Raw genomic sequence first — 56,700 nt, 5'->3', positions numbered from 1 at the left:
CAGGAAAAAAGTGGGCGCTCTTACAAGACTAGACGTATGAGCCACCCAAATCATGAAGGCTCAAATGTAGAAATTTTGTCGCCGTCGTGTGATCAACCTGTCAGTTCGCACGCCAACGTGCGCTAACCGCTAAATTTTGGTTCTTCACGCAATCCCCGGGAAACTGTAGGAGCCAGCTTGCTGGCGATGGCCTCAAATACGCCGCGTTTACCCGGTTCACGCGCGTTATCGTTAACGACCATCGCTGGCAAGCCAGCTCCTACAGGAGACCGCGTACTTCCCGGGTAGTTGTAGGAGCCGGCTTGCTGGCGATGGCCTCAAATACGCCGCGTTTATCCGGTTCACGCGCGTTATCGTTCACGACCATCGCTGGCGTCCGGGTGGAAATGATGTGAACGCCAAACTGTAGGAGCCGGCTTGCTGGCGATGGACTCAGGTGCGCCGCGTTTACCCGGTTCACACGCGTTATCGTTAACGACCATCGCTGGCGTCCGGGTGGAAATGATGTGAACACCAAACTGTAGGAGCCGGCTTGCTGGCGATGGACTCAGGTGCGCCGCGTTTACCCGGTTCACACGCGTTATCGTTCACGACCATCGCCGGCAAGCCAGCTCCTGCAAGGGCCATGTCCACGCTGAAAGTAAAGCCGCTAAATTTTTGCCGTGAGCTTCGTCCCTAAAGGGAGGCACCGCGCGCGTGGGTACGCGCAATGGTGGCCATGATTTTTTCGATCAGGAGCGAGCGTGATTATTTCCAGCCAGTTAACCAGGTTGAGCCTGGCGGGTTTGACTCTGGGGTTGAGCCTTGCGGCGAGCGCAAGCACTGCGCCTGCGCAGACATCCGCCGACATCCGCCGAACCAGTTTTGGCGTGCCGCACATCCGCGCCGCCGACGAGCGCGGGCTCGGCTACGGCATCGGCTATGCCTACGCCCAGGACAACCTGTGCCTGCTGGCCAACGAGATCACCACGGTGAACGGCGAACGTTCGCGCTATTTCGGACCGGATCAGTTCACCGTTGAAGAGCGTGAGAATCTGGTCAGCGATGTGTTTTTCACCTGGCTGAACACCCCGCAGGCCGTCGCCGGTTTCTGGCAGGCCCAGACCCCGGAGGTGCGTGAACTGGTTGAAGGCTATGTGGCGGGGTACAACCGCTCCTTGAGCGAACGTCGCACCCAGGGTTTGCCGCCACAGTGTCAGGGCGATTGGGTCCGGGACATCACGGCGATGGACCTGGTCAAGTTGACCCGGCGCCTGTTGGTCGAAGGCGGTGTCGGCCAGTTCGCCGAAGCTCTGGCCGGTGCCACGCCGCCCAAGGCCCAGGCGTCGAACGCCCCGGCAGCGTTCCAGGTGGCCGCCAAGCGCATGCAGCGCTTTGCCCTGGACCGCGGCAGTAACGCGGTGGCAATCGGCAGCGAGCGTTCTTTCAACGGACGCGGCATGTTGCTGGCCAATCCGCACTTCCCTTGGGTGGGCGGCATGCGTTTTTATCAGATGCACCTGACCATTCCCGGCAAACTCGACGTGATGGGCGCGGCGTTGCCCGGCCTGCCGCTGATCAACATCGGTTTCAATCAACACCTGGCCTGGACCCACACCGTGGATTCCTCCAGGCATTTCACCCTGTATCGCCTGCAACTCGATCCCAAGGATTCGACCCGTTACCTGCTCGACGGCCAGTCCTTGCCAATGGACAAGCAGACCGTGACCGTTAACATCCGGCAGGCGGACGGGCAGGTCCAGGCGATTCCCCACGTGGTCTACAGCTCGAAGTTCGGTCCGGTGGTGCAATGGCCAGGCAAACTGGATTGGGATCATCAGTACGCCTTCAGCCTGCGCGACGCCAACCTGGATAACGACCGCGTCCTGCAGCAGTGGTACGCGATGAACCGCGCCGAAAACCTCGAGGATTTCCAGGCCTCGGTCCACAAGATCCAGGGCATACCGTGGGTCAACACCCTGGCGGCGGACGATCAGGGGCAGACGCTGTACATGAACCTCTCGGTGGTGCCCAACGTCAGCGTCGACAAGCTGGCGCAATGCAGCGATCCGCGGATCGGCCTGCAGATGATCATTCTCGACGGTTCCAACAGCGCCTGCGCCTGGGACATCGATCCGCAGGCGCCACAGCAGGGCATTTATGCCGCGGACAAGTTGCCGCAATTGCTGCGCAAGGATTTCGTCCAGCACTCCAACGATTCGGCGTGGATGGCCAACCCGGCGCAACCGCTGACTGGCTATTCCCCGCTGATCAGCCAGGACAGCCAGCCATTGGGCCTGCGTTCACGTTTTGCCCTGGACCGTTTGAGTACGCTGGGCCAGGCGGGAAAGATCGCGGCGGCGGACTTGCAGCACATGGTCATGGACGATCAGGTGTATCAGGCGGCGCAAGTGATGCCGGACCTGCTGCAATTCTGCGCGGCGGATCTCGGTGCCGAGGCCAAAGCGCTCACACCGCTGTGTGCCAGCTTCAAGGCGTGGGACCGCAAGGCCAACCTGAACAGCGGCCTGGGCTTTGTGCACTTCCAGAATGTCATGGAGGCACTGGAGCAAGCACCGGACATCTGGCGTGTCGCCTTTGATCCGCTGGACCCGCAACATACCCCGCGCGGCCTGGCGGTTGATCGCCTGGAAGTGGCGAAGGCACTACGGGCCGCGATGCTGGCTTCGGCGGAACAGGTCAAGGCGTCAGGCCTCAAGCCGAACAGTCGCTGGGGCGATATCCAGGTGGTCAGCAGCGGAGGCCAACAGACGCCGATCCATGGCGGGCCGGGTACGCTGGGGGTCTACAACGCCATCCAGAGCGTGCCGCGCAGCGATGGCAAGCGTGAAGTGGTCAGTGGCACGAGTTACCTGCAAGTGGTGACTTTTGACGAAAACGGACCGCAGGCCAAAGGGCTGCTGGCGTTCTCATTGTCCAGTGACCCGGCGTCGAAGTTCTCGCGGGATCAGACCCAGGCCTTTTCGAAGAAGCAATGGAGCGTGTTGCCCTTTACCGAGCAACAGATCCTGTCCGATCCGAACTATCAGGTACAGACGATCAATCAGCAGGACGCAAAGGCTGCCAAGGTCGCCGCACAGTAAAGAAATGGAGCGTTGAATGGATACTGAAGGCCGCACCCCGCAAGGGTGGCGGCCTTTTCAGCTTTTCGGGTTCTTTTGCGGAATCGCGTTAACCACCAGGTTGCCGTCCTGGTTACGGGTCAGGTAGACCGGCAGGACCCGCGGCAAGGACTTCACCAGGCCGTTAATCTCCTTGATGTTGTAGATGCCGCCGATGTGGATCGAACCGGTGCTGTTGTCCGCGACCATCAGTGGTTTGTCCAGGTAACGATTGATCAGCGGCAGCGCATCGTTCAGGGCCAGGTCGTCGAGCACCAGTTTGCCCTGGCGCCAGGCCAGCGAACTGTCATTGTCATAAGTCTGGCTGATGCGCGGGCTGAAGTCACCGTGGCGATAACTGGCCTGCATCGCGGGGCCCAGGCGCAAACCGTCGCCGGGCATGTCGTCGTTGCTGCTGACCAGTACCGAACCCTCGATCAGATTGACCTTGACCTGATCTTCATACATCCACACGTTGAATTGGGTGCCTGTCACGCGAATGCTGCCTTCGGCGGCCTTGACCACAAAAGGGTGACGGGTGTCATGGCTGACACTGAAGAAGGCTTCGCCTTTCTTCAGCGTGACTTGCCGCTGATCCTTGTAGTTGCTGTACGTCAGCTCACTGCCCAGGTTCAGCTCCACCTGGCTGCCATCTTTCAAGGTGACCGTGCGAACATTGTCGGTCGCTTCGAAGTGCTGGTACGCGTTCGGTACCCAGCCCAGGTGCCAGCCGCCATAACCCGCCAGCGGCAGCGCCAGGGCGCAGACCGCCGCGGCGATCGCCAGGCGGCGCCACGGATGTTCGGGTTGGGGGCGAACCAGCGGCACGACGGGCTCGGGAGGGGGCAAGTCGCCAGCAACCTCCCAGATCTCCAGCATCGCTTCGTACTCGAAGGCGTGGAGCGGGTGCGCGTCACGCCATTGCTCGAACGCCTGGCGCTCTTGCCCGGTGCAATCATTGGCGTGCAGACGCATGCACCAATGCGCGGCGGCATCGGTGATGGCATCGTATTCGGCTTCCGAGAGCGTGTGTTCGGTCATTGGCTCATCCTGATTTCGTGCATTCTAACCTTTGGGGCAAGCCTGCGAGAACATCAGTCATGGCATTTAACCATCAATGTGTAGTTTTTTTTCAACGCATCGCCTGGGGATAGCCTGTCGTCGACTGGCAGTATCCATAGGGAGGCGTGAAAAAAGATCAAAATAATCATCACAGTGCCATCGCGAGCGATATGCCGCGCAGGTCCGGGGACCTGCGCGTTGTGATGTCAGGATCCGGTTGCGGAGGCCGTTGCGGGCGGCACCGGGTCCAGTTGTCGGCCCATTTCGCAGATCAGGAACGCGAGGGAATCGGCGTTGTGCAAAATGACATCGGTCCTGAAGGTCGCATTTTCCACGTCCAGGAACGCTTCCCGTGCCTGCTCCATGGTATCGCTGCCCGTCAGCTTCAAAACGGCCTTGCCGACGTGATAGGCATCCGGAATCGAGTCCAGGCTGATCCACGTTTGCAGCCCACGGTTCCAGCGTGCAAACAGTTCCTCCTTTGGCGTCTCCATCGACAAGGCCACACGCTGGAAGTCCAGTTGAGACTGTTTCATGGCGATGCCAAAGGCGCTGTTCGGCGCCACCAGATCGCTGAACGGCCGCCTGGCCTCAAGGGACGCAATGTCCAGGGCCTTGGAAAACAAATGGGCGAATTCGTGGATCAGCGTGGCGGCCTGGCTGTGGCCGTCGACGTTGAAAGGTTCAGTCAGGCAGGATTTGTACCAGTCGAGCTGCTGATCGAAAAACCGTTCGGTGAAATGCACGTTGCGCTGTAGATCCTTTTCCAGGACAAACGCGATGAGGTTTTCCTGCGGGTCCCGGTTTGAACCCACGATAAAGCGATGGGAGTTCATCCAGTCTTCATCGGGGTCGACCAGCGCATTGCAGATGGGAAGAATGGCGCTCTTGATTTTGTCGATCAGCGCTGTGTTCACCTGGCTTACACCAAAGAAACGTTTGAGGAAGGTGTCCAGCCGGGTCCCGGGGACTAACTTCCGCAGCAGCGCCATGTTGTGCAAGCTGTTGAACGCGTAGTAACGGGCCATGTCGATGGCCTGCACGATCATTCGGGCTTTTTCGGGATGCCTGGCGCGAATGTCTTCCATGCCCCGGGCTTCGATGTTCAGCACCTCCCTGGCGATATGGGCATGGGCAAGCCGGTTTTGCATGGTCGACATGGCCTTGCCGAAGTGGACCGTATGGATGTCCGGGTCGATCACCAATTGCTTGTCTGGCGCAGTCAGCAATACCGGGCCTGCTTCCTTGCCTTTGATCATTCGCCAGGCTGCCCCGGTTTTTTCCACGGCGTACACCTTGCCGGCGATGGGGGCGTAGGTTTTTTTGCTCGCCGCATCGAGGTAGGTACCGTCAGCGCTGTTTTTCGTCAGGTTCTTGAGTTCGACCGTGGTTTCGAACGGTTGCAGCCGCGTGCGCAGCGGCGCCGTCGAGTCGACCTCGGACCACTTTGGCGCGACGATCGGGGTGGCAACCGGCGGGGCAAGGGTTTCGTGGCTGACCTGGGCTGTTTCAGTCCACCCCTCCAGCGACAACTTGCCCAGCGTGATGAGTTGCACCGCACCGGCAATAAAGTCCTCCAGCGCGGCTTTCCAGTGATGGTCCTGCAGCGCTTCAGCCGAGTTGAGCGCGTCCCGGTAAGCGTTCCAGAGAAATTGCAGATAAGCGAGCTTGCCGGGCAACAGACCCAGGACGCGCTGGATACCGGCGCTGAACAGATGTTTGACCGCCTCCCAGTCTGCCTGCCCGACTGCCTGCAACTGGCTGCCGAGCATGTGCGACAGCAGTTTTGTGTTGTCGTGGAACAGGTGGGTGAGCAAGTTGCCGCCAATGGGGTTGGACGCCAGGGTGATCTCGCTCAATTGCCCAGCGGTCGATTTGAACAGGTTGCGAAAGACGGACTGCTCGCTGTCCGGCAGGCGTCGGATCAACATTTCCTGCAAGGGCCCCGGCGTGTTCAGCGCCGAGACAACGCTGGCCTCGGTGTCGAACTCGATGAAAGGAGAACCGCCAGGGAGGTAAGGGGCATAGAGGATGTGCGGCCCGGTCTTTGCGATGCCGGGGCTCACCAGGTACAGGCCCAGCGCTTTGACGGCGGCGCCGCCGGTGGTCTTGATCAGCTCCAGTGGCCGGGCAATCGCGTGTGCTCCTTGCACGGCCGCGCGGGCAGTGGCGTCCGGCATGTCCAGCACCTGTCGAAGCAAGTCGAACGCGCTATGGGATAGCCTTTGCAACAGCTTCAGTTCGTGGGCGTGTTGCAGCAGCTGCCAGGGCAGTTGTTTGACGAAGCGCAGTATCCGGCTTTCGGCGTCGGCTGTTGCACCGGACAATTTCTGCTCTACCTGTGTCGCGTAGCTTTGCACGATGTTCAATGACTGCAACAGTTGGCGGACCGCAGCCTGGTCCAGCCCCTTGGGCAGCGTCTGAGTGGCTGTCGAGGCGACCTGGAATCCGGAACCTTGCGCGACGCTGACATGGTTCAGGGCAAACTCGGTCAGGTTTCGGGCGGGGCCGATCAGGTTGAGGTCGGGGATGATGTCAATATCGTCGGGGTTCAGCTTGCTGTCAGGGAAACGGTTGGCGAGCAGCGTCGTCAACCGTTCATGCACATACGACCTGAGGGGAGTGATCCCGTGCAAGTAGTCTTTGTCCTCCTCGACGCTGTTGCGGTATTGCTCCAGCAGTTCAACGTGCAGCCGCTGATCCTCGAGCGCAGCCATTCCAAGCCAGGTGGGCAGTGACTGCTGCAGGGACATCGCCCGGGCAATCGAGATGGCTCTTCGCAGGTTAGTGTTGATCCCGTTTGCGGTCAGCGCGCTCAGCGCCTTTTTCTGCTTCGTGTCGTCCAGTTTGAAGCTGCGCACCTGTTCGCAACGAGCCAGAAAATGATCGAAGGACGAGCGTGCGACCAGCTCCAGTACAGGCCCTTCGATCAGTCGCAGCGCACCCAGTGAGTAGCTTTGGTGGAAGAGGTGTTGGCTCGGCGTGAGGTTTTCCAGGAGCGCCAGGCGTTGTTGCGGGTCGAGCAAGCGCCGGTTCAGCTCCTGCCTGGCACGACTCAAGTTGTCAAAGGCCTCCACCCCGTTGGCGGGCGTCCACAGGATCGTCCGGCCGGAGTGGGAGGGGTCGAGTCCGCCACGCTCGGTCAAGAGCAGGCAATGGGCTAGCGGCAGGACATTTCGCAGACCGGAGCACTCAAGGGTCAGTGAGTAGGCATCGGGCCGGAACCCCTTCAGGGAAAGACGGTTACGCCGTTCGCCATGATCCGGGTTGAACACCGTTTCGACAATGCTCCGGTCCGCCTCCCGCAGTGTCGCGCCAAGCCGGCGCAGACTGGCTTCGCCGCGGATGCCGACGGAAAGCGTGTGGGCCAGGCGAGGCAGCAGGTTTATCAGGCTGACCCGCTGCAACGCCAGGGAAGCGAGCGGTTGTGCGGTAAAGTCCGTGTTGATCAACGTTTCGATGTCGCTGAAGCTCTTGACGAACGTTGCCGCCGTGTCGGCCCGTACCATGGCTGGATGCTGGTCGCCGGACAACACCGGTCTGGTGCTCCAGCGTCCGTCGGTTTCCAGCGCCAGCAGGCGCTCGCTGATCATCGAACGGATATCCAGCGCCTTGTCGAACAGCGCATGGATGTCCACGGCACCGTCACTGTGACGAAACACCTGCAGGGTGTAATCCATGTTCTGCAGTTGCTTGGTGACGATGGCGTCGAGGAGCTTGCTGAAGATTGCGCCGGAGATGACTTCTCCAGTCACTTTCGGCCGATCAAAACCAATGAATCGCTGGCGTTCGTCCAGGCTCAGCAGGCCATAGAGCTCATCTTCGTGACCGGCCGCGCTGAACTTGGCGAGCAAGGTATCGCGCAAGTCCTGATAGTTGCTGAGCACCTGCAAACCTTCGGTGGGCGTGTAGAGATACGCATGGCTGGCGCTGATCATCAGTGAACCGGCCAGCTCCACGTTATTGGCCGGGTACTCCCACAGGCGCGGGGTTTCGATCGTCATTGATGCGTTTGCCCGGCTCGCCGTCGAGATCAACGCGTGCAAGTCCCGGCTTTGCTCCGGGGTGATGATTGCGGCTTCGCGCTTGAGCAGCAGTTGCACTCGCCACTGATCGGCGATGGCCCGGCCGAAGAACTCGCGGCGCGATACGCCATCGGCGCTCGCCGCGTTCCAGTACTGTTCGAGCTGCCCGACCAGCAAGTGGACCAGCTTGCGCGAGACTGTCGTAACCGCAGTTTCCCAGTGGCTCTGGTCAGCTTTTGCCGGGGACTGTTTCGAATGGGAAAATTCATGGGTCTGCCCGGATGGCCAACGCTGATGGCGATAGTGCAGGAGCACGGCGTCACTCAGCGACAGGCAATTGATCCAGCGTCGCATCGGCCGGCTTGCATCATCGTTGCCTTCAGTCGCAGCCAGGTGGAAATTCACCTGGGTCTGACGCTGATCCACGCCGGGAAACGCCCCTGCCAGTTGTTCGGCCAGCAATGCATCGAGCAGCGACGTCAGGGACGGTAGCGTTTTCAGTTCATCGAGCAAGGCTTGGTCGTTGAGCTGCTGATTGTGGGAGAGGGTGTTGCGCTGGTCTTCGAACACGTCACCTTCGATGGATTGAAAGTCCAGTTCGATTGTGCTGGCATCCGCCACGGCCTTGCGTTGTGACAACGCCATGAAGGCCAGCAGATTGTCGTCTTCGTCGGCCGCTTTGAGTTGCTTCACCAGCTGTTCGGTCATGGCCGATCGGTCAGTGAACTTCTGTATCCCGGCGTACGGAGTGTAGAGAATCACGCCGTTGTCATCCGGCGTCGCAGTCAGCAAAAAGCTGCCGGCCAGTGGCAAAGGTTCCAGGCCCGGAATTTTCAGCACGATGGTTTTCGCCAACATGGGCGGTGTCTGCTTATCGCGCAGTGCCTGGCTGGCCAATTCGATATGGCTGAACCATTGGAAATCCTTTTGCGTCAGCCCGTGGGTTTTGCCAAGTTCACCCCAGAGGCCGGGTAACGTCAGTGCCTCGGGGAAAAACAGCGGAATTACTGGAGTAGACATCGTCGAGTCTCGTTCAAGGTGCCATTCAAATGCGCCTGTGGATTGAGCTTCGAGCCTAAAAGCCGGTGGGTTGACGCAGGTGGTAAATAGTTAACACACGGGGCGGGGGCATTCGTGGCACGGAAAAACGCGATCGACCCTGAGCGAAAGGTTGACAGGTCGCTCGCCGCGCGTTGTTAATCGGCGGGTCTTTGTACGCTGTTGTTCCCTCCAATAATTAGTCTGGAGCTTCAGATGTCTGCGCCAAGCGATCACGCGTCTACTGCGGTCTCGTCACACCTGTCACTCCAAGCGCTGAGCGCTTTGCTGGAGAAGATTTTTCTGCGTCACGGCACGTCGGGCGACGTTGCCAGGGTGCTGGCTCAAAACTGCGCCGGTGCCGAGCGCGATGGCGCCCACAGTCACGGGGTATTCCGGATTCCTGGTTATGTTTCGACGCTGCAAAGCGGCTGGGTCAATGGCCAGGCCGTTCCGGTGGTTGAAGATGTGGCTTCAGGGTTTGTGCGGGTCGATGCCAATAACGGTTTTGCGCAACCGGCCCTGGCGGCGGCGCGCGAGCTGCTGGTGCAGAAGGCCCGTAGTGCCGGCATTGCGGTGCTGGCGATCCGTAACTCGCACCACTTCGCGGCCTTGTGGCCGGATGTCGAACCCTTCGCTGATGAAGGCCTTGTCGCATTGAGTGTGGTCAACAGCATGACCTGCGTGGTGCCCCATGGCGCCGACCGGCCGCTGTTCGGCACCAACCCGATTGCCTTCGCTGCGCCGCGGGCCGATGGCGGACCGATTGTCTTCGACCTGGCCACCAGTGCCATTGCCCATGGCGATGTGCAAATTGCTGCACGCGAGGGCGAGCGTTTGCCTGCAGGGATGGGCGTGGACAGTCTTGGCCAGCCGACCACCGACCCGAAAGCGATTCTTGAAGGCGGCGCGTTGCTGCCTTTTGGCGGGCACAAGGGTTCGGCGTTGTCGATGATGGTCGAGTTGCTCGCGGCGGCACTGACCGGCGGCAATTTTTCCTTCGAATTCGACTGGAAGAACCACCCTGGTGCCAAGACACCCTGGACGGGTCAATTGATTATCGTGATCGACCCGAGCAAAGCGGCTGGGCAAAGTTTTGCCGAACGCAGCCAGGAATTGGTGCGGCAAATGCACGGTGTCGGCCTGAAGCGTTTGCCGGGTGACCGGCGTCATCATCAGCGCGCCAAGTCGCAGGTCAATGGCATTGAACTGGATGCCCGGACGCTGGCGAACCTGCGGGAGCTGGCGGGGGAGTGAATGCCTGATTAACGCACCCTCTGTGGGAGCGGGCTTGCTCGCGAATGCGGTGTGTCAACAAAGCTGATGCCGACTGACACGACGCTTTCGCGAGCAAGCCCGCTCCCACAGGGGTTCTGTGTTTGCCAGTACTTAGCGCCGGCCCAGCAACAACCCCACCACCAGGCCAAACCCGGCGGAAATCGCCACGGTTTGCCATGGATGCCCGCCGATATAGGTTTCAGTGGCCTCGACCGCGGGCAAGGTGCGGTCGCGCACGCTGGTCACCGAATCCCTGGCCTGCTGGAGTTTCAGGGCGATTTGCCCGCGAAGGGTCTCCGCTTCCTCCCCGACCAGTGAAGCGCTGCTTTTCAGCAGTTTTTCCGACTCTTCGATCAGCGTTTGAAGTTCGCTGAAGGCTTGATCCTTGATTTGATCTTCGGCGGCTTGCGCGGCGGTTTTGCGGGCCATTGAGGTACTCCTTGCAGGTAAGTGGACAGTGAACAATGGAGTCTGCCGTCGTCGGAAAAGTTGCAGCTATTTTGCCCGGGGAGGCCATCTTGCTGAAAAACCGGCGCAGGAAATTTCGTCCTACAGTGTAAGATGTCGCCTATTTTACGCAGCAGGAACTTCCCATGAGCTTCAATCTGGCCGACAAACCCCTCGCCGAGCGCGCTGCGCTGGAAGACGAGAAATCCCGTCTGTTCGAACTCTGGCAAAACAACCTGGGCAAAGCCAAGGGTGAGGCCGCGCGGTTGTTCGGCGAACGGGCCAAGCGCAAAGGCAAGTGGGCGGAATGGGTTCGCGCCGAACTGGACGGCATGTCGCCGCCGGAATTCGCCAACATGGTGCGCAGTGAAGTCAATCGCCTGATGGCGGCCAACAAGTAACCCCGGTGGTCACGGGAAACTCGCGACAATCGCTTCACGCACTTTCAACACTACCGGATCGAGCTGGTTACTGGTGCGCCAGCCCAGCTCGATCGGGTAACGCGGCAACGCCAGGGGGCAGGGCAGCAACGCCAGTCCGCTGAGCGTTGCGATGCTTTGCGCCGCATGGGCCGGAATGGTCGCCACGGCCTGGCTGCCCTTGAGCAGGTGCGGCAACGCGGCAAAGTGCGTGGTCGAGGCGCATACCCGCCGACTCAACCCCAGCGCCGCCAATCCCTCATCGGTAATGCCGATAAAACCGCCGGACGACACCAGAATGTGTTCGCGGGCCACAAACTCCTCAAGACTGATGCTCTGCTGGCCCTCGACCAGGCTCGCCGGGTCCACCAGACACAGGTATCCGCCTTCCCCCAGCACCTGGCGGCTGAGCAGCCGCTCGGCGAATCCGCCCGCGGCAATCGCCAGGTCGATGCTGCGTTCCGTCAATGCCTGGGCGACGATCTGGCTGTGGGTCTGGCGGAAAATCAGGCGCAATTTCGGCGCGCTGCGGGCGATTTCTTCGATCAGCCGCCGGCCGTAGGCAATTTCGAAATCATCCGACATTCCCACGGTGACCGAGCGACCTTCGTACTGCTGCGCAGCCGGATCGACCATCGCCAGGCTCTGCCGGCATTTGTTCAGGGCATCGCTGACCACCGGCTTGAGCTGGTTGGCCTTGAGCGAGGGCGCCAGGCCACGCCCGGTGCGCACGAACAACTGATCGCCATACACCTGGCGCAGTCGACGCAAGGCCGCGCTGACGGCCGATTGTGTCACGCCAAGGCGCAAGGCGGCGCGGCTGGCGCTGGACTCTTCGTGCAGGGCCTCGAAGACTTTGAGCAGATTGAGGTCGACGTCGGTGATATTCATATGGCTCATATCATTCAGCAGTGAATGGGGCTTTGTTGATGATCACGTGGCGCTAGAGAATGAGCAACACCTGATGCGAACGGAGTTTTCGAGATGCCCAAGTCAATCGTTGCCGCCCTGCAGATCGGCGCCTTGCCTGGTGGCAAGGCCGACACCCTGGAACAGATCCTGTCCTATGAACACGCGATCATCGAATCCGGCGCCGCGCTGGTGGTGATGCCCGAAGCGCTGCTCGGCGGGTATCCAAAAGGCGAGGGCTTTGGCACGCAGTTGGGCTATCGTCTGCCGGAAGGACGCGAAGCCTTTGCCCGCTATTTTGCCAATGCCATTGACGTGCCCGGCGCGGAAACCGACGCGCTGGCGGCGCTGTCCGCACGCACCGGTGCCAATCTGGTGATCGGCGTGATCGAGCGCGCCGGCAGCACCTTGTACTGCACCGCGCTGTACTTCGATCCCCAGGCCGGGCTGCTGGCCAAACACCGCAAGCTGATGCCTACGGGCACCGAACGGCTGATCTGGGGCAAGGGCGATGGCTCGACCTTGCCGGTGATCGACAGCCAGGTCGGACGCATTGGTGCGGTGGTGTGCTGGGAAAACATGATGCCGTTGCTGCGCACGGCGATGTACGCCAAAGGCGTGGAGGTGTGGTGCGCGCCGACCGTGGATGAAAGGGAGATGTGGCAGGTCAGCATGCGCCATATCGCCCATGAGGGGCGCTGTTTCGTGGTCAGCGCCTGTCAGGTCCAGGCATCGCCCCAGGCCCTGGGCCTGGACATCGCCAACTGGCCGGCGGATCGGCCGCTGATCGCCGGCGGCAGCGTGATTGTCGGCCCCATGGGCGACATTCTCGCCGGACCGTTGCGCGACAGCGCCGGCCTGCTCACCGCGCAAATCGACACTGACGACCTGGTACGCGCCCGCTACGACTTTGACGTGGTCGGTCACTACGCTCGCCCGGACGTGTTCGAGCTGACCGTGGACGAGCGCGCTAGACCGGGGGTGCGCTTCACTTCCTGATGCCTGGGGGCTTTGGCCAAACCAGTCAGGCAACTTGATAACTTTGACCATTGCCCGGTACCCCGCGCAGAGCGAGTATTTCCCTGTTGATTACGGTTCCCCCAACCTAATAAGAAACACAGAGGGATTCTGGCAATGCGCGATTACTTGTCTGCTACTTCTCAGTTCAATTACCAGCAAACCGTCGATGCCGCACTGGCAGGTGACCTGACGGCCCTCAACGCCTGTGTCGAATGCTGCGACCGGCATGCCTTGCCGGGCCGCATCGCGCTGTTCTGGGAAGGGCGTGACGGCAGCAGTGCGGCCTACACCTTCACCGAATTGCAGGACAAGGCCGCGCGCTTTGCCAACTTCCTGCTGGCCCAGGGCGTGAAGAAAGGCGACAAGGTCGCCGGCCTGTTGCCACGCAATATCGAATTGCTGATCACTGTGTTCGCCACCTGGCGCATTGGCGCGGTGTATCAACCGCTGTTCACCGCGTTCGGTCCCAAGGCCATCGAGCACCGTCTGAGTTGCTCTGGCGCGAAAGTGGTGGTGACCGATGCGGTGAACCGGCCGAAACTTGCCGAAGTCGCCGATTGCCCGACCACGGTGACCGTCACCGGTCCCAAGGGGCAGGGCCTGGTTCGTGGCGATTTCAGTTTCTGGGCCGAGTTGGCCAATTTTCCCGCCGACTGCGAACCGGTGCTGCTGAGCGGGGAAGATCCGTTCCTGCTGATGTTCACCTCGGGCACCACTGGCCCGTCGAAAGCACTGTCGGTGCCGCTCAAGGCCATCGTTGCGTTCCAGAGCTACACCCGCGACGCGGTGGATCTGCGCCCGGAAGACGCGTTCTGGAACGTCGCCGATCCGGGTTGGGCCTACGGCATTTACTTCGGTGTCACCGGGCCGATGGCCATGGGGCATCCGATCACCTTCTACGATGGCCCGTTTACCCTCGAAAGCACCTGCCGGGTGATCAACAAGTACGGGATTACCAACCTCACCGGTTCGCCGACGGCCTACCGTTTGCTGATTGCCGGCGGCGACGAGTTCGCCAGGTCGATCAAGGGCAAGTTGCGTATCGTCAGCAGCGCCGGCGAGCCGCTGAACCCGGAAGTGATCCGCTGGTTCGCCGATAACCTCGACGTGGTCATCCACGACCACTACGGCCAGACCGAACTGGGCATGGTGCTGTGCAACCATCACGGCCTTGAGCACCCGATCCACATGGGCGCCGCCGGCTTTGCCTCGCCGGGCCACCGTATCGTGGTACTGGACGACGAATACAAGGAGCTGGGTGTCGGCCAGCCGGGCATTCTGGCCATCGACCGCAGCCAATCGCCGATGTGCTGGTTCGCCGGCTACGAAGGCGGGCCGACCAAGGCCTTTGTCGGCAACTACTACCTGAGTGGCGACACCGTCGAGTGGAACCCGGACGGCAGCATCAGCTTCGTCGGGCGCAGCGACGACGTGATCACTACCTCCGGCTACCGGGTCGGTCCGTTCGACGTGGAAAGTGCACTGATCGAGCACCCGGCGGTGGTCGAGGCCGCCGTGGTTGGCAAGCCTGATCCGGAGCGCACCGAACTGGTCAAGGCCTTCGTCGTGCTCAGCCCGCAGTACCGCGCCGCCCCCGAGTTGGCCGAAGAACTGCGCCAGCACGTGCGCAAGCGTCTGGCGGCGCACTCGTACCCCCGCGAAATCGAATTTGTCAGCGAGTTGCCGAAAACCCCAAGCGGCAAATTGCAGCGCTTTATCTTGCGCAACCAGGAAATCGCCAAGGCTCAAGAGGCCGCGGCGAAGAACGTTCCAGCTTGAATCCAGGGAAACAATGATGCAGATCGAGAACAAGATTTTTATCGTCACCGGCGGCGCTTCAGGCCTCGGTGCAGCTACCGCCGAGGTGCTGGTTGCCGCTGGCGCGAAAGTGATGCTGGTGGACATGAACGCCGAAGCCGTTGCAGCCCAGGCCGAGCGCCTGGGCGCGCACAGCGTGGTGGCGGACATCAGCAACGAAGCGGCGGCCGAAGCCGCCGTGCAGGCGACGGTCAAGGCCTTTGGCGGCCTCAATGGCCTGGTCAACTGCGCCGGCATCGTGCGTGGCGAGAAGATTATCGGCAAGAACGGTCCGCACGCGCTGACCAGTTTCAGCCAGGTGATCAACGTCAACCTGATTGGCAGCTTCAACATGCTGCGCCTTGCGGCAGCGGCGATTGCCGAGACCGAAGCGGATGCCGATGGCGAGCGCGGGGTGATCATCAACACCGCGTCAGCTGCGGCATACGACGGTCAGATCGGTCAGGCGGCCTACTCGGCGTCCAAAGGCGCCATCGTCAGCCTGACGTTGCCGGCGGCTCGCGAACTGGCGCGCTTCGGCATCCGCGTGATGACCATCGCCCCGGGCATTTTCGAAACACCGATGATGGCCGGCATGACCCAGGAAGTCCGCGATTCCCTGGCCGCTGGCGTGCCATTTCCGCCGCGCCTTGGCAAACCCGCCGAGTACGCCGGGCTGGTCAGGCATATCATTGAAAACAGCATGCTCAATGGCGAGGTGATCCGTCTCGACGGTGCCTTGCGCATGGCCGCCAAATAAGGAGGATTTGTCATGACAATGTCCAACGATCCGATTGTTATCGTCAGTGCCGTCCGTACCCCGATGGGTGGTTTCCAGGGCGATCTGAAAAGCCTGACCGCGCCGCAACTCGGCGCTGCTGCGATCAAGGCCGCGGTTGAACGCGCCGGGGTCGCCAGTGACTCCGTCGACGAAGTGCTGTTCGGCTGTGTACTGCCGGCGGGCCTGGGCCAGGCGCCTGCACGCCAGGCGGCGCTGGGTGCCGGGCTGGATAAATCGACTCGCTGCACCACCCTGAACAAGATGTGCGGTTCGGGCATGGAAGCGACGATCCTGGCCCACGACATGCTGCTCGCTGGCAGCGCCGATGTGGTCATCGCCGGTGGCATGGAAAGCATGACCAACGCGCCTTACCTGCTGGATCGCGCTCGTAGCGGCTATCGCATGGGCCATGGCCGGGTGCAGGACTCGATGTTCCTGGACGGCCTCGAAGACGCCTACGACAAGGGGCGCTTGATGGGCACCTTTGCCGAGGACTGCGCCGAAACCCATGGTTTCAGTCGCGAAGCCCAGGATGCCTTTGCCATCGCCTCGACCACCCGCGCGCAACAGGCGATCAAGGACGGCAGTTTCAAGGCAGAAATCGTTCCGCTGACCGTGACGGTGGGCAAAGAACAGGTCGTGATCAGCAATGACGAACAGCCGCCAAAAGCCAAGCTGGACAAGATCGCTTCGTTGAAGCCGGCGTTCCGCGACGGCGGTACGGTGACGGCGGCCAACTCCAGTTCGATCTCAGACGGTGCCGCCGCGCTGGTGCTGATGCGCCAGTCGCAGGCACAGAAACAAGGCTTGAAGCCGTTGGCGGTGATTCATGGCCACGCCGCGTTCGCCGACACCCCGGGCCTGTTCCCGGTGGCGCCGATCGGCGCGATCAAGAAACTGGTGAAGAAGACCGGTTGGTCGCTGGACCAGGTCGACCTGTTTGAAATCAATGAAGCGTTTGCGGTAGTCAGCCTGGTGGCGATGACGCAGCTGGAAATTCCTCACGAAAAACTCAACGTGCACGGCGGCGCTTGCGCCCTCGGTCACCCGATCGGGGCGTCCGGTGCGCGGATTCTCGTGACGCTGCTCTCGGCCCTGCGCCAGAAAGGCCTGAAACGCGGCGTTGCGGCGATTTGTATCGGCGGCGGTGAAGCGACGGCCATGGCCGTGGAATGTCTCTACTGACTACGCAATCCCTTGTAGGAGCGAGCCTGCTCGCGAAAAACCCGAGAACCCCGCGGGGTGTCAGGTTGCCAGCGTTATCGTTGACGACCATCGCGAGCAGGCTCGCTCCTACAAGGGGCAAATCAACTTCAAGGATTCACCATGATCCCCAATGACGACCAACAACAGATCCGCGACATGGCCCGGGACTTTGCCCAGGAACGGCTGAAGCCGTTTGCCGCCGAATGGGATCGCGAGCACCGTTTTCCCAAGGAAGCCATCGGCGAGATGGCCGGGCTGGGCTTCTTCGGCATGCTGGTGCCGGAGCAGTGGGGCGGATGCGACACCGGTTACCTGGCCTATGCCATGGCCCTGGAAGAAATCGCCGCTGGCGATGGCGCCTGCTCGACCATCATGAGCGTGCATAACTCCGTGGGCTGTGTGCCGATCCTCAACTACGGCAATGACGACCAGAAAGAGCGCTTCCTCAAGCCTTTGGCCAGCGGTGCGATGCTCGGCGCCTTTGCGCTGACCGAGCCCCAGGCCGGTTCCGACGCCAGCGGCCTGAAAACCCGTGCGCGCCTGGAAGGTGATCACTACGTACTCAATGGCTGCAAGCAATTCATCACTTCCGGGCAGAACGCCGGGGTGGTGATCGTGTTTGCGGTGACCGATCCGAACGCCGGCAAGCGTGGCATCAGCGCGTTCATCGTGCCCACCGACTCGCCGGGCTACAAAGTCGCCCGGGTCGAAGACAAGCTCGGTCAGCATGCATCCGACACCTGCCAGATCCTTTTCGAAGACGTAAAAGTTCCGGTGGCGAACCGCCTGGGTGAAGAGGGCGAAGGCTACAAAATTGCCCTGGCCAACCTTGAAGGCGGCCGCGTCGGCATCGCTTCGCAATCGGTGGGCATGGCCCGCGCCGCGTTCGAAGCGGCTCGCGACTATGCGCGGGAACGCGAAAGCTTCGGCAAACCTATCATCGAACATCAGGCCGTAGCCTTCCGCCTGGCGGACATGGCGACCCAGATCGCCGTGGCGCGGCAAATGGTGCACTACGCTGCCGCCCTGCGTGACAGTGGCCAGCCGGCCCTGGTCGAGGCCTCGATGGCCAAACTGTTCGCCTCGGAAATGGCCGAGAAGGTATGCTCCTCGGCGCTGCAAACCCTCGGTGGCTACGGTTATCTCAACGACTTCCCGCTGGAGCGCATCTACCGCGACGTGCGCGTCTGCCAGATCTACGAAGGCACCAGCGATATTCAGCGCATGGTCATTTCGCGCAATCTTTGAAAGAAGGAATCATTACGTGAGCTACGAAACGATTTTGCTGGAAACCCACGGCCGCGTTGGCCTGATCACCCTCAACCGTCCGCAGGCGCTGAACGCGTTGAACGCGCAGATCGTCAGCGAACTGAACCAGGCCCTTGATGGTTTCGAGGCAGACTCCAACATTGGTTGCATCGTCCTGACCGGTTCGAAAAAAGCCTTCGCCGCCGGTGCCGACATCAAGGAAATGGCCGAGCTGACCTATCCGCAGATCTACATCGACGATCTGTTCAGCGACAGCGATCGCGTGGCCAACCGCCGCAAGCCGATCATCGCGGCGGTCAACGGTTTCGCCCTGGGTGGCGGCTGTGAGCTGGCGCTGATGTGCGACTTCATCCTGGCTGGCGACAATGCGAAGTTCGGCCAGCCGGAAATCAACCTCGGCGTGTTGCCGGGCATGGGCGGTACCCAGCGCCTGACCCGTGCCGTGGGCAAGGCCAAGGCCATGGAAATGTGCCTGAGCGGGCGTTTGATCGATGCCGTGGAAGCGGAGCGTTGCGGCATCGTGGCGCGTATCGTGCCGAGCGATGAACTGCTGGATGAAGCGCTGAAAGTCGCGGCGCTGATCGCCAAGAAGTCGCTGCCGATCGCGATGATGGTCAAGGAAAGCGTCAACCGTGCCTTTGAAGTGAGCCTGGCTGAAGGCGTGCGCTTTGAGCGCCGGGTGTTCCATGCGGCGTTTGCGACGCAGGATCAAAAGGAAGGGATGGCGGCGTTCATTGCCAAGCGGGAAGCCGAGTTCCAAGGTAAGTAAAATGGCGGTCTGACTGACGCCTTCGCGAGCAAGCCCGCTCCCACAAGGGACCTCATAGACGCTGAGATCCAATGTGGGAGCGGGCTTGCTCGCGAAGCTTTTGAGCTTTTAAACCAGATAGTTCTTCAGTTCGCGGGCAATCACCATCCGTTGAATCTCGCTCGACCCTTCGTAGATCTGCGTGATCCGCGCATCCCGGTAGTACTTCTCCACCGGATAGTCTTCCAGGTAGCCGTAGCCGCCATGAATCTGAATGGCCGACGAGCAGACCTTTTCCGCCATTTCCGATGCAAACAGCTTGGCTTGTGAGGCCTCCGACAGGCAGGGTTTGCCCGCCGTGCGCAGGCGCGCGGCGTGCAGGATCAGCAACCGTGCGGCGTTCAACTGCATGTGCATGTCGGCCAGCAGGTTGGCGATGCTCTGGTGTTCATTGATCGTCTTGCCAAATTGCACCCGATCACGGGAGTAGGCCAACGCCGCTTCGAACGCCGCGCGGGCGATGCCCAGCGCCTGGGCGGCGATGCCGATGCGACCGCCTTCGAGGTTGGACAGGGCGATGGCCAGGCCCTTGCCGCGCTCACCCAGCAGGTTGGCTTCGGGGATGGTGCAGTTGTTCAGGGTGACGGCGCAGGTATCGGAAGCGCGGATGCCCATCTTGTGTTCGGTGCGATCGACGATAAAACCAGCGGTGTCGGTCGGTACCAGGAACGCTGAGATGCCACGCTTGCCCAGGTCCGGATCGGTCACGGCAAACACGATCGCCAGCTTGGCCCGCTTGCCGTTGCTGACGAATTGCTTGGCGCCGTTGATCACCCATTGGCCGTCGCGCAGTTCGGCGCGCGTGCGCAGGTTGTGCGCCTCGGAACCGGCCTGGGGTTCGGTCAGGCAGAAGCAGCCGATGGCCTGGCCGCTGGCCAGGTCCGCCAGCCAGGTCTGTTTCTGTTCTTCGCTGCCGTAGTTGAGCACCGGCCCGCAACCCACTGAGTTGTGGATGCTCATGAAGGCGCCGGTAGCGCCGTCGCCGGCGGAGATTTCTTCCACGGCCAGGGCGTAGGCCACGTAGTCGACATAGGTGCCGCCCCATTCTTCGGGGACCACCATGCCGAGCAGGCCCAGCTCACCCATCTTCGCCACCAGGCCGTCGTCGATCCAGCCGGCCTTTTCCCAGGCCTGGGCATGGGGCGCGATTTCGCCACGGGCAAAATCCCGGGCCATGTCGCGGATCATGACTTGCTCTTCGCTCAATTCGATATCGTGCATGGCTCAGCTCTCGCTCCGGTCAAACCCGCTGAAGAAGCTCGCCACGTGTTCGGCGTCCAGCGCCTCGAGGGTGGGCGGGTTCCAGCGTGGTGTTTTGTCTTTGTCGATCAGCAAGGCGCGCACGCCTTCGATCAGGTCGCCGCGTTCGAACCACTGGCGGTCCAGATGCAGCTCCAGGGCGAAGCATTGCTCAAGCGGCAGTTCGCGTCCGCGACGGAGCATTTCCAGGGTCACGGCCATGGCCAGCGGCGAACGGGTTTCCAGCAGGTCGGCGGTGCTGACGGCCCACGCATGGCTGTCGGCGACCGTAACCTGACGCAGTTGCTCCACAATACTCGGCACATCGGGTTGGGCGAAGAAGTGGTCGATAGCCGGGCGCAAAGTCGCCAGTGGCGCGTCGGGCAGTTGCTGCACGGCGAATTTCGCCAGCAGGCCTTGCAGGTCCTTGAGCGGCGTGTCGTGCCATTCGAGCTGGTCGAGATGTTCGTCCAGCGTCCCCAGTTTGTCGCTTTCCAGGTACCAGTCGGCCAGGCCGCAATACAGAGCATCGGCGGCGCGAATCTGTACGCCGCTGACGCCGAGGTAAATCCCCAGTTCACCGGGGATGCGCGGCAGGAAGTAACTGCCGCCGACGTCCGGGAAGTAGCCGATGCCGACTTCCGGCATGGCCAGGCGGCTTTTCTCGGTAACCACGCGCAGGTCCGCGCCCTGAACCAGGCCCATGCCGCCGCCGAGGACAAAACCGTCCATCAGGGCCAGCACCGGTTTGCGGTAATGGTGGATCGCGAGATCGAGGGCGTATTCCTCGACGAAGAAATCTTCGTGCAAGGTGTCGCCGCTTTTGAAGCTGTCATGCAGCGAGCGAATGTCGCCGCCGGCGCAGAAGGCTTTTTCCCCGGCGCCACGCAGGACTACGGCATGCACTTGCGAATCCTGAGCCCAGGCATCGAGCTGGCGGTGCAGGTTGCGCACCATGTCGAGGGTGAGGGCATTGAGACCGGCGGGGCGGTTGAGGGTCAGATGACCAATGTGGTTGCGCACTTCGGCCAGCACTTCGTTTTGCATGGCATCCATGGACTGAGTCCCCGGAGAAAACACCTGAGCAGTCATCACTAACTCCCTGCTTTTATTGTTCTTTATCGAGATGCTCGCGCGCGAGCGGTGAGGGATCGTATCAGTGCAAATTTGCCTTGTACAACCGGGATAAGTGCAGGTTATCTGTGCATTTTTGCATGTACGTGTCCGATACTGTTACAGCGTAGACCAAGACGATTTCAGGCAAACGCCGCGAGCAGGTCCTCTTCGAAGGCCTTCTGCGCATCACCGGCCACCTGCGCCCGGTGCCGGGCCAGGTGAAACGCGACATCGAAACTCATGTCGCTGCGCCGCACGGAGCGGAGCAAGCCTTGGTTTTCCCAGGTGCGGGCAAAGTGGTTGGGCAGATAACCGACATGTTTGCCGGACAGGATGAAGGCGAGGGTGCCTTCGACCTGTTCCGAACGGGCCGAACACAGCTTTCCCTGAAAGGGCTCGTCACTGCGCAGGAAACGGTAGGGGTGGTCGACCCGGTCGCAGGCCTGCAGAGCCTGATCGTCCGGGGACCTGTTGTTGAACAGCGGATGGCCGGGGGCGCAATACAGATGCTGGGTTTCAATGAACAGTTCACGGTAGTCGAACGCGCTTTGCACTTGTGAGAAATAGCCGATGGCCAGGTCCAGCCGCTGTTGCAGCAGCAAGCGTTCCATTTCACCGGGCATGGCGCTGATCAGTTCGATACGCACGGACTCGTCCCGCTCACGAAAGCGCCGGATCGCCTCGGCCACCCGTTGCAGCACCGATTGATCGAGGGCTTCGGACAGCCCCAGACGTACCTCGCCGATCAAACGCCCGGCCACGCCGTTGGATTGATGGCGGAAGGCTTCGATGGATTGGAACAGGGTGCGCGTGGCGTTGAGCAGTTGTTCGCCCTTGGCGGTGATCTTGAATCCGCCCTTTCCGCGACTGCACAAGCGATAGCCCAGACGGGTTTCCAGTTTGGCCATTTGCTGGCTGATGCTCGACTGGCTCAAGCCCAGTTCGCCCTGGGCGGCGCTGAAACCGCCGCACTCCACCACGCTGACAAACAGACGCAGCAATTGCAGATCCAGATCGTGGAGTTGGCCGAGCATCAAACATTACTCCGTCATAAAGTCAGGATAATTAACTTGGTATTTTACCAATGTATCCGACGACGCATCCTGCAACCACTTCCTCTGGTCAGGTGTTCGTCATGGCTCCCATGTTCAAGCTGTGTTTACCCGCGCTGTTGTTCGCCGTCGCCGTTTCGGCCCAGGCCGAAGACAAGGTAGTCAATCTGTACAGTTGGGCCGATTACGTCGCTCCCGAAACCCTGCAACGGTTCGAGCAGGAAACCGGCATCCATGTGCGCTACGACACTTTTGATGCACCGGAGGTACTCGAAACCAAGCTGCTCACCGGGGGCAGTGGGTACGATGTGGTTGTCCCGTCGTCCAGTGTCCTGGCTCGCGGCCTGGCGGCAGGTGCGCTCAAGGCCATTCCCCATGAAGGCCTGAAGGGCTACGCCAATCTTGATCCCGACCTGCTGGAGAAAATGGCCGCGGTCGACCCCGGTAATCGTTATGGCGTGCCCTATACCTGGGGCACTCTGGGGCTTGGGATGAATGTCGAGGCGGTGCGTAAACGCTTGCCGAATGTACCGCTCAACAGCCTGGACCTGCTGTTCAAGCCCGAATACGCCAGCAAGCTGAAGGACTGTGGCATCGCGGTCATTGACTCACCGCAGGAGGTAATCGGCCTGGCATTGCATTATCTGGGCAAGGATCCGTACAGCACCGACAAGCAAGATCTCGATGCGGCTCAAGCGTTATTGCATCAATTGCAGCCTTCAGTGCTTTATGTCGCCAGTGGGCGGCAGATCAACGATCTGGCCAATGGCAGCCTCTGCCTTGCATTGACTTACAACGGTGACGCCAGCATGGCGGCCGATCAGGCGCGCAAGGCCAACAAACCCTATGAAATCGCCTACCGGATTCCCAGGGAAGGCACCATCGTGTGGCAAGACAATCTGGCGATCCCCAAGGACGCGCCACACCCCGAGGCCGCCCGCCAGTTCATCGAATTCATGCTGCGCCCCGAGTCCGTTGCGGCGCTGACCAACACGCTGTTTTTTGCCACCGCCAACCAGGCTGCCACGCCGCTGGTGGATGAAGCCGTGCGCACCGACCCGGACATTTACCCGCCCGCCGAGGTACGTGGCCGGCTGTACGCCGACCGCAGCATGAGCCTCAAGGACATGCGCCAGCGCACCCGCTTGTGGACCACTTTCCGTAGCCGCCAATAACTAGAAATGAAGGAGCCTCAAATGGACGTCCCTGTGCAGAACGATCAAGCCCTTACCCGTGACAGCCTTTACGGCACGGCCGCCGAAAGTACCTACGGCGGCATCACCAGCTTCATGCGTCGGCGCTACAGCCGCGACTTGCGCGGGGTCGACGTGGCCGTCAGCGGCGTGCCGTTCGATACGGCAACCAGCAATCGTCCCGGTGCGCGTTTCGGGCCACGGGGCATTCGTGCGGCGTCCACCGGCATTGCCTGGGAGCGGCATTGGCCATGGACCTTCGACCCATTCGACCATCTGGCGGTGATTGATTACGGCGATTGCGACTTTGATTTCGGCTCGCCGCAATCGACGCCCGAGATGATTGAGGCCCACGCCGAGCACATCCTCAATGCCGGTACGGCGATGCTGACCTTTGGTGGCGACCACTTCATCACCTATCCGTTGCTCAAGGCCCATGCGCGCAAGCACGGTGCGTTGTCGCTGATTCACTTCGACGCCCACAGCGACACCTGGCCGGACGAAGAGGGCAAGCGCATCGACCACGGCACCATGTTCTGGCACGCGGCCAAGGAAGGGCTGGTCGACCCGTCGCGGTCGGTGCAAATCGGTTTGCGCACCACCAATGACGATCACCAGGGCTTTCAAGTACTCGACGCGCGGCAAGTGCATCGCCGTGGCTGCGAAGCGATAGTCGAGGCGATTCGCGCACGGGTCGGCGACAACCCGGTGTACCTGACATTCGACATCGACTGCCTCGATCCGGCGTTCGCGCCAGGCACCGGAACACCCGTGTGCGGTGGCTTGAGCACGGTGCAGGCGCTGGAGATTCTCGGTGGTCTGCGCGGGATCAACCTGGTGGGCATGGACGTGGTGGAAGTGGCCCCGGCCTATGACAGCGCAGAGATCACCTCACTGGCGGCGGCGACACTGGCGATGGAAATGCTGTGTCTGTATGCGGCCAAACACAGGGTCGATAAGTAAAACTCGATCGAAATGTGGGAGCGGGCTTGCTCGCGAAGGCGGTGTGTCATTCAACAACAATGTCGACTGACATGACGCTTTCGCGAGCAAGCCCGCTCCCACAGTTTTGATTTGCGTCAGGCCACTGGGACGATTGGCAAGTCGAGGATCTGACCACCGCTGAAGCGTGCGATTGATCCACTGATGGATTCGTGCGGCACACCTTTGGCCACGTCACTGACGCCATCGAGTCGCGCCAATTGCTCAGCACTCATCTGCACATCCAGCGCGCCCAATGTGGCGTCCAGCTGTTCACGGGTACGGGAACCGAGGATCGGGATCAGCGCCGTGGTCGAGCGCTTGGCCTTTTCCCGCAGCCAGGCAATGGCCACGTGGGTCGGGCTGACTTCGAGAGCGGCGGCGACGTCGATCAAGGTGTCGAGCAGGGCGGTTTCGCGGGCGCTTTTTTCAGCGTGGATCAGTACGCCGAGTTTGTTCGCGCGGTTGTCGCCTTCACTGTTGCGGTATTTGCCGGTCAGGAAGCCGCCACCCAGGGGCGACCATAAGGTCGCGGCGAGGCCCAGGGCTTCGGCCATCGGCAGTTGTTCGCGCTCGGCGGTGCGTTCGGCGAGGCTGTACTCGACCTGGATCGCGGCAATCGGCGCAAAACCACGTACCTCGGCCAAAAGGTCGGCGCGGGCGATGCGCCACGCGGGGAAGTTCGACAGCCCGGCGTAATGAATCTTGCCGGCACTGACCAGATCGTCGAAGCCGCGCAGGATCTCTTCCATGGGCGTCACGCCGTCGCTCATGTGAGCCCAGAACAGGTCTATATGATCAGTCTTCAGCCGTTTCAGGCTTTCTTCGACGGCGCGCACCATGTTCTTGCGGCTGTTGCCAGTGTGGGAAATGCCGTCTGCCGGTGTAGTCCCCAAGGTGTACTTGGTGGCGATGACCAGGCGATCCCGTTCTGCGGCGATGAATTCGCTGAGCATGGCCTCGGACTGCCCGCCCTGATAGCCATTGGCGGTATCGATGAAGTTGCCGCCGGCTTCCAGGTAGCCATCAAAAATGCGCTTGGCTTCGTCACGCTCGGCGCCATGCCCCCAACCGGTGCCGAAATTACCGGCGCCCAACGCCAGTTCGGAAACACGCAAGCCGGTTTTACGACCGAAAACTTTGTAATGCATGGGATGACTCCAGAGAGATGGCGATGGGGTTAATAAATTACTAACAACATATATAAAATATGATGATAGTAATCTAGCGCGTCAAGGCGCTTTTTCTTGCTGTACAAAAATGCCGATCACCGGTCGCGTTATCCATGCGCAATGGCATACTGCCGCCCATGACTATCCAATCCCCCCTAAGCGCCTGGCAGCACGCCATCGAACAAAAGGGCTTCGTCCAGGACGAGGCCCAGGAACATGCCGTGTGGGCGCTGCAAAAATGCCACGAAGCACTGCACGAAGGCCGCTCGCCAATTTCCGGCGTGTACCTGTGGGGGCCGGTGGGGCGGGGTAAAACCTGGTTGATGGACCAGTTCTACCAAAGTCTGCGCGTACCGGCGCGGCGCCAGCACTTTCACCATTTCATGGGCTGGGTGCACCAGCGCTCGTTTCAACTGACCGGCACCGCCGATCCGCTCAAGGCGTTGGCCCGTGAATTGGCCGAAGAAGTGCGCGTCCTGTGTTTCGACGAGCTGTTCGTCAATGACATCGGCGACGCGATCATTCTCGGGCGCCTGTTCCAGGTGATGTTCGAACAGGGCGTGGTGGTGGTCTGCACGTCCAATCTGCCGCCGGACCAGCTGTACGCCGATGGTTTCAATCGCGACCGTTTCCTCCCCGCTATCACGGCGATCAAGCAACATATGCAAGTTATTGCGGTGGATGGCGGGGAAGACCATCGCTTGCACCCGGGCGTCGGTTCGCAGCGCTACTGGGTGGCCGAGCCCGGTGAGCCCGGCGCGCTGGATCAAGTGTTCCAGGGGTTGAGCGTCGGCCAGTCAGTGTCGAGCGAGCCGATTCAGGTCGGTTACCGCTCGCTCGACGTGGTCAAGGCCAGCCCGCCAGTGCTCTGGGCCCGCTACGCCGCGCTGTGTGAGCAACCGTTCGCAGCCATGGATTTCATCGCCCTGTGCGATACCTACAGCGCTATTCTGTTGAGTGATGTCCCCAACCTCAGTGCGCAGAAGCGCGCCGGGCGCATTGCCCGTGGCACCGAAGACGGCATAGAGCGGGTGGAGGCGGGGGATCGCGAATTGCCGCAGTTGTCGGTGCATGACGACGGTGTGCGACGCTTCATTGCCCTGGTGGATGAGTGCTATGACCGCAAGGTGCCGCTGTACCTTGAAGCGCAAGTGCCAATGGCGTCGCTGTACACCGAGGGTTACCTGGAGTTCCCGTTCCGTCGCACCCTCAGTCGATTGCAGGAAATGCAGTTGCAACGGTTTGCCGAAGTTTGATCGGGATTCGATCGGGAGCAGCGAACATGAATCAGCCCTTGTCCCACCATTTGCTGACCATGGCCTACCAGAACGCCTGGGCCAATCACCGATTGGCCAAGGCCTGGAGACAATTGACCGCGCAGGAACTGAGCGCACCCCGGGTCAGTTTTTTCCCCGGCATCCGCGTCACCCTCAACCACATCCTCACCTGCGACTGGTTTTATGTGGATGCACTGGAGCGCGAAATGCGCGGCGACGATCCGCATCCCAATTACCAGGTCTTTTTCAAGGAAGACGAACCCTGCTTGCTCGCGATCGACCTCGTTAGCGAGCAGGCCCAGGTCGACCGTCGGTTGATCGCCTATTGCGAGCAACTGCGCGATGCCAGTCTCGGCAAAATCGTCACCATCGCCCGCGACACGCCGCAGTACGACAGCCGTTTGCGCCTTCTGTCCCACTTGTTCGAACACCAGATCCATCATCGCGGCCAGGTTCACGCCATGCTCAGCGGCACTTCGGTCAAGCCACCGCAACTCGACGAGTTTTTCTGCGCCGGTGAATCGCACTTGCGGGCCGAGGATTTTGCCGAGCTGGGATGGACGGAAGCCCTGATCTGGGGCGCTTGAGCGTAAAGCAATTGTGCGGTTGCGATTGTCGACACCACGGTGCTCGCGCTATGGTCGGCGGGCACTTCAGCGTGACATGCATGCTGGGGGCTACTTCATGTGTGATCGAGGATGGAAATGGACTCCGCAGAAATTCTTGTGCTTCAGGCCAGTTACACCAATCCAGTGCATGGCGAGGCTATTTGTCTGGTGTTGAACCACTACGCCGAGGACCCGATGGGAGGCGGGCAGTCGTTGCCGGCCGCTGTACTGGAGCAACTTCCGGCAGAGCTTGCCCGGCGTCCCCACGCCTTCAGTGTGCTGGCCTTTGTCGGCGGCGAACCGGCCGGGCTGGTCAATTGCTTCGAGGGATTTTCCACTTTTGCCTGCCGGCCGTTGGTCAATGTGCACGACGTGTCGGTGGTGAAAAAATTTCGCGGCCTGGGCTTGAGCCAGAAGATGCTGCAAAAGGTCGAGGAGATCGCCCGTCAGCGCGGTTGCTGCAAGCTCACCCTGGAAGTGCTGGAAGGCAACGCCGTGGCGCAGGGCTCCTATGAAAAAGCCGGTTTCGCCGCCGGCATGTTCGACCCGGTCCATGGGCGAATGCTGTTTTGGACCAAGAGCCTCTAGCTCGACAGGACCTTTGGAGGTCACTTCATTTCCAGCGTGTTGTAGGAGCTGGCTTGCCAGCGATGGTCGTCAACGATAACGCGTGTGGACTGGATAAACTCGGCGCACGTGAGTCCATCGCCAGCAAGCCGGCTCCTACAGTTTGGCGTTCACATCATTTTGACTCGGACGCGGGCCTTGTAGGAGCTGGCTTGCCAGCGATGGTCGTCAACGATAACGCGTGTGGACTGGATAAACTCGGCGCACGTGAGTCCATCGCCAGCAAGCCGGCTCCTACAGTTTGGCGTTCACATCATTTTGACTCGGACGCGGGCCTTGTAGGAGCTGGCTTGCCAGCGATGGTCGTCAACGATAACGCGTGTGGACTGGATAAACTCGGCGCACGTGAGTCCATCGCCAGCAAGCCGGCTCCTACAGTTTGGCGTTCACATCATTTTGACTCGGACGCGGGCCCGCGGGCGATGGTCGTTAACGATGACGCGTGTGGACCGGATAAACGCGGCGCACTGGAGTCCATCGCCAGCAAGCTGGCTCCTACAGTCCATCGCCAGCAAGCCGGCTCCTACAGTTTCCCGGGAATGCGTGGAGAACCCCAAAAAAAGGGCGTCCATCAGGACGCCCAGCAATCATCTCCAACTGTAGAGTCGCAGTCAGAGGCACATGGATCATTTCGGTCTGTAGGTTTCAGTCATTTGTGCGGTTTGATCGTCTGGAACCCGCAACTCAGTACTTTGGATTGGGTGACCCAGGGCTTGTTGCTGGGCCAGTCGTAGACTTTCGAAGTAATAGCGCATGCGTTCAGCTCCGCCTTCGGCAAAAGCGCTGGTCGAACCCAAGGCCAACAGGCCGGCGAGGATCATTGCGGTGCGTTTCATGGTTTGCCTCCCACTACAGATGTCGGATGCCTTTCGTCCATGAATCTATGAAGCAGTGTCGAAATGGCATTATCCGCCGATTCCGTTAAAAGGGAATTAACTCCGGTTGCTGGAAAGCCAGCATGAAAAAGGGGCCGGAATCGGCCCCTGGAAGGATTACTGCTGAACGACCGCGGGTGGCGTCTTTGGCTTCATCAGGCTGAAGTCGATCAGCGCGCGTTGCTCACGCTCATACGGGTTGCCGATCATCAATGGCCGGGCCTTGAAGCTATCGCTGACCAGACTTTTGCTGCGATCGAGTTCGTCGAAGCTCAGGCCCGCCAGATCGGCCCAGGTGTGGATCAGGTGCGAGCTGCTGTAAGGACGCGAGAGATCGCCGGCGAGGTTCCAGTCATGGCTTGCTCGCCATTTCGGCGAGGCCCAGGCCATGAACGGAATGGTGTACATCGGCGCCGTCGGCTTGTTCTCGTTGCGCCCCAGGGTGCTGTGTCCTACGGAATCGAACACGTCTTCGCCGTGGTCGGACAGGTACAGCAGGAAGCCGTTCGGATCGCTCTTGGCGTAGTCCTTGATCAGGCTCGATACCACGAAATCGTTGTACAGCACGGCGTTGTCGTAGCTGTTGTACGTCGGCAACTGGTCATCGCGAATGCCGGCAGGCACACCCGTGCGGTCCTGGAACTTGTCGAAGGTCGACGGGTAGCGGTACTGGTAGCTCATGTGCGTGCCCAGCAAATGCACGACGATGAGTTTGCGCGGTGCCGCATCGGCCAGGGCCTTGTTGAACGGCTCGATCACGTCGCCATCGTACTGGGCGGCGTTCTGGTTGCGGTTGTTGTTCAGGTACACCTGTTCGTCGGCCTGTTCGGAGAAGGTCGTGAGCATGGTGTTGCGCTTGGTCATGGTCTGCTGGTTGGTGATCCAGAAGGTCTTGTAACCGGCCTGTTTCATCATGCTGACCAGCGATGGCGTCGACAGGTACAGGTCCGGGTTTTCTTCGTCGGCGAAGGTCAGGACCTGCTGCAGCGCTTCAATGGTGTACGGGCGCGGGGTGATGACGTTGTCGAAAACGTCCAGTTGATCCTTGAGCTTGTCCAGTTCCGGCGTGGTTTGCCGTGGGTAACCGTACAGGCTCATGCGCTGGCGGTTGGTGGACTCGCCGATCACCAGCACCAGGGTCGCAGGCTGGTTGGCCATGGCATCCTTGAGGTTGTGCAGCGGTGGAATCTTGCTGGCGCTGTCGAGCATGTCCTGCATGCCGGCCAGGGTTTCCAGGTAACGGTGATAGGCCACGGCCATCTGCCATGGCACTGCCGGCTCGATGCGGGTTTCGAACTTGTCGAAGCCTTCGGCGAAACTGCCGGTGCGCGAGGTCTGCTTGATCAGCGGATAACCGACCACCGCCACCACGATGGCCACGGCTGCCGCGATGGCCTTGCCACGGGGCAGGTACACCGGGCGCAGGCGAGTCCACAGGAACCAGGCAAAAACGGTGTGGGCCAGGAATGCCGGAACCATCCACCAGGCAAAGTACTGGGTCATGTACTCGCCGGCTTCAGCCACGTTCGACTCGAACATGATGAAGATGACGCTCTGGGAAAATTCCTGCTGGTAAATGAAGAAGTAGCCCAGGCTCGCCATGGAACACGCCCACAGCACGACGCCGATCACGGCGGCCATGACACGGGTCTGCTTGGGGAACAGCAGCATCGGCGCCAGCCAGATCGCGCTCATGACGAAGGCCTGGCGGAATCCGGTAAAGCCGGAGGTGCCCGTCAACTGGATCAGTAGCTGGGTAATGCCGGAAAAGTACCAGAAAAATACAAACAGCCAGATGAACCCGGCCCAGTCAAAACCTGCCGCAGTCGTTTTGCTGCGTTTGAACAAAGACATTCAGCGCTCCAGCCGAGAATTCACTACCACCGCCGGGACTTGGAGATCGCGGACGACGAACGAGGGCCGCGCGGAATCGGGCGGCCTTAAACGCGTAATTATCGTGAAACAATTGTGAAAATTTTGTGAGTTGCCGAAAATGGCAGGGCGTGCGCCAGTGCGGAAGCAGTGCAGACTGCTCCCGCTTGCAAGGGAAGCGTCAGGCGAGTGGGGCGCGCTGTGTCACAGCCAGGGGGTGGGTCTGGCCGGCTTGCAACAGCAGGCGTAACTGCGCCAGCTCCTGTTTCAACTGATCGCGTTCTTCTTTCAACTGACGCAATTCATCGCGACGGATAGTGACGTAAAGGGTTTGTGCTGGCAGTGCGGTATGTACTGTGCCCATTGCTCACCTCGCAAATGGCGTGTCTCAACTGTAGAGCCGCCTCGAAATCAACGGCTGATCTACTATCGGCGCCAATTTTGATTTCTTTTGCCCCCAAAGGGAACTTTTTTATTTTTCATTGTCGTTGTGTCTTCGGCTTGATTCCCGACGTTATCCATCAGGATCGGGCACAATGCCCGGAAACTTCACGCCAACGCTCTGGACTAACCTCATGAGTCGCGTTGGGCTATAACCTTTGACACACATTTTATTTGTAGTAGGGAGCATCAGCACATGCAACTCGGGATTATTGGACTGGGCCGCATGGGCGGCAATATTGCACGGCGCCTGATGCTCAACGGGCACACCACCGTTGTATATGACCGCAATACCGCCTTTGTCGAAGCCCTGGCCGCAGAGGGTTCCACCGGCGTCACCGATCTGCCGGCGCTGGTCGCTGGCCTGGCCAAGCCGCGTGCGGTGTGGGTCATGCTGCCAGCTGGCGCGCCGACCGAAGACACCATCGACACCCTGGGCACCTTGCTCGAAGCCGGCGACACCATCATCGATGGCGGCAACACCTTCTATAAGGACGATATCCGCCGAGCCAAAACCCTGTCGGAAAAAGGCCTGCACTACATCGACGTCGGTACGTCCGGCGGCGTCTGGGGCCTGGAGCGCGGTTACTGCATGATGATCGGCGGCGATACCGAGACCGTTAAGCGTCTCGATCCGCTGTTCGCCACCCTGGCCCCTGGCATGGGTGACATCCCGCGCACCAAGGACCGCAAGTCCGACGACGATCGTGCCGAGCGTGGCTACATTCACGCAGGTCCCGCCGGCGCCGGGCATTTCGTCAAGATGATCCACAACGGTATCGAGTACGGAATGATGCAGGCCTTCGCCGAAGGCTTCGACATCCTGCAAACCAAAAACAGCGAGAGCCTGCCGCCAGACCAGCGTTTCGACCTGAACGTCGCCGACATCGCCGAAGTCTGGCGTCGTGGCAGCGTGGTGTCCTCGTGGCTGCTCGACCTGACCGCCGATGCCCTGGCCAGCGATCCGAAACTCGACGGTTTCTCCGGGTCTGTGGCTGACAGCGGTGAAGGCCGCTGGACCATCGAAGCCGCAATGGAGCAAGCGGTGCCGGTACCGGTGCTGTCGAACTCGCTGTTCTCGCGCTACCGTTCGCGCGGGCAGGGCACCTTTGGCGACAAGGTGCTCTCGGCCCAGCGCTTCGGCTTCGGCGGCCACGTGGAGACCTCGAAAAAATGACCCACTTGATCCGCAAGAAATCCAAGGCTGAGCCCGCACCCGCGACGACGCTGTTTCTGTTTGGCGCCCATGGTGACCTGGTCAAGCGTCTGTTGGTGCCAGCGCTGTATAACCTCAAGCGCAACGGCCTGCTCGGGGATGGACTGCGGATCATCGGCGTTGACCACAACGCCATCAGCGATGAAGGTTTTGCGCAAAAGCTCGAAGACTTCATTCGCGGCGAGATGGCTGGCAAGGGTGACCACACCCTTGATCCAGCGGTCTGGTCGAAACTTGCCAAAGGCATCAGCTACGTCCAGGGCGACTTCCTGGACGACAGCACTTATCAAGCGCTGGCGGCGAAAATCGCCGACAGCGGAACCGGCAATGCGGTGTTCTACCTGGCCACCGCGCCGCGTTTCTTCAGTGAAGTGGCACGCCGTCTCGGTGCCGCCGGCTTGCTGGAAGAAACTCCCGAGGCGTTCAGAAGGGTGGTGATCGAAAAGCCCTTCGGCTCCGACCTGCATACGGCCGAGGCCTTGAATGCCTGCCTGCTCAAGGTGATGACGGAAAAGCAGATTTACCGGATCGATCACTATCTGGGCAAGGAAACGGTACAGAACATTCTGGTCAGCCGTTTTTCCAACAGCCTGTTCGAAGCGTTCTGGAACAATCACTACATCGACCACGTGCAGATCACCGCCGCCGAAACCGTCGGCGTGGAAACCCGTGGCAGTTTTTATGAGCACACCGGCGCGCTACGGGACATGGTGCCCAATCACCTGTTCCAGCTGCTGGCGATGGTGGCGATGGAGCCTCCCGCCGCGTTTGGCGCCGATGCGGTGCGCGGCGAGAAAGCCAAGGTCGTCGGCGCGATCAGGCCCTGGACGGTCGAGGAGGCCCGCGCCAACTCGGTGCGCGGTCAATACGCCGCCGGTGAAATCGACGGTAAGGCACTGCCGGGTTATCGCCAGGAAGACAAGGTTGCGCCCGATAGCAATACCGAAACCTATGTGGCCCTCAAGGTCATGATCGACAACTGGCGTTGGGTCGGGGTGCCGTTCTACCTGCGTACCGGCAAGCGCATGAGCGTGCGTGACACCGAGATCGTCATCTGTTTCAAGCCGGCGCCCTATGCGCAGTTTCGCGACACCGAAGTCGACGAATTGCAGCCGACCTATCTGCGGATTCAAATCCAGCCGAACGAAGGCATGTGGTTCGACCTGTTGGCCAAGCGCCCTGGTCAGGCCCTGAAGATGGACAACATCGAATTGGGGTTTGCCTACAAGGACTTCTTCGAGATGCAGCCGTCCACCGGCTACGAGACCCTGATCTACGATTGCCTGACAGGCGACCAGACGCTGTTCCAGCGCGCCGACAACATCGAGAACGGCTGGCGTGCCGTGCAACCGTTCCTGGAGGCCTGGCAGCAGGATTCCAGCGTGCAGAGCTATGCCGCCGGGGAAAACGGCCCCAAGGCCGGCGAAGAATTGCTCACCCGTGACGGTCGCGTCTGGCACCGTCTTGGATAACCCGTATCTCCTGTGGGAGCGGGCTTGCTCGCGAAGAGGCCGCCACATTCAACATTTGAGTTGACTGGCAGTCCGCTTTCGCGAGCAAGCCCGCTCCCACATTTTTGGTTCGGGTTACAGCCAGTAACTCACTGCATACCACCCTAGCAAGCCCATCACCACGGTGTACGGCAACGCCATCCAGACCATCCGCCCGTAAGACAGGCGCACCAGCGGTGCAATGGCCGACGTCAGCAAGAACAGAAACGCCGCCTGGCCATTGGGTGTCGCCACGCTCGGCAGGTTGGTGCCGGTATTGATCGCAATGGCCAGCGTCTCGAAGTGCTCACGGGTCATCTCACCCGCCGTGAAGGCGCGCTTCACTTCAGTGATGTAAATGGTTGCCACGAACACGTTGTCGCTGATGGCGGACAGCAGGCCGTTGGCAATGAACAGCATGCCCGGCTGTTGATCCGCCGGCAGCGCCAGCACCCAGTGGATCAGTGGGGCGAACAATTGCTGATCGTGAATCACCGCGACCACCGCGAAAAACACCACCAACAATGCGGTGAACGGCATGGCGTCCTTGAACGCGGTGCCGAGGCGGTGCTCGTCGGTGATGCCGGTAAACGCGGTGATCAACACGATCACCATCAAGCCGATCAAGCCCACCTCGGCGATGTGGAACGCCAGCCCGACAATCAGAATCAACGCGGCAGCGCCTTGCACAAGTAGCGCGGCACGTTGGCGTGGGGAGCGCTCGGCATCATCTTCAGCGGCATAGTTGGCCAGCACCGCGCGGACGTTTTCCGGCAGCAGCGTGCCGTATCCGAACCAGTGCAGCTTTTCCAGCAGGACGCACGTGACCAGCCCGGCAACCAGTACTGGCAGGGATACTGGCGCAACCTGGGTAAAGAACTCGGAGAAGTGCCAGCCCATTTCATGGCCGATCAGCAGGTTCTGCGGTTCACCGACCAGCGTGCAAACACCGCCCAATGCAGTGCCCACGGCGCCGTGCATCAGCAGGCTGCGCAGAAAGGCGCGGAACTGTTCGAGATCACCCTGATGCAGGCTCGGCAGATGTTTGTCGTCGCTGTACTCACTGTCCTGGCGCGGATCGTTACCCGAGGCGACGCGGTGATACACCGAGTAAAAGCCGACGGCGGCACTGATGATCACGGCCGTCACGGTCAAGGCATCGAGGAACGCCGAGAGAAAGGCCGACAGAAAGCAGAACATCAGCGCCAGCAGGGCCTTGGAGCGAACGCCTAGCAGCAGGCGCGAGAACAGGTACAGCAACAAGTCCTTCATGAAATAAATGCCGGCCACCATGAACATCAGCAGCAGGATCACCGGGAAGTTGTGCTGCAACTCATCGTACAGCGCCTGGGGCGTGGTCATCTTCAGCAGCAGGGCTTCAATCAACAACAGGCCGCCGGGCATCAGCGGATAACACTTGAGCGCCATGGCCAGGGTAAAGATGAACTCCAGCACCAGCAGCCAGCCAGCGGCCACCGGGCCCACGGTCCACAGCACCAGGGCATTGAGAATCAGAAAGCCGACGATGCAGGCCTTGTACCAACGGGGCGAGTTCCCGAGAAAGTTGTGCGCGAACGCCTGGGCCATTGAACCGGACATCGGCTGCTCCTTGTTTTAAGAAGCGCGCAAGTTGCCGTAAGCGGGCGAGAAGATCAAGCACACGAATAATGCATCGGTTCAGCCCAGATATCGCGCGACGATTGCCTTGTAATTCCCATGCAGCGAATAGCCGCCCACGACGATATTTCCATCGCTCTGCGCCGCGATACAAGTGGCGGTATCCAGGCTGGGGCCGAGGCGGGTACGGGCATAGCCGCAGCCTGCGTTGAAGCGGCTATCGAGATGGCCGTCGGGCAGGTATCGCCCGACAATGAAGTCTGCTTCAACGCCGCCGATGGTTGCGCCGACTGTGAGCACACGGCCATCGGGCTGTAACTGCGCGGCATTCCACTGGCAGCCACTGTGGCCAATGACCAGGCGTTGCGGCTGGCCACCGTTACAGTGGTTGTCGGGGCGGCCGTTGCTGTGCATTTTATAGGTCAGGCAGTGCATCGGCTCGTGACTGCTGCCTACACACAGGATGTCGCCATTGATTTGCTGGACCACCTGACTGATCTGGGCACCATGCCCGTGCGCCTTGAAAGTCATGAATCCATCCACGGCAAAACTGTCGTCGAGGTGACCGTCAGCCTGGTAGCGCGCCAGCAAGCCTTCCTCAGGGAAGTTGATCGAGCCACCCACCAGAACCCGGCCGTCGCGCTGTACCGTCAGGCTGCTGAGCCAGGTGTTCATCAGCAGGTGCCTGACCACGACAAAGCCGCGGCCATTGAATGAGCAGTCCAGCGAGCCTTCGACATCCAGCCGAATCAACAGACCGACATGATCGGCCAGTTCGAAGTGATGATTGGCCAGGATCAGGATCCGGCCGTCTTGCTGTACGTCCACATCGCAGGCTTCTGCACCCGGCACGCCGGGAGGCAGCCAGACATCGCGCATGCCCAGGGACAGGCCGCCAGGCAATCGCACGACACGGCGACCGTTATCGCCAAAGCCTTGAACCAGGCGCCCCTCCTGATCGAACAATGCCAGGGCCGGGAGCGTGCGATGGGCGTTTTCGTATTGCAGGCCGGCCAACAGGATATTGCCGTCGGGCATGACCAGTACCTTGGCGCCCATGGCTTCGAAACCCGATTCGAATTGCCCGATGACACTGCCTTGCTTGCCGAACGCAAGGTCTGCCGAACCATCCTCCAGCAAGCGGGCCAGGCCAAAGCGACTGCCTTCGGCCATGGCGACCTTGGCCGCCACCAGCAAGCGGCCTTGGCCATCGATGGCGACGTCATTGGCCAGGCTGGAAAGGCTGTCGGCGAAATACACCTGGGTTTTGCCGTTGGCGGCAAATGTCGTATCGAGAGTACCGGCAATATTCCGGGTGGCGGAGTAGGCAATGGCGGACTGGATTGGCATGAACCGCATCTCCTTGCGAGTCGTCCTGATCCAGAAGTTTGGGTGGCGACTATATAAGGAGAATATTCAATCCCTGAATGGGGAGATGCACAACTGCAATAACTAACAGACGGAGAGTCGCTGTGTGCCACAACAGTGTCTTTTCGAACCAATGGCAAGCCTGCAAAGAATCCGCTGCACAAAAGTTCAAACTAACGGGGCAATTAGTGTAGAAGGGCGAGAGCGAGCAGCCCAACTAAAAACGGGGGAGGGCGCGGATTACCCCGGAGTAATCCGCAAAACGATTAGTACGGCATCGACCACGACTGCAGTGCGTAACCTTCCTGGCTCAATTCGGCGCGGGCCTGTTCCAGCAGCAATTCGAGTTGTGCAGGATCGGAATAAGCACTGCTTGGGATCTGCCTGCGGCCAATGCTGGTGCTGGTCCGGTCGATCACGGTCAGGCTGAGTTCGCCATTACCGTCCTGTGGAGCCCAGGCCACGCATGTGAATGGTTTAAATGCGCGGTCGGCAATCAGAAGTGCTTCGTTGATACGCAGCGGGGCGTTCATAGGGTCTTCTCTCTGTATGCCCAATCAAGTGATGTGCCGTCGGTTGGGCTTACCGTTCGGCTGGTTACTTGTACTGATGCCCGCAACCCGGAGTTGGGTCACACAAAATCAAAAGAAATTTCGACTTTATTTCATATGCCCGGGAATGAGCGCGGCATTGAAAGCTGAATGAAAGGAAAGAGTCGTTAGGTGACTATCAAAAGCACTTCTTATAACTGGATGTATGGCAACCCTATAGTCAAACGGTACAAGGATCCGTCAAGTTCTTGCTAACGTTACAGTCAGGTCCGCCAAATGACTGTTTTTAATAAAATTTCTTAATTTTGGCGCCAAGGAATAGTCATGAGTGATGCGCCTGTTTCACGACGTCTATTAGTGGTGGACCCTTGCGACGATTGCTATCGTCTGCTCCCCGGATTGCGCGCTATCGGTTGGGACGTTGATAGCTGCACGCTGGAGCACGCCGCTGACCGAACCTGTGACGTGGGCTTGTTACGCCTGCAGCCTTTTCACCTCGAACACCCCGAGGCCGTCAAGGAGTTGATCAGCCGCAGTGGTACCGAGTGGATAGCCGTCCTCAATCAGGAAATGCTGCGATTGCAAAATGTGGGCGACTTCGTCTGTGAATGGTTTTTTGACTTTCATACTTTGCCATTCGATGTGTCCCGGGTTCAGGTAACGTTGGGCCGGGCATTTGGCATGGCGCGGTTGCGAGGCCAGGGTACGGTCCATGTTGACCAACCCGAGCACGAATTGCTCGGCGACAGCAAACCTATCCGTGAACTGCGAAAACTGTTGAGCAAACTGGCTCCAACCGAATCTGCGGTGTTGATTCGCGGTGAAAGCGGCACTGGCAAGGAACTGGTCGCACGCACCCTGCATCGCCAGTCCCAGCGTCACAGCAAACCCTTTATTGCAATCAATTGCGGCGCGATTCCCGAACACTTGATCCAGTCCGAGTTGTTTGGTCATGAGAAAGGCTCATTTACCGGCGCACACCAACGCAAGGTCGGACGGATCGAAGCCGCCAACGGTGGCACTCTGTTTCTCGACGAGATCGGGGACCTGCCCCTGGAACTACAGGCCAACCTGTTGCGGTTCCTCCAGGAAAAACACATCGAGCGAGTGGGCGGCAGTCAGCCGATTGCCGTGGATGTGCGGATTCTGGCGGCGACGAATGTCGATCTGGAAGCCGCTATCGAGAAGAAACGCTTTCGCGAAGATTTGTATTATCGCCTGAACGTACTGCAGGTGGTGACCGTACCGTTGCGCGAGCGCCATGGTGACTTGTCGATGCTGGCCAACCACTTCTCCCATTTCTACAGCCGTGAAACCGGGCGTCGCCCACGCAGTTTCAGCGAAGATGCCTTGATTGCCATGGGCAAACACGACTGGCCAGGCAATGTTCGTGAACTGGCCAATCGCGTTCGTCGCGGGCTGGTGTTGGCCGAAGGCCGGCAGATCGAGGCCCGCGACCTGGGGTTGATCAGCCAGCATACGATCGCCGCGCCGATGGGCACCCTGGAAGAATACAAGACCCGGGCCGAACGCCAGGCGTTGTGCGATGTATTGAACCGCCACAGCGATAACCTGAGTGTCGCCGCCAAAGTACTGGGGGTGTCGCGACCGACCTTCTACCGGTTGTTGCACAAACATCAGATTCGCTGAACCCCAACTGCAAAAAAAGGTTCTTCACGCATTCCCGGGAAACTGTAGGAGCCGGCTTGCTGGCGATGGACTCAAGTTCGCCGCGTATATCCAGGTCACACGCGTAATCGTTAACGATCATCGCTGGCAAGCCAGCTCCTACAAAAGACCGCGTCCGAGTCGACAATGATGTGAACGCCAAACTGTAGGAGCCGGCTTGCTGGCGATGGACTCAAGTGCGCCGCGTTTGTCCGGTTTACGCGCGTTATCGTTAACGATCATCGCTGGCAAGCCAGCTCCTACACGGGACCGCGTCCTGGTGGAAATGATGTGAACACCAAACTGTAGGAGCCGGCTTGCTGGCGATGGACTCATGTGCGCCGCGGTTATCCCGGTCACACGCGTTATCGTTAACGATCATCGCTGGCAAGCCAGCGCCTACAAGGGACCGCGTCCGAGTCGAAATGATGTGAACACCAAACTGTAGGAGCCGGCTTGCTGGCGATGGACTCAAGTGCGCCGCGTTTATCCAGCCCACACGCGTTATCGTTGACGACCATCGCTGGCAAGCCAGCTCCTACACGGGGCCGCGTCCTGGTGGAAATGATGTGAACACCAAACTGTAGGAACCGGCTTGCTGGCGATGGACTCCAGTGCGCCGCGTTTATCCAGCCCACACGCGTTATCGTTAACGACCATCGCTGGCAAGCCAGCTCCTACAAAAGACCGCGTCCGGGTCGAAAATGATGTGAACACCAAACTGTAGGAGCCGGCTTGCTGGCGATGGACTCAAGTGCGCCGCGTTTATCCAGCCCACACGCGTTATCGTTAACGACCATCGCTGGCAAGCCAGCTCCTACACGGGACCGCGTCCTGGTGGAAATGATGTGAACACCAAACTGTAGGAGCCGGCTTGCTGGCGATGGATTCAAGTTCGCCGCGTATATCCCGGTCACACGCGTCATCGTTAACGATCATCGCTGGCAAGCCAGCGCCTACAAGGGACCGCGTCCGAGTCGGGCCTCCAAACCAGTGAAAGCCCCAAAAAAACCGCTGCGATGAAAGTTGCTGCGGTTTTTTGTTTGGGTCAGAAGTAGTAAGGGAATTTCAGGCTGAACTGGAAGTCCGGGGCATCGTCCGTCAGGCCGATGGACAGGTTGGGGACGATGGTCAGGTTGTCGGTGGCCGCAATGGTCATGCCGATGTTGAAGTAACCGGCGTTGGCATCGCTGGACACCACTGATTGCCAATCTCCGCCATCTTCCTTGAGCTTGCTTTTGCGTTGCACCAGGTCAGAGACCGAGAACGACATACTCATCTTTTCGTTCAGGGCAAACGCAATACCGGCGCCGATCTGGAAACTGTCGCCAATGCGTACTTTGCCCGGCGTCTTGAGCGCCGGATTGGAGCTGATGTCGTCGAAAGACTCTTCCAGGTTGTGCGTGTACGACAGGCTGCCGAACAGCACTGCCGGATCGAAGGTCTTGACCAAAGAGATCCCCGGCGTGATCGACCAGACCCCATTACCGGTAGGCAAGGACTCAGGCACGGCAAGGTTGGAGTTGGTGTCCACCCGAACCAGCTTGATGCCGAACGGGTCTTTGCCAGTCGGTGCCTTGACGCGCAAGGTCGCCACGGCATCCGGCGTGTTGGCCGACTCGTCGAGGAATTTGTAGGCGATACCGAAGTTGACGTCGCCAATGGCCGGGTCTTCCTTGACGGTATCTTCGGTCGTGACGTTTGCCGCGCCGTTATTGCCGCCACCGGACTGGTACGTAGATTGACGGTAGACCACCGGCACGTTCAGGTCGAACTGCCAGCGATTGTTGAAGTTGTAGCGGCCGGTGAGGTCCAGTGTCCAGGTGTCGGCCTTTATCCGGTCCAGGTTGATGGCGCCGAGAAATATCGAGTCCAGGGCGAGAAAACCGTTGAGGACCAACTGGCGGGTATCGTACCGGGAGTAGGTTATCCCGGTTTCGACGCTGAACTTGCCACCGCCGAAGAACCCGCTGGCCTCGTCATACAGGTTTGAAACGCTTTGCGCCGGTTGTGAGTCATCGGCCAGCGATTGTCCATACGAACTGCCGCTGCCCCCGACGGCCCCCCCTGAAGCCGCCGCGGCACCGGTGCCGGTGGCGACGTTTGGATTGCCCTTCAGGTCCGCTGGGGACTTGACCAGGCGTTTGGGCGGGGGCGAAGCGGGCTGCTCTTCGACCTGGCGGACCCGTTGCTCAAGAACCGCCAAGGCTTTTTGCTGGACTTCGTATCGTTGTTTCAACTCCAGAAGCTCTCGTTTGAGAGCCTCCAGTTCCGGGTCAGGTGCTGCCTGCACCATCGCCATCGGGAGTAGAGAGCACAAGCATATAACTGCACGCAGTGATACCAATCGGTACATGAAAAAGCCGCCCATTTGTGCCCAATGCTCGTGTCTCAGCGTAGCTCAATACCCCAAGGTCCGTAATGCAGCGAGTTGGTTCAGGTTGTAGCCCAATGCACCAGCACTCGGGCTTTTATTGTCGAGCACGACGCTGAGTCGAGTCAGGTTGTTGACCACATTGCTGCTGCCCAGCAACCGGGTGTCTTGCAGCAACCCGCCTTGGGCGACCTGTTGCAGGCTTGAGCCCTGGTTGTTGTTGGCGGTAATGGCCACCTGAACGCCGCCGCCGGTCGCGGACACGGCGACACTGCCTGCAGCATTGCTGCCGGTGATGGTTTCACCGGCTATCAGTGCCTGGCCCCGGCTCGGCACCGGCGCAGGGGCCGTGCTGGCCTCTTTGACGTTGATGGCGATCTTGTTGTTTGAACTGTTGCCATCGCCTGCAGCCCGTGTGACCTGGGTGATGCCCTGAGAGGTGCCCAGCCCGGCGCCACCCGTTACACGACCGGTACCCGAGTTGGGCGAACCGCCTTTACCGTTGTGTTTGATGGTTGAAACGTAGAACTCGGGCTTGACCGTTGCGGCTTGAAGTCGCATCGAGGTGGTTGCCCCGATCAGATCACCACTGGCGTTGCGCCAGGTACTGCTCATGACAACACCGAAGCTGATGATCCGCCCCGGCATCACATACCGGCCACGCAACTCGGCCAGTTCCTGGTCCTTGATTTCGATGGGACTAAACTCATCAGCAAAACCTAAAGTGTTCGCTGCCAGACAGGTAGCGAACACCCAATACGAGGTTTTCATTTGCTGCTCCCGGAGCATCCTGCCCCCAATCATCTTATTGGCGATTAAAAGAAATCGCTCTGTATGAAACCAAAATCCATCAGTTCAGCATCCTTGACCGGGTTGAAGTTATCCATCTTGTTCTTGGCAGTCAGCGGCTCCGGTGGACTGCGTAACGCATTGGTTTTGTCGTAACCGGGGCCGATGATAGCGAAGACAATGCCATTCCAGCCTTTGACAAAATCATCATGGGAGTAGCGTTTGTGACCGAGCACCGGGTCGCCGATGTAGACCCAGTTCTTGTCCGCCCGTTGCAACACCACGAAGTGCTTGTAGCCGCGAATTTCCATCAGTACCACCACCGGAATCGTCACCGCATCGAGTCTTTCAGGCGGGATCTTGTAGCCCCGGGCGCGCATGCCGATGCGCTCTATGTAGCGCTTCATGTCCAGCATGGAAAAACCCTGGGTACGCACAAGGTCCTGGTCTGCGGTGACCAGCATGCCCTTGATGATGTGCTCTTCATCGACGTCAAGCCAATAGGCCTGGCGCAGTATTGTTGCCAGCGCGGCGGCACCGCAGCTGAAATCGGTTTTCTGTTCGACGATGTCGCTGAACCTGCGCTCACGCAAACTCTGTACGTGCTTGTACACCAGCACGCCGCCCGGCAGGGCGGCAACCGGCATCTGTGCGGCCTGGGTCAGCCCAGACAGGCAGAGCAGGGCGAAAAGGGCCGTCTTATGCATGGACGATACGCCTTCAGACCGAGGAAAAGCGCCGTCGCCGAGGCTTTCATGACGGTCGCGATTATGGGCATGATTTGCAGCCTGCGGCGATGGACAGCGAGTTGCTTTGCTGGTTGCCGACGCCGGACGATACGTTGGCTCCGCCGTTGCCGGAGAAGTTGTTCATCGAGCTCGTGATCGAAGCATTGTTGGTTACAGGGGGTTTCCAGCCTTCCAGCGTCATCACTTGTTGAGTGGTTATGCCGGACAGACCGAGTACGCCCACGGGTACGAAATCAGTCCTGGCGTTGTTGGTGACGTTCAGCCCGGACGTGCTTTGGTTAGCCGCCGCTGCGGCAACTGCTACACGGCCGCCCGAAACGGCAATCGCCAGGTTGTTTTTCTGTTGGTTGAAGTCGCCGGTGGTCACATTGATGCCGATGTTGCCGGAACCGCTGTTGCCAGCGTTATTGAGCGTTGTGTTGTTGGTGTTGGAGTGGTTCCTGGCGGTGTTGCCGGTGCTCTTCTGAGTCGCGCTGGAGACGGTGACGGCGGAGCCGAAGATGAAGGCTTCGTCCGCGGTGGCAAGGGCGGCGGCGTTGTCTTGCTGGTTGCCGTTACCGGCTGCAACGTTGGCGCCCATGTTGCCGTTGGAGTTGTTCAGGGAGTTATCGATTATGGCGTCGTTTTTGGTACCCCGGTTCACTACCCCGCTGTCACTGCTTTCCTGCGAGTCCAGCACGGCGGCCCCGGCGCCTGAGGTAATCTGCAGAATCTGATCCAGCGACGGGCCATTAGGCTGTTGGTTGCCGCCCTGTCCATTGCCCTGCACGGGATCAGCCTGGGCTGCGAATGCCATCACTGCTGCCAGGGCGAAAGCCAGTGGTTTGAGAGCAGTTGTCGGGTTCATGGTGATTCTCCGTGCTCATTTGTTGGTCAAGTGTTGGTACTTCCCCATTCGCACTGTATCGGGGGTCAGTCAGAGACCCGGATACTCAGGGTGTTAGCCATTCGGTTCCCCACCCCGGCACTTTGGTTCACCTGGATCACGCCCCGGCTGCCAGTGAAGGCCTGGTCGCTCGTCACGACCTGGCGACTGCCGTTTGGTGTGCCAGTTGCTCCCGAGCCCGGTAGCAACGCCACGTTCTGTTGAGAAAGAGTGCTGTCGTCGATGGCTTGCGGTGCAGCGCCGATGCTGATACGCAGGGCGTTGGCCATCTGGTTGTTCGCCCCGGCACTCTGGTTGACGCCCAGTACGCCGTTGCCATTACTGAAAGAGGTGCCGCCGATATTGGCCGTCGCATCCATCGACGGATTGGCGGGCGTGGTGATTTTCTGCCTGACGCTGGTGGTCGCGCCGACTTCGGTACCAATGGCGATCGCGCGGACGTTGGCCTGCTGCTGTTGATCACCTGCCGCCTGGTTGACGCTGAAGTTACCTCGGTATTGGGCACCGGAATCCAGGAGGGTGGCGTTGTTCACCGAGCTGACGCCCGAATCGGCCATCACGCTGGTGCTGCCGAGCAGGGCAAGTAGCAGGGCAGTTAACAGGGCAGGTAAAAGAAGGGAACGATCCATCTCATTGCCCCCCCGCCATTCTGCCCAGTGAGCCCAGGCCGGTGCTCATGGCGCGGTTGATTGTTCCGGAAATGGCGCCGCCACTGCCACCACCGTGTCCGACGGACATGCCAGGCAAACCGTTGGGGTTGGTGACGACATTCAGGCCTTGCATGCCGCCCGGGTTTTGCCCGAAGTTGTTATGAGGGGTCGTTCCGGTGGTTACCCCGGCGATATCGGCGTCGCTGAGTTCGCCGGTGACGCGGGCAGAAGGATTGGCACTGATGGTGGCCGGGTTCGGATCCCTGCCGCCACTGCGACCGATGAGCGTTGGGTGAACGGTACGATCAAGCACGATGACACCGTTGCCTTCGGCTTGAACGTTGAAACTGAGAACAGTGCCGGCAGCGCTCGCGATCAGCAGGAGGCACATCAAGCCTTTTTTTTTGAATATCTCCACGACATTCATTCCTTCATTTGTAAGCTGGCCCCGGTCAGCTGTGTAAGGCATAGAGCGAAAGCTGTGCCGCCTTTTGAATATCGAGTTGATTCAATGGCTTACAGACTTGGATCGGGAACCTTTTGTCGAGGGTGTACCAACGGTGAGACAAAACCCTGCGCAGGCAACCCGTAATTGCGGAGCAACCCCTCTGGAACAAGGGTTCTAGCGTTTTTGTAACAACGCCTTAACACATTGGTGAGCAAACGAGGCAGGGCGTTGAAATGGGTAGTTTCAGGCAGGGAGGTTGTTTCAGGATCGGACACTTTCCCCCCCACAGCAGGGGGAGGATGGGGAAAATGCCCCAAACGCCGGTCAGGCGTCGAGCAATCGGGTCACGGCATTCAGTGCCTGGAGTCGGCGTTGCGCCCAATCTCCGCGCAGTACTTGAACCGGTTGTGCGTGGCGCTCAAGCCACGTGAGGGTCTGCTCGAAAAAAGCCTGGCGCTCACTCAATCGGGGCTGGCAACGCTGGCCGTCATCCGTCCAGTCGACGTGTTCCGGCGACAGCAGCAAGTGCAAGTCGTAATGCCGGTCCAGTAATGCTTGCTCAATCCAGACGGGGCATTCGCCAAACAGGGTGTGACTCCAGAGGATGTTGCTCAGCAGGTGCGTGTCGAGGATGAGCAAAGGCGGTTGTTGCGCCCGCGCCTGGTCTTCCCATGCCAATTGACCGCGGGCGATGGGCGTGATGTCGGCCAGCGTGGTGTCCCGCGGATTCTGCTCAATGAACCAGCGCACATACTCGTCAACCAGAATCCCGCCGAAACGCTGTTGCAACTCCGCCGCCAGCCAGCTTTTACCGCTGGATTCGGGGCCTGTGAGGACCAGGACTTTCATGCGCGCAATGCCGGATCGGCGCGCCATTCGCGCCAGCCCTGTACGGCGATAACGGCGAACAGCCCATACAGGGTGGCGGTCAGGTACAGGTCCTTATAGATGAACAGCCCGACGAAAATCACATCCAGGGCGATCCACAACGGCCAGCACTGCACGCGTTTTTGCGCCATCCAGACTTGCGCCACCAGGCTGAACCCGGTCAGCGCCGCATCGAGCCAGGGTTGCGCGGCATCGGTCCAGTGGGCCATGGCCGCCCCCAGCAACAGACTGCCGACTGCGCCAATGGCAAGGCTCAACACCACGGATCGAGCGTCGAGCCGGCTGACTTCGCGGCCATGGGTCGTTTCACCCACCCGCGTCCACTGCCACCAGCCGTAAAGTTGCAAGGCGGCATAGACGATTTGCAGCAGCATGTCCGAATACAGCTTCACCTCAAAAAAGATCCAGCTGTATAGCAGCACCATGACCAGGCCGATGGGCCAGCACCAGGGGTTCTGTTTGACTGTCAGCCAGACGGCAATGACACCGAGGGCGGCGGCAAACAGTTCAAGCCCGGACATGGAGGTTCCTTGGGGAAAAATGAAGAAGGGGGCGGATTGTAACCGTCGATCGGACTTGTCTGATAGGATTTCGGCCCCGCACGGATAAACCCGACTCAGGGTGGTTTTTTCACAGGGTTTTTACGGTTCTGTGGTGATCATTGAGGCGCGGGGGATCAGCTACGCTGGTCGCATTGTAAGTTTTTGAAAAATACTAACGGGGCATGCCGGCGCGCATAGCCTTTTGGGGGATTGATGGATCTTTGGACCGCCTTTCAGGCATTGATTCTTGGGGTTGTAGAAGGGCTGACCGAGTTCCTGCCCATTTCCAGTACGGGCCACCAGATCATCGTGGCCGACTTGCTCGGCTTCGGCGGCGAGCGGGCGATGGCGTTCAACATCATCATTCAACTGGGTGCCATCCTGGCGGTGGTGTGGGAGTTTCGCCGCAAGATCTTCGACGTGGTCATCGGCCTGCCGACCCAGCCGGCTGCCCGGCGGTTTACCGCGAATCTGTTGATCGCATTCTTGCCGGCCGTGGTGTTGGGCGTCATTTTCGCCGACCTGATCCACGAGTACCTGTTCAATCCGATCACCGTGGCAACGGCACTGGTCATAGGCGGCATCATCATGCTGTGGGCCGAGCGCCGTCAGCATGAAGTGCACGCCGAAACCGTGGACGACATCACCTGGAAAGATGCCCTGAAAGTTGGCTTCGCCCAATGCCTGGCCATGATTCCGGGCACTTCGCGTTCGGGCTCGACGATCATCGGCGGGTTGCTGTTCGGCCTGTCGCGCAAGACCGCTACCGAGTTCTCGTTCTTCCTGGCGATGCCTACCATGGTCGGCGCGGCGGTGTACTCGGGTTATAAATACCGCCACCTGTTTGTCCCGGCGGATTTCCCGGTGTTCGCGATCGGCTTCGTCACCGCGTTCATCTTCGCGATGATTGCCGTCCGCGGGCTGCTCAAGTTCATCGCCAACCACAGCTATGCGGCGTTTGCCTGGTATCGCATCGTGTTCGGCCTGATCATCCTGGCGACCTGGCAATTCGGCTGGGTTGACTGGAGCGCGGCCAAGCCGTGAGTGACTCGCGCTCGCGCAATAACCCCGGACGCCAGTCCGGGGGACAGGTCCGTTATCCACGGCTGAAGTGGCTGGTGTTTGCCATCCTGTGCGCGTTGCCGCTGTCGGGTTCGGTGTCGTTCTGGCTGCATGGGGAGTCTCTGATTCCCCTGGCGGCCTACGGCATCGTCAGCGTCGTGACGTTTTTCCTGTACTGGAGCGACAAGCGCAAGGCGCGCGCCGAGCAATGGCGCACACCGGAGAATGTCCTGCATGCGCTGGAACTCGCCGGAGGCTGGCCCGGGGCGTTGTTGGCCCAGCAAGCGTTTCGACACAAAACGCGCAAGGTGTCGTTTCAGTTGGTGTTCTGGCTCATCGTGCTGCTGCACCAAGTGTTCTGGATCGATCACCTGTTCCTCGGCGCAAACCTGTTCGCCTTGTTCTGATAAAGAAGGCTTTATAACAGGAGTCCGACTTGAGTCCGCTTTGGCAGTCTGCTCACCACCAATTGATGGGAGCGCTGCAGCAAACCCTGTAGTTCTTCGCTACCGAGCGGGTAGGGCGTTTCCATGATGATCCACTGCGCGCGCGCCAGATAAGGCGCCGGATGAATCCCCGGGCGGTCGCAATGGCCGAGAAACAAGTCCTTGTCGACCTTGAAGGCCAGGGAATCACCCCGTAACCCCTGCAAGGCGAACATCTTGTTCCCGGCAATCGAAAACACCCGCACGCCTCCCCATTTATAGTCTTCCCGAGCGCCGGGCAGGGTCAGGCAATACTTCGCGACATCCTCTTCGCTCATCCGTCCAGCTTTCATAACAATCTTTCCCCACAGGCATTGAAGGATTCGACCAAATGGTCAATCCAGGCGCGTACCGCCGGCATCACTCCGCGTCGATGAGGATAGACCGCTTGCAGCCAGCCACCGGGCAACGACCAGTCGGGTAACAACTGTACCAGCGAGCCGTTTTCCAGTTCCTGCTCGCAATACATCATGGGCAGCATCGTAAAGCCCAGACCTGATAGGGTGCTGGCCTTGCGCACGATAAAGTCGTCGATGCCCAGCCGTGCCTCGAGCGCGAGTTCACAACTTTTACCCTTTTGATCCAGCATGCGGATGTGCACCATGCGGTCGGGTTCGAGGGCACCAAGTACCGGCAGGCTTTTCAGATCCTCGGGATGATTGATCTCGCGGCCAACGAGAAAAGCGGGGCTGGCGACCATCAGCATCTGCGCCTGGCGCAGGCGGCGGGTGACCAGCAGCGGGTCTTCGTCGCCCAGTTCCCGCACGCGCAGGGCCACGTCAATGCCTTCGTTTACCAAGTCGACCCGGCGGTTGAGCAGCATGACCTCCAGCTGGACTTGCGGAAACCGCTCCAGAAAGTCGCTGATCACCCCCGGCAATATTTCGTGGGCCAGCCCGACCGGGCAGGACACCCGCAAGCGTCCACGGGGCTCGCTGGACATGCTGGCCACGGCCTCGTCGGCCATTTCCGCCTCCAGCAGCATCGCCTGACAGTGCCTGAGGTAGCGTTCACCCACGGCAGTCAGTTTCAGCTGTCGGGTGGTGCGTTGCAGTAATCGTGCGCCAAGGCGTTCTTCCAGTTCGGCGATGCGACGTGACAGTCGGGACTTGGGGATGCCCAGCAAACGCCCGGCTGCCGCGAATCCCCCGGCTTCCACGACTTTGGCGAAGTAATACAGGTCGTTGAGGTCTTGCATGATGTGAATCCGATTGTTCTATCTGTGAGACGAACTATCGCATTGTTGCCGTCTAATCAGCTATTGGTTTCGTCTGTAGGATTAGTCCCATCAGATCGCCCTTGTGGGCGATCCTCACCTGGAGATCCCACATGAAACTGCTGCATATCGATTCGAGCATCCTGGGCGACAACTCGGCTTCCCGTCAGTTGAGCGGTGAAGTCGTCAAGGCCTGGCAAGCCGCCGAGTCAACCGCCGTGGTGACCTACCGTGACCTGGCCGCCGACGCGATCAGCCACTTCTCGGCCAACACCCTGGTTGCCGCCGGCACCACTGCTGAACTGCGCGACGCCGCACAACAGCACGAAGCCGAACTGAGTGCCTCGACCCTGGCCGAATTCCTCGCCGCCGATGCCGTGGTGATTGCCGCACCGATGTACAACTTCACCATCCCGACTCAGTTGAAGGCCTGGATCGACCGTATCGCCGTTGCCGGTCAGACCTTCCGCTACACCGAAGCGGGCCCTGAAGGCCTGTGCGGCGGCAAGAAAGTGGTGATCGTCTCGACGTCTGGCGGTATGCACGCCGGTCAGGCAACCGGTGTTGCCCACGAAGAATACTTGAAGTTGCTGTTCGGTTTCATCGGCGTCACCGACATCGAAATCGTCCGCGCCGAAGGCCTGGCTTACGGTGACGACGTGCGCAACAAAGCCATGAGCGCTGCCCACGCGCAAATCAGCGAGCAGTTGTTCGCCGCCGCGTAAGGCTTGCGTAAAAGTAAGCAACCGTTCAGGTAATGCCCCAAAAAACTCTGTATTCTGGTTACGCAAGTACCAGCTACGGAGTTTTTTGTTTCTGGTCGTTTCAGATTGTGGCCCGACTTATGCTTTCCAGGGTCTACGTCTCAAGTCCGGTAACAAGGTGGGGCATCCCATGGTGCGTCTTTGTGCAACTTTACTGATTTGCCTGCTCAGCAGCCTGAATACAGTGCACGCCGCGCCTGCGCCGCATCCTCACTGGAGCGTCGGCTTCCATGAGATGACCTTTCTCGATCCGCTGGACCTGCAGCCGATGCGCGCCATCGCCTTCTATCCTTCCAGTGACTGGGAGCACACCAGCAAACTCGAGGGTTACACCGTCGAAGCCGGGGAGGACACCAAGGTCGCCATTGGCCGCTTCCCCATGCTGATGCTGTCCCACGGGAACACCGGCACGCCACTGGCGTTGCACGACCTCGCCACCTCTCTGGCACGCAAGGGCTTTGTCGTGGTGGCAGTGATCCACCCGGGTGACAACTCCAGGGACCACAGCCGCCTCGGTACTTTGAGTAACCTGTATGGTCGACCGATCCAGATTTCCGAAGCCATAACCGCGACTTTGGGCGACCGCATGCTGTCGCCTTTCGTCAATGCCAATCAGGTGGGGGTCATTGGCTATTCGGCCGGTGGCGAGACCGCATTGATTCTGTCCGGCGCGACACCGGACCTGGATCGCCTGCGCCGTTATTGCCAGGAGCGTCCGGATGACCGCGATGCCTGCAACACCCAGGGCGAACTGATTGTCGACCGCGACGACCTGCAACCGGTGGCCGATCCGCGTGTCCATGCCTTGATGCTGATGGCGCCGCTGAGCCTGAAGTTCGGCCGTCACACCTTGGCCGATGTGCATGTGCCGGTGCTGCTTTACAGCGGCGATGGCGACAAACTGGTGGCGGTCGACAAGAACGCCGCAGCCCTGGCGCGCAAACTGCCGACAGCGCCGGACTTCAAGTTACTGGCCGGGGCAGGGCACTTCGTATTCATGGCGCCGTGCAATGACGAGCAGATTGCGATCATGCCCGCATTGTGCACCGATGCCGATGGTGTCGATCGGCAAGACATTCACCGCAATTTGATCTCTGAAGCCGGAAGTTTCTTCTCGCGTACTTTGGGCAGGGCGACCCGCGCCGGGATGCAGACCGCCGATCAGTAATGCGCCAGATATCCTGTGGGAGCGGGCTTGCTCGCGAAGGCGGTGGCACCTGCGCCACATTAGTTACCGTCAGACCGCTATCGCGAGCAAGCTCGCTCCTACACCATTGCGCGGCGCTTGAGCAGCAACGTCAGGCCCAAACCTGTCACCGACAACAACGCCGCACAGAAGAAAATCCACCCGTAACCCAGGTTCAACGCCACTGCACCCATCAACGGGCCGGCGATTGCCAGCGCCAGGTCGAAAAACACCGCATAAGCACTCAAGCCCGCGCCCCGGCTGGAGTTAGGCACCTGTTTAATGGCTTCGACACCCAGCGCCGGGTACACCAGGGACAGACCGAACCCGGTCAGGCCGGCGCCAATGAGCGCATACCCGGTCGAAGGAGCCAGCCACAGCAACACCAGGCCAACCGTCTCGATGCACATGCAGGCAATGGCCGAGGTGAACCCGCCGAAACGGCTGATGGCGGAAATGAACAGTAGCCGCGATAGAATGAAACACACGCCAAACACGGTCAGGCAGTAGGCCGCGCCGGTCCAGCCGCGATTGACGTAATACAGGGTGATAAAGGTCGTCAGCGTGCCGTAGCCAATGGATGCCAGGCTCAGGCTCGCGCCAAACGGCGCAATGCGCCCGAATACCGCCCAGAACGGCAGGCGCTCACCGCGTACCACGGGTACCGAGGGCTTGTTGCGAATCAGCATCAGTGCGGCCAGGGCCAGCAGCGACAGGACGATGCCCAGGCTGGCGAAGCCGAGTTGTTGCACCATCACCACGCCCAGCGGCGCACCAATGGCAATCGCCCCATAAGAGGCGATGCCGTTCCAGGATATCGAGCGCGCAGTGTGCTCGGCGCCAACCTGGCCCATGCACCAACTGATGGTGCCGACGCCGATCAAGCCTTGGGCAATCCCCAGCAGCAAGCGCCCTGCGATCAAAATCAGCAGGCTGAGCAAGGGAATGTCTTGCAACAGGGTCGAGAGCAAGGTCAGCACGCCACTGAGCACAATTCCCGACAGGCCATAGATGATTGCGCGCTTGGTGCCGACGCTGTCCGACATCCGCCCGGCCATGGGCCGGCTGAGCAGGGTGGCGAGGTATTGCGAGCCGATGGTCAGCCCGGCCACGACGGCGCTGAACCCGAGCTGTTCGTGGACATAACCCGGCAACACCGCAATCGGCAAACCGATGCAGAGGAAGGCAATGAAGGTGTAGAAAACGATAGAGACGATCTGCAAGGTGATCGCCATGGAGCTTTGCGGGGCAGCTTGCGGCGCAGACATGAGGGCTCGTTCGCGGGCGGCGGTGGGAGAACTGCATCATGGCGCGGCGTTGGGATAAAAGGAAGCAGGCTAACGATATTTCAGGGGCAACCCGACTGTAGGAGCAGCCGGTCGACGCTCGATCGCTCGCGAAAAACGTCTGGATAACGCGTTCATTCAGGTTGCACGCGTTATCGTTGTCGTCCATCGCGAGCGAGCTCGCTCCTACAAGTGCAGCGAGGTTGTTTTAGAACACCACACCCTGGCTACGCAGGTAGTCGTCGTAGGTGCCACTGAAGTCGGTCACGCCGTTCGGGCTCAACTCGATGATGCGGGTGGCCAGGGACGATACGAACTCACGGTCGTGGCTGACGAAGATCAGCGTGCCCGGATAGTTTTCCAGCGCCAGGTTCAGCGCTTCGATCGATTCCATGTCCAGGTGGTTGGTCGGTTCGTCCATCACCAGTACGTTCGGCTTTTGCAGGATCAGCTTGCCGAACAGCATGCGGCCTTGCTCACCACCGGAGATGACCTTGACCGACTTGAGGATCTCGTCGTTGGAGAACAGCATGCGGCCCAGGGTGCCGCGAATGACCTGCTCGCCCTGAGTCCACTGGCCCATCCAGTCGAACAGGCTGACGTCGTCTTCGAAGTCATGGGCGTGGTCCTGGGCGTAGTAGCCCAGCTCCGCGCTTTCGGTCCATTTCACGGAACCGGCGTCCGGGGTCAGCTCACCCATCAAGGTGCGCAGCAGGGTGGTCTTGCCGATACCGTTCGGGCCGATGATCGCTACGCGCTCGCCGGCTTCGACGGTGAAGCTGAAGTTCTTGAACAGGGTCTTGCCGTCGAAGCCCTTGGACATCTGCTCGATGGTCACGGCCTGGCGGTGCAACTTCTTGGTCTGTTCGAAACGGATGAACGGGCTCACGCGGCTCGATGGCTTGACCTCGGCCAGCTGGATCTTGTCGATCTGCTTGGCACGGGAAGTGGCCTGCTTGGCTTTCGAGGCGTTGGCCGAGAAGCGGCTGACGAACGTTTGCAGTTCCGAGATCTGGGCTTTCTTCTTGGCGTTGTCCGACAGCAATTGCTCACGGGACTGAGTCGCCGCGGTCATGTACTCGTCGTAGTTGCCCGGGAACAGACGCAACTCGCCGTAGTCCAGGTCAGCCATGTGAGTGCAGACGCTGTTGAGGAAGTGACGGTCGTGGGAAATGATGATCATGGTGCTGTTACGCGCCTTGAGGATCGTTTCCAGCCAGCGGATGGTGTTGATGTCCAGGTGGTTGGTCGGTTCGTCGAGCAACAGCACTTCCGGATCGGAGAACAGTGCCTGAGCCAGCAACACCCGCAGTTTCCAGCCCGGAGCCACTTCGGACATCGGACCGAAATGCTGCTCCAGGGGAATACCCAGGCCCAGCAGCAGTTCACCGGCGCGGGATTCGGCGGTGTAGCCGTCCATTTCGGCGAATTCGGTTTCCAGCTCGGCCACGGCCATGCCGTCTTCTTCGCTCATTTCCGGCAGCGAATAGATGCGGTCGCGCTCGGCCTTGACCTTCCACAGTTCTTCGTGACCCATGATCACGGTGTCGATCACGGTGAATTCTTCGTAGGCGAACTGGTCCTGGCGCAATTTACCCAGGCGCACGTTCGGCTCCAGCATGACCTGACCGCCGGACGGCTCGAGGTCGTTGCCGAGAATCTTCATGAAGGTCGACTTGCCGCAACCGTTGGCGCCGATCAGGCCGTAACGGTTGCCACCGTTGAACTTGACCGAAACGTTTTCGAAGAGCGGCTTGGCGCCGAACTGCATCGTGATGTTAGCTGTGGAGATCAATTACCTTACCTATCAATGGGTTAGAGCTGGTCTTTTTTGCCTGATACCGATTTGATACCAATCTGGAGCTTTTCCAGCTCCGCCCAGTCTGAGCTTGAGTTGAGCCAACGCGCATACGTCGTCAGCAACATTTGGACACTGTGGCCAAGCTGCTGAGCGATGAATGCGGGGTTCATGTTGGACATTAAGCATATTGTCGCATAAGTATGACGGCAGTTGTACGGCGGTCGATAAGGCATCGTCAGCGCTTTGAGTGCCGGACCCCACTGTTTGTGCAGATCGGAGGTCTGTTTGATGTACTCGCTGTTCTTCGACGGCGGAAACACGTAGGGCGTGGTCTTGACCTTGCCAATGCCTTTGGCACGGCGCTCGGCGTACTGGCGGGCAAACTCCAGCGCGTGCAGCGCTCGCTCGTTCAGCAGCACGAACCGATCCTTTCCGGTTTTGGTGCGCTCTTCTACAACACCCAACGCCACTGTGCGGCAGACATGAACCTGGCGTTTCACTTGGTCAATGGCATCCCAGCGGAGCGCGGCGACTTCAGACAGGCGAAGCCCGGTGAAGAACGCGAACTCAAAGAATGCGGCGTAAATTCCACTGGGCCAATGTTGTGTCTGGTACAGGTGATCGATGATTCGGTTGGCTTCGTCCAGGGAAAACGGGTTGATCTCCTTGCGCCCCCGTTTTGGGAGATCGATCATCTTGGCCGGATTTTTCTTGATCAGCTCTTCAGCAACTGCCGCCTCAAGGATTGTCGAGAGTTTGACCAGCGCATTGCGTCGCACACCTGGGGACGTCCACTCCGTAGCCGCAATGATGCGGCGAAGGAGCGTGGTGGTGATCAGGTCGATGCGTACCAAGGCAAGTGGTGGAATCCAGTAGAGATTGAGTGCGCCCTTGTAGTTGTTGCGAGTACCTTCAGCGATGACCCGACCATCAAGCCATAGCTGTGCGTACTCGTGGAAGTTTGGAATGCCACCGAGTGGGGTAGTCGATCCGGGGAACAGCTCGGCGTACTTGGCGTCATCCAAGAGGCCGAGCTTGATCAGGTTGTCTACTTGATCGCGTAATTGGGATGCAGCTTTAATGCCTTTCTGCGTCGTGGGGAAGGGGAGTGTTTCGCTTCGGCGGGTACCGTTCCAAGTAAAACGAATCCTGAGGGATTTGCGGAAGAGTTCAACTCCATTGGGCAAATCCATTGTGCTTCTTCCCATTCGTAATACCTTTTTCTGCTGTACATGATGCGGTTGCCGAGCTTGTTCCAGACGCCTTCGGGTATCTGTTTGCGGGCACGCCGAGTTGCGAGTGCTCTGAATGAAATGCCCAGGATGTGAGCCATGACTTCTTCCGATACCTTGTCTACTTCGGGGTGGGGCAGCGTCCCCGGTTCGATATTGGCCATCACTGATTCTCCTTCGCGCGCCGTGCGATGCCTTCAGCCTGGCGCTGCTTGCTGCATTGTTCGTGGTTGCCATGCGCGCGCGATTTATCGCACTTGTCGCAGATGATGTTGCATTCAGGGCTGGCGTGCAGGTGAGCGACTGGGCGGTTACGGGTCGACTTGCGCGGGCAGACCTCGTACACGTCAGTAATGTAGTGCTCGGCACTTGGGTGGTTGCGTTTGTGCATGCTGATGGCTTTAGGGTTGTGATTGATCGCAATGTCGACCGCCTTACCCGTTGCCATTTCTTGGCCCATGGTCGCGCCTCCGCCTCCAGCGAATAGGTCGACGCGGATCTCGCCGGCAAGGTCTAGGCCGAACTGAGTAATGCAAGCGGTAACGATCGGGGTGGGGTTGAAGGAGGTCATACCGCACCCCTGTGGACGGCAGTCGCAAAGCTGGGCAAGCTCGGCAAAATCCCCATGGCAGGAGGCCATGGTCTGATATGAGGCTTAATACTTTGTCGAATTTGAAAGTTGTGAGCGTATGTGTTGCCGCTGACCGAAAACTGACCCAGTAAAGGCTGTTCTGCCGACTGAAAACTGACCCAGGTGTTCAACTGCTTCTGCTCAATTTTTGAGCAGGAGAACACAGGGTGATCAGCATGGAAATGATG

51 protein-coding genes are annotated in these 56,700 nt (G+C 59.9%); 21 read left to right on the top strand and 30 right to left on the bottom strand.

Going from position 1 to position 56,700, the window contains the following annotated elements; genetic code table 11:
• Positions 1-743: 743 nt before the first annotated feature.
• Positions 744-3,083 (top strand): acylase, encoded by a 2,340-nt coding sequence (locus KGA88_RS15670; protein WP_223592389.1) that lies wholly within the window; start codon positions 744-746, stop codon positions 3,081-3,083.
• Between the two features lie 57 nt (positions 3,084-3,140).
• Here KGA88_RS15670 and KGA88_RS15665 read toward each other — a convergent pair whose 3' ends face one another.
• On the bottom strand, positions 3,141-4,142 hold the full coding sequence (locus tag KGA88_RS15665) for a FecR family protein (RefSeq protein WP_223592387.1): 1,002 nt from the start codon (positions 4,140-4,142) through the stop codon (positions 3,141-3,143).
• A 227-nt stretch (positions 4,143-4,369) separates the two neighbouring features.
• Positions 4,370-9,208, bottom strand: a complete 4,839-nt coding sequence (locus tag KGA88_RS15660; RefSeq protein ID WP_223592384.1) for a dermonecrotic toxin domain-containing protein — start codon at positions 9,206-9,208, stop codon at positions 4,370-4,372.
• Between the two features lie 234 nt (positions 9,209-9,442).
• Here KGA88_RS15660 and KGA88_RS15655 point away from each other — a divergent pair, with 234 nt between their 5' ends.
• Positions 9,443-10,483, top strand: coding sequence for an Ldh family oxidoreductase (locus KGA88_RS15655; protein WP_223592382.1), 1,041 nt, complete (start codon positions 9,443-9,445; stop codon positions 10,481-10,483).
• Positions 10,484-10,615: 132 nt separating this feature from the next.
• Here KGA88_RS15655 and KGA88_RS15650 read toward each other — a convergent pair whose 3' ends face one another.
• Positions 10,616-10,933 (bottom strand): YqjD family protein, encoded by a 318-nt coding sequence (locus tag KGA88_RS15650; RefSeq protein ID WP_110659552.1) that lies wholly within the window; start codon positions 10,931-10,933, stop codon positions 10,616-10,618.
• A gap of 164 nt (positions 10,934-11,097) precedes the next feature.
• On the opposite strand from KGA88_RS15650, the gene KGA88_RS15645 reads away from it, so the two are divergent.
• Positions 11,098-11,352, top strand: coding sequence for a hypothetical protein (locus tag KGA88_RS15645; protein ID WP_057400121.1), 255 nt, complete (start codon positions 11,098-11,100; stop codon positions 11,350-11,352).
• A 9-nt stretch (positions 11,353-11,361) separates the two neighbouring features.
• Here the strand turns inward: KGA88_RS15645 and KGA88_RS15640 are convergent, their stop codons facing one another.
• Positions 11,362-12,270, bottom strand: a complete 909-nt coding sequence (locus tag KGA88_RS15640) for a LysR family transcriptional regulator (RefSeq protein ID WP_223592374.1) — start codon at positions 12,268-12,270, stop codon at positions 11,362-11,364.
• An 84-nt stretch (positions 12,271-12,354) separates the two neighbouring features.
• Between KGA88_RS15640 and KGA88_RS15635 the strand changes: the two genes are divergently transcribed.
• The 6 genes from KGA88_RS15635 (at position 12,355) to KGA88_RS15605 (ending at position 19,121) form a co-directional block, all read left to right on the top strand.
• Positions 12,355-13,278 (top strand): carbon-nitrogen hydrolase family protein, encoded by a 924-nt coding sequence (locus tag KGA88_RS15635; RefSeq protein ID WP_223592372.1) that lies wholly within the window; start codon positions 12,355-12,357, stop codon positions 13,276-13,278.
• A 135-nt stretch (positions 13,279-13,413) separates the two neighbouring features.
• Positions 13,414-15,078: an AMP-binding protein gene (locus KGA88_RS15630; protein WP_223592370.1), complete on the top strand. Its 1,665-nt coding sequence runs from the start codon at positions 13,414-13,416 to the stop codon at positions 15,076-15,078.
• 16 nt (positions 15,079-15,094) lie between these two features.
• On the top strand, positions 15,095-15,856 hold the full coding sequence (locus KGA88_RS15625) for an SDR family NAD(P)-dependent oxidoreductase (RefSeq protein ID WP_223592368.1): 762 nt from the start codon (positions 15,095-15,097) through the stop codon (positions 15,854-15,856).
• Positions 15,857-15,868: 12 nt separating this feature from the next.
• A complete protein-coding gene (locus KGA88_RS15620) occupies positions 15,869-17,062 on the top strand; it encodes an acetyl-CoA C-acyltransferase (RefSeq protein WP_223592366.1) in 1,194 nt (397 codons plus the stop codon).
• Positions 17,063-17,203: 141 nt separating this feature from the next.
• A complete protein-coding gene (locus KGA88_RS15610; protein WP_223592364.1) occupies positions 17,204-18,331 on the top strand; it encodes an acyl-CoA dehydrogenase in 1,128 nt (375 codons plus the stop codon).
• Between the two features lie 16 nt (positions 18,332-18,347).
• Positions 18,348-19,121, top strand: coding sequence for an enoyl-CoA hydratase (locus tag KGA88_RS15605; protein ID WP_008023124.1), 774 nt, complete (start codon positions 18,348-18,350; stop codon positions 19,119-19,121).
• Between the two features lie 108 nt (positions 19,122-19,229).
• Here the strand turns inward: KGA88_RS15605 and KGA88_RS15600 are convergent, their stop codons facing one another.
• The 3 genes from KGA88_RS15600 to KGA88_RS15590 form a co-directional block, all read right to left on the bottom strand.
• Complete coding sequence (locus tag KGA88_RS15600; protein WP_223592362.1) at positions 19,230-20,381, bottom strand: acyl-CoA dehydrogenase family protein; 1,152 nt, start codon at positions 20,379-20,381, stop codon at positions 19,230-19,232.
• A 3-nt stretch (positions 20,382-20,384) separates the two neighbouring features.
• Positions 20,385-21,491 carry an enoyl-CoA hydratase/isomerase family protein gene (locus KGA88_RS15595; protein WP_110662081.1) on the bottom strand — a complete coding sequence of 369 codons (1,107 nt, stop codon included), beginning with the start codon at positions 21,489-21,491 and terminating at the stop codon, positions 20,385-20,387.
• A 164-nt stretch (positions 21,492-21,655) separates the two neighbouring features.
• Complete coding sequence (locus tag KGA88_RS15590; RefSeq protein ID WP_110662080.1) at positions 21,656-22,549, bottom strand: LysR family transcriptional regulator; 894 nt, start codon at positions 22,547-22,549, stop codon at positions 21,656-21,658.
• A 101-nt stretch (positions 22,550-22,650) separates the two neighbouring features.
• On the opposite strand from KGA88_RS15590, the gene KGA88_RS15585 reads away from it, so the two are divergent.
• Both KGA88_RS15585 and speB read left to right on the top strand, forming a co-directional pair.
• Entirely contained in the window at positions 22,651-23,742 is a 1,092-nt protein-coding gene (locus KGA88_RS15585; protein ID WP_110662079.1) for a polyamine ABC transporter substrate-binding protein, read from the top strand.
• 21 nt (positions 23,743-23,763) lie between these two features.
• Positions 23,764-24,723 (top strand): agmatinase, encoded by a 960-nt coding sequence (gene speB, locus KGA88_RS15580; RefSeq protein WP_223592360.1) that lies wholly within the window; start codon positions 23,764-23,766, stop codon positions 24,721-24,723.
• Between the two features lie 116 nt (positions 24,724-24,839).
• On the opposite strand, the gene KGA88_RS15575 is transcribed toward speB, so the two are convergent.
• Positions 24,840-25,892, bottom strand: a complete 1,053-nt coding sequence (locus KGA88_RS15575) for an aldo/keto reductase (RefSeq protein WP_110661077.1) — start codon at positions 25,890-25,892, stop codon at positions 24,840-24,842.
• 158 nt (positions 25,893-26,050) lie between these two features.
• Between KGA88_RS15575 and zapE the strand changes: the two genes are divergently transcribed.
• The 3 genes from zapE to KGA88_RS15560 all read left to right on the top strand — a co-directional run bounded on the left by zapE (position 26,051) and on the right by KGA88_RS15560 (position 28,386).
• The gene (zapE, locus tag KGA88_RS15570; RefSeq protein ID WP_223592358.1) at positions 26,051-27,169 is read left to right on the top strand and encodes a cell division protein ZapE; all 1,119 of its coding nucleotides are present in this window, start codon (positions 26,051-26,053) and stop codon (positions 27,167-27,169) included.
• A 26-nt stretch (positions 27,170-27,195) separates the two neighbouring features.
• Positions 27,196-27,777, top strand: coding sequence for a DinB family protein (locus KGA88_RS15565; RefSeq protein WP_110661075.1), 582 nt, complete (start codon positions 27,196-27,198; stop codon positions 27,775-27,777).
• 117 nt (positions 27,778-27,894) lie between these two features.
• Positions 27,895-28,386: a GNAT family N-acetyltransferase gene (locus KGA88_RS15560; RefSeq protein WP_223592356.1), complete on the top strand. Its 492-nt coding sequence runs from the start codon at positions 27,895-27,897 to the stop codon at positions 28,384-28,386.
• A 665-nt stretch (positions 28,387-29,051) separates the two neighbouring features.
• Here the strand turns inward: KGA88_RS15560 and KGA88_RS15555 are convergent.
• The 3 genes from KGA88_RS15555 to KGA88_RS15545 all read right to left on the bottom strand — a co-directional run bounded on the left by KGA88_RS15555 (position 29,052) and on the right by KGA88_RS15545 (position 31,536).
• On the bottom strand, positions 29,052-29,261 hold the full coding sequence (locus tag KGA88_RS15555) for a hypothetical protein (RefSeq protein ID WP_110661072.1): 210 nt from the start codon (positions 29,259-29,261) through the stop codon (positions 29,052-29,054).
• Between the two features lie 156 nt (positions 29,262-29,417).
• Entirely contained in the window at positions 29,418-31,154 is a 1,737-nt protein-coding gene (locus tag KGA88_RS15550; RefSeq protein WP_223592354.1) for a phosphoethanolamine transferase CptA, read from the bottom strand.
• Positions 31,155-31,353: 199 nt separating this feature from the next.
• Complete coding sequence (locus tag KGA88_RS15545; RefSeq protein ID WP_110661070.1) at positions 31,354-31,536, bottom strand: DUF6026 family protein; 183 nt, start codon at positions 31,534-31,536, stop codon at positions 31,354-31,356.
• 249 nt (positions 31,537-31,785) lie between these two features.
• Here KGA88_RS15545 and gnd point away from each other — a divergent pair, with 249 nt between their 5' ends.
• Positions 31,786-32,790 carry a phosphogluconate dehydrogenase (NAD(+)-dependent, decarboxylating) gene (gnd, locus tag KGA88_RS15540; protein ID WP_347232999.1) on the top strand — a complete coding sequence of 335 codons (1,005 nt, stop codon included), beginning with the start codon at positions 31,786-31,788 and terminating at the stop codon, positions 32,788-32,790.
• Positions 32,787-34,301, top strand: a complete 1,515-nt coding sequence (gene zwf, locus KGA88_RS15535) for a glucose-6-phosphate dehydrogenase (protein WP_110661068.1) — start codon at positions 32,787-32,789, stop codon at positions 34,299-34,301. Before gnd ends, zwf begins: the two co-directional genes overlap by 4 nt.
• A gap of 114 nt (positions 34,302-34,415) precedes the next feature.
• Here zwf and nhaB read toward each other — a convergent pair whose 3' ends face one another.
• The 3 genes from nhaB to KGA88_RS15520 form a co-directional block, all read right to left on the bottom strand.
• On the bottom strand, positions 34,416-35,918 hold the full coding sequence (gene nhaB / locus KGA88_RS15530; protein ID WP_223592352.1) for a sodium/proton antiporter NhaB: 1,503 nt from the start codon (positions 35,916-35,918) through the stop codon (positions 34,416-34,418).
• Between the two features lie 78 nt (positions 35,919-35,996).
• Positions 35,997-37,286 carry a hypothetical protein gene (locus KGA88_RS15525; protein ID WP_223592343.1) on the bottom strand — a complete coding sequence of 430 codons (1,290 nt, stop codon included), beginning with the start codon at positions 37,284-37,286 and terminating at the stop codon, positions 35,997-35,999.
• 284 nt (positions 37,287-37,570) lie between these two features.
• On the bottom strand, positions 37,571-37,837 hold the full coding sequence (locus tag KGA88_RS15520; RefSeq protein ID WP_110662460.1) for a hypothetical protein: 267 nt from the start codon (positions 37,835-37,837) through the stop codon (positions 37,571-37,573).
• Between the two features lie 342 nt (positions 37,838-38,179).
• On the opposite strand from KGA88_RS15520, the gene KGA88_RS15515 reads away from it, so the two are divergent.
• A complete protein-coding gene (locus KGA88_RS15515; RefSeq protein ID WP_110662459.1) occupies positions 38,180-39,505 on the top strand; it encodes a sigma-54 dependent transcriptional regulator in 1,326 nt (441 codons plus the stop codon).
• A gap of 1,066 nt (positions 39,506-40,571) precedes the next feature.
• Here the strand turns inward: KGA88_RS15515 and KGA88_RS15510 are convergent.
• The 8 genes from KGA88_RS15510 to pnuC all read right to left on the bottom strand — a co-directional run bounded on the left by KGA88_RS15510 (position 40,572) and on the right by pnuC (position 46,828).
• Positions 40,572-41,879 (bottom strand): transporter, encoded by a 1,308-nt coding sequence (locus KGA88_RS15510; RefSeq protein ID WP_223592341.1) that lies wholly within the window; start codon positions 41,877-41,879, stop codon positions 40,572-40,574.
• A 45-nt stretch (positions 41,880-41,924) separates the two neighbouring features.
• A complete protein-coding gene (locus KGA88_RS15505; protein WP_110662172.1) occupies positions 41,925-42,686 on the bottom strand; it encodes a hypothetical protein in 762 nt (253 codons plus the stop codon).
• Between the two features lie 26 nt (positions 42,687-42,712).
• Positions 42,713-43,393, bottom strand: coding sequence for a C39 family peptidase (locus KGA88_RS15500; RefSeq protein ID WP_110662173.1), 681 nt, complete (start codon positions 43,391-43,393; stop codon positions 42,713-42,715).
• A gap of 61 nt (positions 43,394-43,454) precedes the next feature.
• The gene (locus KGA88_RS15495) at positions 43,455-44,282 is read right to left on the bottom strand and encodes a heme utilization protein (RefSeq protein ID WP_110662174.1); all 828 of its coding nucleotides are present in this window, start codon (positions 44,280-44,282) and stop codon (positions 43,455-43,457) included.
• Between the two features lie 65 nt (positions 44,283-44,347).
• A complete protein-coding gene (locus tag KGA88_RS15490) occupies positions 44,348-44,950 on the bottom strand; it encodes an adhesin (RefSeq protein ID WP_223592339.1) in 603 nt (200 codons plus the stop codon).
• A gap of 1 nt (position 44,951) precedes the next feature.
• Entirely contained in the window at positions 44,952-45,398 is a 447-nt protein-coding gene (locus KGA88_RS15485) for a hypothetical protein (RefSeq protein WP_223592329.1), read from the bottom strand.
• Positions 45,399-45,743: 345 nt separating this feature from the next.
• Positions 45,744-46,268, bottom strand: a complete 525-nt coding sequence (locus tag KGA88_RS15480) for an AAA family ATPase (protein ID WP_223592320.1) — start codon at positions 46,266-46,268, stop codon at positions 45,744-45,746.
• A complete protein-coding gene (pnuC, locus tag KGA88_RS15475; RefSeq protein ID WP_110661091.1) occupies positions 46,265-46,828 on the bottom strand; it encodes a nicotinamide riboside transporter PnuC in 564 nt (187 codons plus the stop codon). Before pnuC ends, KGA88_RS15480 begins: the two co-directional genes overlap by 4 nt.
• Positions 46,829-47,062: 234 nt before the next feature.
• On the opposite strand from pnuC, the gene KGA88_RS15470 reads away from it, so the two are divergent.
• Together KGA88_RS15470 and KGA88_RS15465 are read left to right on the top strand one after the other, a co-directional pair.
• On the top strand, positions 47,063-47,893 hold the full coding sequence (locus KGA88_RS15470) for an undecaprenyl-diphosphate phosphatase (RefSeq protein ID WP_223592318.1): 831 nt from the start codon (positions 47,063-47,065) through the stop codon (positions 47,891-47,893).
• Complete coding sequence (locus KGA88_RS15465) at positions 47,890-48,318, top strand: DUF1294 domain-containing protein (RefSeq protein WP_110661089.1); 429 nt, start codon at positions 47,890-47,892, stop codon at positions 48,316-48,318. Before KGA88_RS15470 ends, KGA88_RS15465 begins: the two co-directional genes overlap by 4 nt.
• Before the next feature lie 11 nt (positions 48,319-48,329).
• Here the strand turns inward: KGA88_RS15465 and KGA88_RS15460 are convergent, their stop codons facing one another.
• Both KGA88_RS15460 and KGA88_RS15455 read right to left on the bottom strand, forming a co-directional pair.
• Positions 48,330-48,689: an MmcQ/YjbR family DNA-binding protein gene (locus KGA88_RS15460; RefSeq protein WP_110661088.1), complete on the bottom strand. Its 360-nt coding sequence runs from the start codon at positions 48,687-48,689 to the stop codon at positions 48,330-48,332.
• Positions 48,686-49,594 carry a LysR substrate-binding domain-containing protein gene (locus KGA88_RS15455; RefSeq protein ID WP_223592315.1) on the bottom strand — a complete coding sequence of 303 codons (909 nt, stop codon included), beginning with the start codon at positions 49,592-49,594 and terminating at the stop codon, positions 48,686-48,688. The genes KGA88_RS15460 and KGA88_RS15455 overlap by 4 nt, the downstream gene beginning before the upstream one ends.
• A gap of 131 nt (positions 49,595-49,725) precedes the next feature.
• Between KGA88_RS15455 and KGA88_RS15450 the strand changes: the two genes are divergently transcribed.
• Together KGA88_RS15450 and KGA88_RS15445 are read left to right on the top strand one after the other, a co-directional pair.
• Complete coding sequence (locus KGA88_RS15450; protein WP_223592307.1) at positions 49,726-50,337, top strand: FMN-dependent NADH-azoreductase; 612 nt, start codon at positions 49,726-49,728, stop codon at positions 50,335-50,337.
• A gap of 169 nt (positions 50,338-50,506) precedes the next feature.
• On the top strand, positions 50,507-51,544 hold the full coding sequence (locus KGA88_RS15445; RefSeq protein WP_103393273.1) for an alpha/beta hydrolase family protein: 1,038 nt from the start codon (positions 50,507-50,509) through the stop codon (positions 51,542-51,544).
• Between the two features lie 98 nt (positions 51,545-51,642).
• On the opposite strand, the gene KGA88_RS15440 is transcribed toward KGA88_RS15445, so the two are convergent.
• The 6 genes from KGA88_RS15440 to KGA88_RS15415 form a co-directional block, all read right to left on the bottom strand.
• On the bottom strand, positions 51,643-52,830 hold the full coding sequence (locus tag KGA88_RS15440; protein ID WP_223592305.1) for an MFS transporter: 1,188 nt from the start codon (positions 52,828-52,830) through the stop codon (positions 51,643-51,645).
• Positions 52,831-53,056: 226 nt separating this feature from the next.
• Positions 53,057-54,643, bottom strand: a complete 1,587-nt coding sequence (locus KGA88_RS15435) for an ABC-F family ATPase (protein ID WP_103393275.1) — start codon at positions 54,641-54,643, stop codon at positions 53,057-53,059.
• Between the two features lie 20 nt (positions 54,644-54,663).
• Complete coding sequence (locus KGA88_RS15430; protein WP_223592424.1) at positions 54,664-55,797, bottom strand: tyrosine-type recombinase/integrase; 1,134 nt, start codon at positions 55,795-55,797, stop codon at positions 54,664-54,666.
• The gene (locus KGA88_RS31570) at positions 55,698-56,045 is read right to left on the bottom strand and encodes a hypothetical protein (protein WP_223592303.1); all 348 of its coding nucleotides are present in this window, start codon (positions 56,043-56,045) and stop codon (positions 55,698-55,700) included. The genes KGA88_RS15430 and KGA88_RS31570 overlap by 100 nt, the downstream gene beginning before the upstream one ends.
• Positions 56,045-56,452 (bottom strand): hypothetical protein, encoded by a 408-nt coding sequence (locus KGA88_RS15420; RefSeq protein WP_223592301.1) that lies wholly within the window; start codon positions 56,450-56,452, stop codon positions 56,045-56,047. The genes KGA88_RS31570 and KGA88_RS15420 overlap by 1 nt, the downstream gene beginning before the upstream one ends.
• The coding region (locus tag KGA88_RS15415) for a hypothetical protein (RefSeq protein WP_223592299.1) at positions 56,449-56,700 on the bottom strand (252 nt) is incomplete at its 5' end. The genes KGA88_RS15420 and KGA88_RS15415, both read right to left, overlap by 4 nt.

Origin of the sequence: Pseudomonas sp. A-R-19, assembly GCF_019956575.1 — a bacterium.
Classification (GTDB): Bacteria; Pseudomonadota; Gammaproteobacteria; order Pseudomonadales; family Pseudomonadaceae; genus Aquipseudomonas.
Note: the sequence above shows the minus strand (reverse complement) of the source record. Positions and strands in the feature narration are given on the sequence as shown.

Bases quoted from the DNA above. Each gene is read 5' to 3' on its own strand.
- KGA88_RS15665 (WP_223592387.1), bottom strand. From the start codon at position 4,142: ATGACCGAACACACGCTCTCGGAAGCCGAATACGATGCCATCACCGAT.
- KGA88_RS15660 (WP_223592384.1), bottom strand. From the start codon at position 9,208: ATGTCTACTCCAGTAATTCCGCTGTTTTTCCCCGAGGCACTGACGTTA.
- KGA88_RS15655 (WP_223592382.1), top strand. From the start codon at position 9,443: ATGTCTGCGCCAAGCGATCACGCGTCTACTGCGGTCTCGTCACACCTG.
- KGA88_RS15650 (WP_110659552.1), bottom strand. From the start codon at position 10,933: ATGGCCCGCAAAACCGCCGCGCAAGCCGCCGAAGATCAAATCAAGGAT.
- KGA88_RS15645 (WP_057400121.1), top strand. From the start codon at position 11,098: ATGAGCTTCAATCTGGCCGACAAACCCCTCGCCGAGCGCGCTGCGCTG.
- KGA88_RS15640 (WP_223592374.1), bottom strand. From the start codon at position 12,270: ATGAGCCATATGAATATCACCGACGTCGACCTCAATCTGCTCAAAGTC.
- KGA88_RS15635 (WP_223592372.1), top strand. From the start codon at position 12,355: ATGCCCAAGTCAATCGTTGCCGCCCTGCAGATCGGCGCCTTGCCTGGT.
- KGA88_RS15630 (WP_223592370.1), top strand. From the start codon at position 13,414: ATGCGCGATTACTTGTCTGCTACTTCTCAGTTCAATTACCAGCAAACC.
- KGA88_RS15625 (WP_223592368.1), top strand. From the start codon at position 15,095: ATGCAGATCGAGAACAAGATTTTTATCGTCACCGGCGGCGCTTCAGGC.
- KGA88_RS15620 (WP_223592366.1), top strand. From the start codon at position 15,869: ATGACAATGTCCAACGATCCGATTGTTATCGTCAGTGCCGTCCGTACC.
- KGA88_RS15610 (WP_223592364.1), top strand. From the start codon at position 17,204: ATGATCCCCAATGACGACCAACAACAGATCCGCGACATGGCCCGGGAC.
- KGA88_RS15600 (WP_223592362.1), bottom strand. From the start codon at position 20,381: ATGCACGATATCGAATTGAGCGAAGAGCAAGTCATGATCCGCGACATG.
- KGA88_RS15595 (WP_110662081.1), bottom strand. From the start codon at position 21,491: ATGACTGCTCAGGTGTTTTCTCCGGGGACTCAGTCCATGGATGCCATG.
- KGA88_RS15590 (WP_110662080.1), bottom strand. From the start codon at position 22,549: ATGCTCGGCCAACTCCACGATCTGGATCTGCAATTGCTGCGTCTGTTT.
- KGA88_RS15585 (WP_110662079.1), top strand. From the start codon at position 22,651: ATGGCTCCCATGTTCAAGCTGTGTTTACCCGCGCTGTTGTTCGCCGTC.
- speB (WP_223592360.1), top strand. From the start codon at position 23,764: ATGGACGTCCCTGTGCAGAACGATCAAGCCCTTACCCGTGACAGCCTT.
- KGA88_RS15575 (WP_110661077.1), bottom strand. From the start codon at position 25,892: ATGCATTACAAAGTTTTCGGTCGTAAAACCGGCTTGCGTGTTTCCGAA.
- zapE (WP_223592358.1), top strand. From the start codon at position 26,051: ATGACTATCCAATCCCCCCTAAGCGCCTGGCAGCACGCCATCGAACAA.
- KGA88_RS15565 (WP_110661075.1), top strand. From the start codon at position 27,196: ATGAATCAGCCCTTGTCCCACCATTTGCTGACCATGGCCTACCAGAAC.
- KGA88_RS15560 (WP_223592356.1), top strand. From the start codon at position 27,895: ATGGACTCCGCAGAAATTCTTGTGCTTCAGGCCAGTTACACCAATCCA.
- KGA88_RS15555 (WP_110661072.1), bottom strand. From the start codon at position 29,261: ATGAAACGCACCGCAATGATCCTCGCCGGCCTGTTGGCCTTGGGTTCG.
- KGA88_RS15550 (WP_223592354.1), bottom strand. From the start codon at position 31,154: ATGTCTTTGTTCAAACGCAGCAAAACGACTGCGGCAGGTTTTGACTGG.
- KGA88_RS15545 (WP_110661070.1), bottom strand. From the start codon at position 31,536: ATGGGCACAGTACATACCGCACTGCCAGCACAAACCCTTTACGTCACT.
- zwf (WP_110661068.1), top strand. From the start codon at position 32,787: ATGACCCACTTGATCCGCAAGAAATCCAAGGCTGAGCCCGCACCCGCG.
- nhaB (WP_223592352.1), bottom strand. From the start codon at position 35,918: ATGTCCGGTTCAATGGCCCAGGCGTTCGCGCACAACTTTCTCGGGAAC.
- KGA88_RS15525 (WP_223592343.1), bottom strand. From the start codon at position 37,286: ATGCCAATCCAGTCCGCCATTGCCTACTCCGCCACCCGGAATATTGCC.
- KGA88_RS15520 (WP_110662460.1), bottom strand. From the start codon at position 37,837: ATGAACGCCCCGCTGCGTATCAACGAAGCACTTCTGATTGCCGACCGC.
- KGA88_RS15515 (WP_110662459.1), top strand. From the start codon at position 38,180: ATGAGTGATGCGCCTGTTTCACGACGTCTATTAGTGGTGGACCCTTGC.
- KGA88_RS15510 (WP_223592341.1), bottom strand. From the start codon at position 41,879: ATGTACCGATTGGTATCACTGCGTGCAGTTATATGCTTGTGCTCTCTA.
- KGA88_RS15505 (WP_110662172.1), bottom strand. From the start codon at position 42,686: ATGCTCCGGGAGCAGCAAATGAAAACCTCGTATTGGGTGTTCGCTACC.
- KGA88_RS15500 (WP_110662173.1), bottom strand. From the start codon at position 43,393: ATGCATAAGACGGCCCTTTTCGCCCTGCTCTGCCTGTCTGGGCTGACC.
- KGA88_RS15495 (WP_110662174.1), bottom strand. From the start codon at position 44,282: ATGAACCCGACAACTGCTCTCAAACCACTGGCTTTCGCCCTGGCAGCA.
- KGA88_RS15490 (WP_223592339.1), bottom strand. From the start codon at position 44,950: ATGGATCGTTCCCTTCTTTTACCTGCCCTGTTAACTGCCCTGCTACTT.
- KGA88_RS15485 (WP_223592329.1), bottom strand. From the start codon at position 45,398: ATGAATGTCGTGGAGATATTCAAAAAAAAAGGCTTGATGTGCCTCCTG.
- KGA88_RS15480 (WP_223592320.1), bottom strand. From the start codon at position 46,268: ATGAAAGTCCTGGTCCTCACAGGCCCCGAATCCAGCGGTAAAAGCTGG.
- pnuC (WP_110661091.1), bottom strand. From the start codon at position 46,828: ATGTCCGGGCTTGAACTGTTTGCCGCCGCCCTCGGTGTCATTGCCGTC.
- KGA88_RS15470 (WP_223592318.1), top strand. From the start codon at position 47,063: ATGGATCTTTGGACCGCCTTTCAGGCATTGATTCTTGGGGTTGTAGAA.
- KGA88_RS15460 (WP_110661088.1), bottom strand. From the start codon at position 48,689: ATGAAAGCTGGACGGATGAGCGAAGAGGATGTCGCGAAGTATTGCCTG.
- KGA88_RS15455 (WP_223592315.1), bottom strand. From the start codon at position 49,594: ATGCAAGACCTCAACGACCTGTATTACTTCGCCAAAGTCGTGGAAGCC.
- KGA88_RS15450 (WP_223592307.1), top strand. From the start codon at position 49,726: ATGAAACTGCTGCATATCGATTCGAGCATCCTGGGCGACAACTCGGCT.
- KGA88_RS15445 (WP_103393273.1), top strand. From the start codon at position 50,507: ATGGTGCGTCTTTGTGCAACTTTACTGATTTGCCTGCTCAGCAGCCTG.
- KGA88_RS15440 (WP_223592305.1), bottom strand. From the start codon at position 52,830: ATGTCTGCGCCGCAAGCTGCCCCGCAAAGCTCCATGGCGATCACCTTG.
- KGA88_RS31570 (WP_223592303.1), bottom strand. From the start codon at position 56,045: ATGGCCAATATCGAACCGGGGACGCTGCCCCACCCCGAAGTAGACAAG.
- KGA88_RS15420 (WP_223592301.1), bottom strand. From the start codon at position 56,452: ATGACCTCCTTCAACCCCACCCCGATCGTTACCGCTTGCATTACTCAG.